General features: G+C 62.4%; 53 protein-coding genes (2 of these 53 cut by a window edge). 26 read left to right on the top strand and 27 right to left on the bottom strand.

The window, feature by feature from the left end; translation table 11 throughout:
- On the bottom strand, positions 1–1,093 hold the 5' portion of the coding sequence (locus ACP15O_RS05305; RefSeq protein ID WP_425095006.1) for an aminopeptidase P family protein. It extends 116 nt beyond the left edge of the window; only the first 1,093 of its 1,209 coding nucleotides appear in the window; it begins with the start codon at positions 1,091–1,093; the stop codon falls past the left edge of the window.
- Between the two features lie 172 nt (positions 1,094–1,265).
- Between ACP15O_RS05305 and ACP15O_RS05310 the strand changes: the two genes are divergently transcribed.
- Both ACP15O_RS05310 and ACP15O_RS05315 read left to right on the top strand, forming a co-directional pair.
- Positions 1,266–2,279, top strand: a complete 1,014-nt coding sequence (locus ACP15O_RS05310; protein ID WP_425095007.1) for a P1 family peptidase — start codon at positions 1,266–1,268, stop codon at positions 2,277–2,279.
- Positions 2,280–2,336: 57 nt separating this feature from the next.
- A complete protein-coding gene (locus tag ACP15O_RS05315; protein WP_425095008.1) occupies positions 2,337–3,818 on the top strand; it encodes an NAD-dependent succinate-semialdehyde dehydrogenase in 1,482 nt (493 codons plus the stop codon).
- A 2-nt stretch (positions 3,819–3,820) separates the two neighbouring features.
- Here ACP15O_RS05315 and ACP15O_RS05320 read toward each other — a convergent pair whose 3' ends face one another.
- The 7 genes from ACP15O_RS05320 to ACP15O_RS05350 form a co-directional block, all read right to left on the bottom strand.
- On the bottom strand, positions 3,821–4,234 hold the full coding sequence (locus ACP15O_RS05320; RefSeq protein ID WP_425095009.1) for a globin domain-containing protein: 414 nt from the start codon (positions 4,232–4,234) through the stop codon (positions 3,821–3,823).
- Between the two features lie 124 nt (positions 4,235–4,358).
- Entirely contained in the window at positions 4,359–5,570 is a 1,212-nt protein-coding gene (locus ACP15O_RS05325; RefSeq protein WP_425095010.1) for an aminotransferase-like domain-containing protein, read from the bottom strand.
- 152 nt (positions 5,571–5,722) lie between these two features.
- The gene (locus tag ACP15O_RS05330; RefSeq protein WP_425095011.1) at positions 5,723–6,190 is read right to left on the bottom strand and encodes an Hsp20 family protein; all 468 of its coding nucleotides are present in this window, start codon (positions 6,188–6,190) and stop codon (positions 5,723–5,725) included.
- Positions 6,191–6,318: 128 nt separating this feature from the next.
- Positions 6,319–7,134 (bottom strand): trypsin-like serine peptidase, encoded by an 816-nt coding sequence (locus ACP15O_RS05335; RefSeq protein ID WP_425095012.1) that lies wholly within the window; start codon positions 7,132–7,134, stop codon positions 6,319–6,321.
- A 67-nt stretch (positions 7,135–7,201) separates the two neighbouring features.
- The gene (gene glcF, locus ACP15O_RS05340; RefSeq protein ID WP_425095013.1) at positions 7,202–8,524 is read right to left on the bottom strand and encodes a glycolate oxidase subunit GlcF; all 1,323 of its coding nucleotides are present in this window, start codon (positions 8,522–8,524) and stop codon (positions 7,202–7,204) included.
- The gene (locus ACP15O_RS05345; protein WP_425095475.1) at positions 8,524–9,657 is read right to left on the bottom strand and encodes an FAD-binding protein; all 1,134 of its coding nucleotides are present in this window, start codon (positions 9,655–9,657) and stop codon (positions 8,524–8,526) included. Before ACP15O_RS05345 ends, glcF begins: the two co-directional genes overlap by 1 nt.
- 25 nt (positions 9,658–9,682) lie before the next feature.
- Positions 9,683–11,122: an FAD-linked oxidase C-terminal domain-containing protein gene (locus tag ACP15O_RS05350; protein ID WP_425095014.1), complete on the bottom strand. Its 1,440-nt coding sequence runs from the start codon at positions 11,120–11,122 to the stop codon at positions 9,683–9,685.
- Positions 11,123–11,239: 117 nt separating this feature from the next.
- Here ACP15O_RS05350 and ACP15O_RS05355 point away from each other — a divergent pair, with 117 nt between their 5' ends.
- Genes ACP15O_RS05355 through ACP15O_RS05365 form a run of 3 tightly spaced genes read left to right on the top strand, consistent with a single transcriptional unit; the run spans position 11,240 to position 12,765 of the window.
- Entirely contained in the window at positions 11,240–11,650 is a 411-nt protein-coding gene (locus ACP15O_RS05355; RefSeq protein ID WP_425095015.1) for a CopD family protein, read from the top strand.
- 2 nt (positions 11,651–11,652) lie between these two features.
- A complete protein-coding gene (locus tag ACP15O_RS05360) occupies positions 11,653–12,384 on the top strand; it encodes a DUF599 domain-containing protein (RefSeq protein WP_425095016.1) in 732 nt (243 codons plus the stop codon).
- A gap of 24 nt (positions 12,385–12,408) precedes the next feature.
- Positions 12,409–12,765, top strand: coding sequence for a hypothetical protein (locus tag ACP15O_RS05365; RefSeq protein WP_425095017.1), 357 nt, complete (start codon positions 12,409–12,411; stop codon positions 12,763–12,765).
- On the opposite strand, the gene ACP15O_RS05370 is transcribed toward ACP15O_RS05365, so the two are convergent.
- The 4 genes from ACP15O_RS05370 to ACP15O_RS05385 are packed head-to-tail and all read right to left on the bottom strand — an operon-like array spanning position 12,766 to position 19,437.
- A complete protein-coding gene (locus tag ACP15O_RS05370) occupies positions 12,766–14,811 on the bottom strand; it encodes a hypothetical protein (protein ID WP_425095018.1) in 2,046 nt (681 codons plus the stop codon).
- Positions 14,808–17,549 (bottom strand): DUF4159 domain-containing protein, encoded by a 2,742-nt coding sequence (locus ACP15O_RS05375; protein ID WP_425095476.1) that lies wholly within the window; start codon positions 17,547–17,549, stop codon positions 14,808–14,810. The genes ACP15O_RS05370 and ACP15O_RS05375 overlap by 4 nt, the downstream gene beginning before the upstream one ends.
- On the bottom strand, positions 17,546–18,421 hold the full coding sequence (locus tag ACP15O_RS05380; RefSeq protein ID WP_425095019.1) for a DUF58 domain-containing protein: 876 nt from the start codon (positions 18,419–18,421) through the stop codon (positions 17,546–17,548). Before ACP15O_RS05380 ends, ACP15O_RS05375 begins: the two co-directional genes overlap by 4 nt.
- The gene (locus ACP15O_RS05385; RefSeq protein ID WP_425095020.1) at positions 18,418–19,437 is read right to left on the bottom strand and encodes an AAA family ATPase; all 1,020 of its coding nucleotides are present in this window, start codon (positions 19,435–19,437) and stop codon (positions 18,418–18,420) included. Before ACP15O_RS05385 ends, ACP15O_RS05380 begins: the two co-directional genes overlap by 4 nt.
- Before the next feature lie 69 nt (positions 19,438–19,506).
- Here ACP15O_RS05385 and ACP15O_RS05390 point away from each other — a divergent pair, with 69 nt between their 5' ends.
- From ACP15O_RS05390 to ACP15O_RS05405, 4 genes are all read left to right on the top strand, one after another.
- A complete protein-coding gene (locus tag ACP15O_RS05390; RefSeq protein ID WP_425095021.1) occupies positions 19,507–20,097 on the top strand; it encodes a DUF1285 domain-containing protein in 591 nt (196 codons plus the stop codon).
- Between the two features lie 76 nt (positions 20,098–20,173).
- The gene (locus tag ACP15O_RS05395; protein WP_425095022.1) at positions 20,174–20,944 is read left to right on the top strand and encodes a hydroxypyruvate isomerase family protein; all 771 of its coding nucleotides are present in this window, start codon (positions 20,174–20,176) and stop codon (positions 20,942–20,944) included.
- A gap of 61 nt (positions 20,945–21,005) precedes the next feature.
- Complete coding sequence (locus tag ACP15O_RS05400; protein WP_425095023.1) at positions 21,006–21,386, top strand: VOC family protein; 381 nt, start codon at positions 21,006–21,008, stop codon at positions 21,384–21,386.
- A gap of 3 nt (positions 21,387–21,389) precedes the next feature.
- Positions 21,390–22,106 (top strand): helix-turn-helix transcriptional regulator, encoded by a 717-nt coding sequence (locus tag ACP15O_RS05405; RefSeq protein ID WP_425095024.1) that lies wholly within the window; start codon positions 21,390–21,392, stop codon positions 22,104–22,106.
- Here the strand turns inward: ACP15O_RS05405 and ACP15O_RS05410 are convergent.
- The 3 genes from ACP15O_RS05410 to ACP15O_RS05420 form a co-directional block, all read right to left on the bottom strand.
- A complete protein-coding gene (locus ACP15O_RS05410; protein WP_425095025.1) occupies positions 22,096–22,980 on the bottom strand; it encodes an acyl-CoA thioesterase in 885 nt (294 codons plus the stop codon). The genes ACP15O_RS05405 and ACP15O_RS05410 overlap by 11 nt on opposite strands.
- Positions 22,981–23,068: 88 nt before the next feature.
- On the bottom strand, positions 23,069–23,977 hold the full coding sequence (locus tag ACP15O_RS05415; protein ID WP_425095026.1) for a cation diffusion facilitator family transporter: 909 nt from the start codon (positions 23,975–23,977) through the stop codon (positions 23,069–23,071).
- A 9-nt stretch (positions 23,978–23,986) separates the two neighbouring features.
- Positions 23,987–24,916: an ABC transporter ATP-binding protein gene (locus tag ACP15O_RS05420; RefSeq protein ID WP_425095027.1), complete on the bottom strand. Its 930-nt coding sequence runs from the start codon at positions 24,914–24,916 to the stop codon at positions 23,987–23,989.
- 75 nt (positions 24,917–24,991) lie between these two features.
- Here ACP15O_RS05420 and ACP15O_RS05425 point away from each other — a divergent pair, with 75 nt between their 5' ends.
- Together ACP15O_RS05425 and polA are read left to right on the top strand one after the other, a co-directional pair.
- Positions 24,992–25,168 carry a zinc-finger domain-containing protein gene (locus ACP15O_RS05425; RefSeq protein WP_425095028.1) on the top strand — a complete coding sequence of 59 codons (177 nt, stop codon included), beginning with the start codon at positions 24,992–24,994 and terminating at the stop codon, positions 25,166–25,168.
- Positions 25,169–25,305: 137 nt separating this feature from the next.
- Positions 25,306–28,107 (top strand): DNA polymerase I, encoded by a 2,802-nt coding sequence (gene polA / locus ACP15O_RS05430; RefSeq protein ID WP_425095029.1) that lies wholly within the window; start codon positions 25,306–25,308, stop codon positions 28,105–28,107.
- A gap of 249 nt (positions 28,108–28,356) precedes the next feature.
- Here polA and ACP15O_RS05435 read toward each other — a convergent pair whose 3' ends face one another.
- Positions 28,357–29,934 carry a DUF5928 domain-containing protein gene (locus ACP15O_RS05435; RefSeq protein WP_425095030.1) on the bottom strand — a complete coding sequence of 526 codons (1,578 nt, stop codon included), beginning with the start codon at positions 29,932–29,934 and terminating at the stop codon, positions 28,357–28,359.
- 211 nt (positions 29,935–30,145) lie between these two features.
- Between ACP15O_RS05435 and ACP15O_RS05440 the strand changes: the two genes are divergently transcribed.
- On the top strand, positions 30,146–30,964 hold the full coding sequence (locus tag ACP15O_RS05440; RefSeq protein WP_425095031.1) for a sulfotransferase family protein: 819 nt from the start codon (positions 30,146–30,148) through the stop codon (positions 30,962–30,964).
- Here the strand turns inward: ACP15O_RS05440 and ACP15O_RS05445 are convergent, their stop codons facing one another.
- Together ACP15O_RS05445 and nth are read right to left on the bottom strand one after the other, a co-directional pair.
- On the bottom strand, positions 30,965–31,960 hold the full coding sequence (locus tag ACP15O_RS05445) for an adenosine kinase (RefSeq protein WP_425095032.1): 996 nt from the start codon (positions 31,958–31,960) through the stop codon (positions 30,965–30,967).
- Complete coding sequence (nth, locus tag ACP15O_RS05450) at positions 31,957–32,601, bottom strand: endonuclease III (protein WP_425095033.1); 645 nt, start codon at positions 32,599–32,601, stop codon at positions 31,957–31,959. The genes ACP15O_RS05445 and nth overlap by 4 nt, the downstream gene beginning before the upstream one ends.
- Positions 32,602–32,710: 109 nt before the next feature.
- Between nth and ACP15O_RS05455 the strand changes: the two genes are divergently transcribed.
- The 3 genes from ACP15O_RS05455 (at position 32,711) to ACP15O_RS05465 (ending at position 34,926) form a co-directional block, all read left to right on the top strand.
- Positions 32,711–33,544 (top strand): bifunctional helix-turn-helix domain-containing protein/methylated-DNA--[protein]-cysteine S-methyltransferase, encoded by an 834-nt coding sequence (locus tag ACP15O_RS05455; RefSeq protein ID WP_425095034.1) that lies wholly within the window; start codon positions 32,711–32,713, stop codon positions 33,542–33,544.
- 108 nt (positions 33,545–33,652) lie between these two features.
- Complete coding sequence (locus ACP15O_RS05460; RefSeq protein ID WP_425095035.1) at positions 33,653–34,309, top strand: YiaD family glycine zipper/OmpA-like lipoprotein; 657 nt, start codon at positions 33,653–33,655, stop codon at positions 34,307–34,309.
- Between the two features lie 77 nt (positions 34,310–34,386).
- Complete coding sequence (locus ACP15O_RS05465) at positions 34,387–34,926, top strand: NADPH-dependent FMN reductase (protein WP_425095036.1); 540 nt, start codon at positions 34,387–34,389, stop codon at positions 34,924–34,926.
- A gap of 4 nt (positions 34,927–34,930) precedes the next feature.
- Here ACP15O_RS05465 and ACP15O_RS05470 read toward each other — a convergent pair whose 3' ends face one another.
- Both ACP15O_RS05470 and mnmC2 read right to left on the bottom strand, forming a co-directional pair.
- Entirely contained in the window at positions 34,931–35,797 is an 867-nt protein-coding gene (locus ACP15O_RS05470; protein WP_425095037.1) for a DMT family transporter, read from the bottom strand.
- Positions 35,794–36,465, bottom strand: a complete 672-nt coding sequence (mnmC2, locus tag ACP15O_RS05475; protein WP_425095038.1) for a tRNA (5-methylaminomethyl-2-thiouridine)(34)-methyltransferase MnmC2 — start codon at positions 36,463–36,465, stop codon at positions 35,794–35,796. The genes ACP15O_RS05470 and mnmC2 overlap by 4 nt, the downstream gene beginning before the upstream one ends.
- A 63-nt stretch (positions 36,466–36,528) precedes the next feature.
- Here mnmC2 and ACP15O_RS05480 point away from each other — a divergent pair, with 63 nt between their 5' ends.
- Positions 36,529–37,578: an NAD(P)/FAD-dependent oxidoreductase gene (locus ACP15O_RS05480; protein WP_425095039.1), complete on the top strand. Its 1,050-nt coding sequence runs from the start codon at positions 36,529–36,531 to the stop codon at positions 37,576–37,578.
- A gap of 156 nt (positions 37,579–37,734) precedes the next feature.
- On the opposite strand, the gene ACP15O_RS05485 is transcribed toward ACP15O_RS05480, so the two are convergent.
- Complete coding sequence (locus ACP15O_RS05485) at positions 37,735–39,684, bottom strand: lytic transglycosylase domain-containing protein (RefSeq protein ID WP_425095040.1); 1,950 nt, start codon at positions 39,682–39,684, stop codon at positions 37,735–37,737.
- 156 nt (positions 39,685–39,840) lie between these two features.
- Between ACP15O_RS05485 and dapA the strand changes: the two genes are divergently transcribed.
- The gene (gene dapA / locus ACP15O_RS05490) at positions 39,841–40,713 is read left to right on the top strand and encodes a 4-hydroxy-tetrahydrodipicolinate synthase (RefSeq protein WP_425095041.1); all 873 of its coding nucleotides are present in this window, start codon (positions 39,841–39,843) and stop codon (positions 40,711–40,713) included.
- Positions 40,714–40,856: 143 nt separating this feature from the next.
- Here dapA and ACP15O_RS05495 read toward each other — a convergent pair whose 3' ends face one another.
- The 6 genes from ACP15O_RS05495 to uraH all read right to left on the bottom strand — a co-directional run bounded on the left by ACP15O_RS05495 (position 40,857) and on the right by uraH (position 44,808).
- The gene (locus ACP15O_RS05495; protein ID WP_425095042.1) at positions 40,857–41,063 is read right to left on the bottom strand and encodes a cold-shock protein; all 207 of its coding nucleotides are present in this window, start codon (positions 41,061–41,063) and stop codon (positions 40,857–40,859) included.
- A 219-nt stretch (positions 41,064–41,282) separates the two neighbouring features.
- The gene (locus tag ACP15O_RS05500; RefSeq protein WP_425095043.1) at positions 41,283–42,467 is read right to left on the bottom strand and encodes an amino acid aminotransferase; all 1,185 of its coding nucleotides are present in this window, start codon (positions 42,465–42,467) and stop codon (positions 41,283–41,285) included.
- Positions 42,468–42,474: 7 nt separating this feature from the next.
- The gene (gene sseA / locus ACP15O_RS05505; protein WP_425095044.1) at positions 42,475–43,332 is read right to left on the bottom strand and encodes a 3-mercaptopyruvate sulfurtransferase; all 858 of its coding nucleotides are present in this window, start codon (positions 43,330–43,332) and stop codon (positions 42,475–42,477) included.
- A gap of 155 nt (positions 43,333–43,487) precedes the next feature.
- Positions 43,488–43,778 (bottom strand): hypothetical protein, encoded by a 291-nt coding sequence (locus ACP15O_RS05510; RefSeq protein ID WP_425095045.1) that lies wholly within the window; start codon positions 43,776–43,778, stop codon positions 43,488–43,490.
- 115 nt (positions 43,779–43,893) lie between these two features.
- On the bottom strand, positions 43,894–44,367 hold the full coding sequence (smpB, locus tag ACP15O_RS05515) for an SsrA-binding protein SmpB (RefSeq protein WP_425095046.1): 474 nt from the start codon (positions 44,365–44,367) through the stop codon (positions 43,894–43,896).
- A gap of 81 nt (positions 44,368–44,448) precedes the next feature.
- A complete protein-coding gene (uraH, locus tag ACP15O_RS05520) occupies positions 44,449–44,808 on the bottom strand; it encodes a hydroxyisourate hydrolase (protein ID WP_425095047.1) in 360 nt (119 codons plus the stop codon).
- 154 nt (positions 44,809–44,962) lie between these two features.
- On the opposite strand from uraH, the gene puuE reads away from it, so the two are divergent.
- From puuE to ACP15O_RS05565, 9 genes are all read left to right on the top strand, one after another.
- Complete coding sequence (gene puuE / locus ACP15O_RS05525) at positions 44,963–46,375, top strand: allantoinase PuuE (protein ID WP_425095048.1); 1,413 nt, start codon at positions 44,963–44,965, stop codon at positions 46,373–46,375.
- Entirely contained in the window at positions 46,372–47,190 is an 819-nt protein-coding gene (locus tag ACP15O_RS05530) for a bifunctional allantoicase/(S)-ureidoglycine aminohydrolase (RefSeq protein WP_425095049.1), read from the top strand. The genes puuE and ACP15O_RS05530 overlap by 4 nt, the downstream gene beginning before the upstream one ends.
- 74 nt (positions 47,191–47,264) lie before the next feature.
- Positions 47,265–47,753: an ureidoglycolate lyase gene (locus tag ACP15O_RS05535; protein ID WP_425095050.1), complete on the top strand. Its 489-nt coding sequence runs from the start codon at positions 47,265–47,267 to the stop codon at positions 47,751–47,753.
- A 37-nt stretch (positions 47,754–47,790) separates the two neighbouring features.
- Positions 47,791–49,140: a uracil-xanthine permease family protein gene (locus tag ACP15O_RS05540; protein ID WP_425095051.1), complete on the top strand. Its 1,350-nt coding sequence runs from the start codon at positions 47,791–47,793 to the stop codon at positions 49,138–49,140.
- Positions 49,141–49,332: 192 nt separating this feature from the next.
- Positions 49,333–51,006, top strand: coding sequence for a bifunctional protein tyrosine phosphatase family protein/NAD(P)/FAD-dependent oxidoreductase (locus ACP15O_RS05545; protein ID WP_425095052.1), 1,674 nt, complete (start codon positions 49,333–49,335; stop codon positions 51,004–51,006).
- Positions 51,007–51,030: 24 nt separating this feature from the next.
- On the top strand, positions 51,031–52,782 hold the full coding sequence (locus ACP15O_RS05550) for a SulP family inorganic anion transporter (protein ID WP_425095053.1): 1,752 nt from the start codon (positions 51,031–51,033) through the stop codon (positions 52,780–52,782).
- A 36-nt stretch (positions 52,783–52,818) separates the two neighbouring features.
- Complete coding sequence (locus ACP15O_RS05555) at positions 52,819–53,508, top strand: 2-dehydro-3-deoxygalactonokinase (RefSeq protein ID WP_425095054.1); 690 nt, start codon at positions 52,819–52,821, stop codon at positions 53,506–53,508.
- 92 nt (positions 53,509–53,600) lie between these two features.
- Positions 53,601–54,569, top strand: a complete 969-nt coding sequence (deoC, locus tag ACP15O_RS05560) for a deoxyribose-phosphate aldolase (RefSeq protein WP_425095477.1) — start codon at positions 53,601–53,603, stop codon at positions 54,567–54,569.
- A gap of 45 nt (positions 54,570–54,614) precedes the next feature.
- Positions 54,615–56,687 carry the 5' portion of an aldehyde dehydrogenase family protein gene (locus tag ACP15O_RS05565; RefSeq protein ID WP_425095055.1) on the top strand. Its footprint extends 264 nt past the window's final position, so 2,073 of the gene's 2,337 nt are visible here — the first part of the coding sequence; it begins with the start codon at positions 54,615–54,617; the stop codon falls past the right edge of the window.

Here is a 56,687-nt window from a genome sequence, read left to right on the forward strand (position 1 = left end):
CCGCGATGGTCAGCATCGGCTCCATGCTGATCACCATGCCCGGTTCCAGCATCGTGTCGATATCCTCGCGCAGTTCCAGCCCGGCCTCGCGGCCATAATAGTGGGACAGCACCCCAAACGAGTGACCATACCCAAACGTACGGTATTGCAGCAGATCGCGTTCTTCGAAGAAAGCGTTGATCTGCCCGGTCACCTCGGCACACGAGGCACCGGGCTTCAGCAGGCTCATCCCGTATTCATGCGCGGCGACATTGGCCTGCCAGATTTTCAGGCTGGCAGGGTCCACCTCTTGCACGAACATGGTCCGTTCCAGCGCGGTGTAATAACCGCTGATCATCGGAAAGGTGTTCAGGCTGAGGATGTCGCCCCGCGCCAGCGCACGGCCGGTGACGGGATTATGCGCGCCGTCCGTGTTCAGCCCTGACTGAAACCAGACCCAGGTGTCCCGGTATTCGGCATCGGGAAAGCTGTGGGCGATTTCGGCCTCCATCGCGTCGCGCCCAGCCATGGCAATGTCAAGCTCGCGCGCGCCGGCCTTTACGGCCTCGCGAATGGCGTAGCCGCCCACATCGGCCACCCGTGCGCCCTCGCGGATCAAGGCCAGCTCGGCCACAGATTTGTGCATACGCTGACGCATGGTTACCTCGTGCATATCCACCATTCGGGACGGGGACAAAAAGGCCTCAAGCTTACTGCGTTGCAACAGTGTCAGGTGATCGCCCTCATACCCGATCACGCGCCCCTGCCCCGCAACCGAACGCACCGCCCGCCAATAATTGTCACGCTGCCAGTCGGTATAGGTGATGTTGTCCCCATGGCAGCGCCGCCAGGGCTGCCCCGCATCAATCCCCGCACTGATCGTCACATCCTCCGAGGCGGTCACGACCAGACCGTAGGGACGCCCAAAAGCGCAGTACAAAAACCCGCTGTAATACGCGATATTATGCATCGAGGTCATCACCACCGCATCGACCCCGATCTCGGCCATCGCGCGGCGCAATCCGGCCAGACGCGCGTCATATTCCTGGGGCGCAAAGGGCAGCACGGCCTTTTCCCCATTGTGGTAACGATACATTTCAGGACGTTCAGTCATTTCGACCCTCCTATTTTTAGAAAGGTCCCGGCGTTCAGGACGGTTCCGGGGCCATGACGCATGATGACGTATGGTCATGTGGCGACGCCATCGCCCTGCCCTTGCCACAGCTTGCCCATGGCGCACGATCTGGCAAGATGGTTTGCGACACTCAGACAGGAAAACCGGCAAAATGAGCAGCTCTCTGACCACTGGCGCACGCAATCTGATCACCGATGTCGCGGGGCTGCGCGTCGGCAATGCACAGGATTACACGATTAAAACCGGGACGACCGTTCTGTTGGGCGATGCCCCGTTCACAGCCGGAGTACACGTAATGGGCGGGGCCCCCGGCACCCGCGAGACTGACCTGCTGGCCCCCGACAAAACGGTCGAGCAGGTGGACGCGCTGGTGCTGTCGGGCGGCTCGGCTTTTGGGCTGGATGCGGCCTCGGGGGTGGCCGATGCGCTGCGGGCACAGGGGCGCGGCTTTGCCGTCGGCGATCAATTGGTGCCCATCGTCCCCGGAGCGATCCTGTTCGATCTGATCAACGGCGGCGATAAGAACTGGGCGCAAAACCCCTATAAGGCACTGGGCGCGCAGGCCCTGGGAAATGCCGCCGCCGCGTTCGATCTGGGCAGTGTTGGCGCAGGCACGGGGGCCACCACCGTCAACTGGAAAGGCGGACTGGGGTCGGCCTCGGTTATTTTACCTTCGGGGCACACGGTGGGGGCTTTGGTGGCGGTGAACGCGCTGGGGTCGGCCACCGTCGGAGACGGGCCGCATTTCTGGGCCGCTCCGTTCGAACACGCCGGCGAATACGGCAATCACGGCCCCGCGCAAACCTATGAAGACACCCATATCCCCCCCACCAAACTGGCCGCCCATGCCAACACCACCATCGGGATTGTCGCCACTGATGCCGCTCTCAGCCAGGCGCAATGCACCCGGATGGCGACAGCGGCGCATGATGGCTATGCCCGTGCGCTGTTCCCCGCCCATACGCCCATGGATGGAGACCTGATTTTCGCGGCCTCGACCGGCGCGCTGTCTCTGGGGCACGAGGCCTTCGATCTGCTGACGATCGGCCACGCGGCGGCAACCGTGATGGCGCGCGCCATCGCCCGTGCGGTTTATCTGGCAACGCCATCCAAGACGGATTCGCACCCGTGCTACGCCCAGCATCACGCATCTGTGGCACATTAAGCTTGCCAAAACTACTTAACGCGTTAATTAATTTACACACAACGGAGAGGGGACGTTATGAGGAACACCAAGACCGAACTAAGCGCATTGCTGAAGGATCCAAGCCTTCTGGCGCAGCAATCCTATGTTGGCGGCGCCTGGCTAGAAGGCGAGAACGGCGCGACTTTTGCCGTGACGAACCCCGCGCGCGGTGACGTGATTGCCAACATGTCCGATCTTAGCCGGGCGCAGGTCGCGCGGGCCATTTCTGCCGCTCAAGTTGCGCAGAAAGACTGGGCCACCTGGACGGGCAAGGAACGCGCCGCCGTGCTGCGCAAATGGTTCGACCTGATGATCGAGAACGCCGACGACCTGGCCACCATTCTGACCGCTGAACAGGGCAAACCTCTGGCCGAGGCGAAAGGCGAAATCATCTATGGGGCCTCGTTCATCGAATTTTTCGGTGAAGAGGCCAAACGCATCTACGGCGAGACAATCCCCGGCCACCAGCGCGACAAGCGTATCACCGTTCTGAAGCAGCCCATCGGTGTTGCCGCCTCGATCACGCCATGGAATTTTCCGAACGCGATGATCACCCGCAAAGCCGGGCCTGCTCTGGCGGCCGGGTGCTCTTTCGTTGCTCGTCCGGCGGCGGAAACGCCCCTGTCAGCGACCGTTCTGGCAGTCCTGGCCGAGCGCGCGGGCATCCCCGCAGGCGTGTTCAACGTGGTGACATCCTCGCGTTCTTCCGAAGTGGGCAAGGAATTCTGCGAAAACCCCGCCGTCCGCAAGCTGACCTTCACCGGCAGCACCGAGGTTGGCCGAATCCTGCTGCGACAGGCGGCTGACAGCGTGATGAAATGCTCGATGGAGCTGGGCGGCAACGCGCCGTTTATCGTGTTTGACGACGCGGACCTGGACGCCGCTGTCGAGGGGGCGATCCTGTGTAAATTCCGCAATAACGGCCAGACCTGCGTATGCGCCAACCGGATTTATGTCCAAGAGGGCGTTTATGACACCTTCGCCGAAAAGCTGCGGATTGCCGTTGAAAACCTGACCGTTGGCGATGGGCTGACCCCTGGCACGGATCTGGGCCCGCTGATCAACGCCGAAGCGATCTCTAAGGTCCAAGAGCATGTGGCCGACGCAACCGCGAAAGGCGCGCAGGTCATCCTGGGCGGCGGCGATCCCGTGCAGGGGCCGGGCTATTTTCTGCCGCCGACCATCGTCACCGGCGCGACGCAAGATATGCAATTCGCCCAAGACGAAACCTTTGGCCCGCTCGCGCCGCTGTTCAGTTTCAAGGACGAGGATGACGTTATTGAGATGGCAAACGATACGATCTTCGGCCTGGCCTCGTATTTTTATGCCAAGGACCTGAGCCGCGTTTACAAAGTCGCCGAAGCGCTGGAATACGGGATTGTCGGCGTGAACACCGGAATCATCTCAACCGAGGTGGCCCCGTTTGGCGGCGTCAAACAATCCGGGCTGGGACGCGAAGGCAGCCATCACGGCATCGAGGACTATCTGGAAATGAAATACGTCTGCATGTCCGTCTGATATCACGCCTCTACCGTCGGCGGGTCAATCATCGCCGAGATGACCCGCCGCACCGCTGTTTTCCAGGCGTCCAGAGTCGTTTCGGACAGCAGATCGCCGACGGACTGATCCAGCGCGCTCAAAAGAGCCGCCTCGCCGGTCCGGAATTGCCCCGATGTAATGCCCAGCCCCGAATGCACACGCGCCATGCGTGCAATCATGGATTCGACCAGCCCTTCGTCGAAACTGGCTTTGGCCAGCGTGGTCAGTACACTGACCAGCATGTCTTTCTGCACGTTCATCTCTTTCGAGAAGAGCCGCCGTAATTCAGGGGCATCGCGAAACAGCCCCTCATAGAACTTTGTTGTAATCTCAGCCTTGTGTTGAAAAATCAGCGGAAAGCTATGGCGGATCAGTTCAAGATTTTCGTTGGGCAAAATAGACCTCCTGCCAAGACAATGCGATCAGCACGCGTGTTCCGCCCCAGACCCGTCTGCTTATGTTTCAGGTATGACGCAATACCCTGACCGAAGTGTTAACGCCCCTCATTTTTGCGAAAAATCATGCGTATAGCGCCCGGCGCAAGACCCGCCCCAACCGTGCGATTCCCTCGTCAATCGCCGCGTGTGACGGGCTGGAGAAATTGAGCCTGAGCGCATTCTTCCCCGATCCATCCGCAAAAAACGCACCGCCCGGAACAAAGGCCACCTTCTCTTCTTGCAGCGCCTGCGCCAGCAGCTTTGCGCCGTCCATGCCCCTGGGCAGGGTCAGCCAGACGAACATACCGCCCTCGGGGCGTGTCCAGCTTACGCCCGCAGGCATGTGCTGTTCAAGCGCCGCCAACATCCGATCCCGGCGCGCGCGATACGAGGCCCGCAGACACGACAAATGCGCGTCAAACCCATCCGCCGCGACCTGGGCGATTGCCATCTGATTCAATGAGGGCGTGTGCAGGTCCCCCGCTTGTTTCAGCAGCACCATCCGATCAATGACCGGCCGCGCCGCACAGACCCAGCCGATCCGCAACCCCGGAGACAGCGTCTTGGAAAAAGACCCGCAATAGACCGTGCGGCACGCGTCGATCTTCCCTTTGCGTGCCATTTCCAACGCCAGGATCGGCGGGATCGGCGCACCTTCATAGCGCAGCGCCTGATAGGCCGCGTCCTCGATCACGGCGCAGTCCAGCTCTTCTGCCAGATCCAGAATGTTTTCGCGCTCGGATTGGGTCAGCGTCGCCCCCGTCGGGTTCGCGAAATCCACCGACAGATAGGCGAATTTCACCCGGCCCGGAGCGGCCTGATCCGCGAAATCCCCAGCCGCGCGGTTCGCGCCCGGTTGCAACTGGTCATAGCACGGCTCGTAGGCATTGAACGCCCCCAGCGCCCCCAGATAGGTCGGCCACCCCACCAGGGCCGTATCCCCCGGCGACAGGAACAATTTGCCCAGATAATCCAGTGCCTGTTGCGATCCGCTGGTGATCAGGATGTTCTCGGGCGTGCACTCAACCCCCAGCGCGGCCATCTGCCCCGCAATCCATTCGCGCAGCGGCAGATAGCCCTCGGATGTCGAATATTGCAACGAGGCCGCATGATGGCCATCGCTCAGAGCCCTGTTCATGGCCGCCTGGAATTTTTCGACAGGAAAGAGCGCCGGATCCGGAATCCCCCCGGCAAACGAGATGATATCCGGCTGATCCAGCAGCTTCAGCAGCTCGCGGATTTCCGATGCTTTCATCCCTGACATGCGACTGGCGAAAATATTTGGAAAGCTCATGACCCGATTCCTTTCGTGATATTGCGCAACATCTGCCGGATTCGAATATAAGTCAATATGCCTGACATAATTTGTGAAGCCGTCGGAAAACAGAAAAACCCGCCTTGCCAAGGACAAGGCGGGTGCGCATGACAACCGGGGAACGCGGCGGGTTAGTTCACCGCTTTGGCATCCACCACATCCTGCGGGACGGGCGCGCCGCTGGCGATCTCGATCCGGCGCGGTTTCAGGGCCTCGGGCATTTCGCGAACCAGGTCGATGTGCAGCATACCGTCCGTATGGGCAGCACCATTGACGCGCACATGGTCTGCCAGAGTAAAGCGGCGCTCGAATGCGCGGGTGGCGATGCCGCGATGCAGATAGGTGCGCTCGTCTTGTTCGTCGGCTTTGCGGGCGGAAACGATCAGGGCGTTTTCCTTTACCTCGACCGACAGATCATCGGCTGAGAACCCGGCAACGGCAATCGAGATACGGTAGGTGTTCTCGTCCGTTTTTTCAATGTTATAAGGGGGATAGCTGGGCTGAGGGACATCGTTGGTGAACACGCGGTCCATCATGTCTGCGATCTGGTCAAAACCGACCGTGGCGCGATACAGGGGGGCAAGATCAAAGCTACGCATAGGGAATCCTCCGTTGAGCGATACCAGAATGAAGCCTTCCGATTGGACAGGCAGATCAAATCACGGGACCCGTTTGTGGCGTCCCTGATGATGCTCAGTTGGGGATGGAACGGGCCGGATTCAAGCCCCTAGGGTTTGACGAACTTCGCCCCGCCGACGGAACGCCCGGTCACCGGAACGGCGCCGCGAATTCGGGGCATGAAATCCTGAGTCACGCCGACACCGCTGCTTAGCTGGGATTTCAGCAGCTCAACCGAGCCATCCAGCTGCGCGCCCAAGGCCACCTTTTGCCCGTCCACCTGCGCCTTGGCCGAAATGACTGAAACAATCTGCGCCTGGCCATCCTGGATACGGAACACCGGCGCCCCGGACGATCCGAAATTGACGTCACAGCTCATCACCAGCACGCCTTTGGAGCGGTGGATCACGTCACACGCTTCCTGCAAGGACGGCGCGGCGGCTCGGTCCAGCGCATAAGAGACCACGCCCACACTGTCTCCCTGATCGGGATGCACGCCGGTTTCGAACGGATGCACGATGGTGTTTCGCACCGGGCGCAGCAATTGCAACAGAGCCAGATCACTGCGGACCCGTTTGGCCGTCGCCTTTTCGCTGAACCGATATGACGGATGAATGACAACCCGGCGGATTCTGCGGTAGGCCTCGGCCCGGCCATTACGCAGGCCCGCCAGAAACTCGATCTTGCCGAAATCCACCCGTTCGCCCGTGGCCGGATCGAACAGACAATGCGCGGCGGTCAGCACCAGATCGGGTGCGATCAGCGCTCCGGTACAGAAACCAGAGCCGCCCAGCTCCAGCCGACCCACGCCCTCCCAGCCGCGCGAATCGTCGCCAGTGTTCAGGCGTTGCAACGGAGCGTCCTCGGCCCAAGCCATTGCGCCAACTGTAGAAAGTACCAGAGCCTTGATGAAACTGCGCAGCATTGCGTCTCCGAATCCCTATGGTCCGGTTTCGGGTGTAGCCCACGGATCAGGCGAAATTAGGGCGCGCTTAGCGCAGGATTGGCACACCATCGTTGCGCCTGGCCTGACCGTTCAGCGCAGGCGGCACGGGCCCGCCGGTGGCCCAGTCCAGCAGCTCGACCGTGTGCACCACCGGCACATCCGTCCCCGAGCCGATCTGCACCATACAGCCGATATTTCCGGCGGCGATGATGTCGGGCTGGATCGCCTCAAGCGTGCGGACCTTGCGCGCCTTCAACTGCGCCGAAATCTCGGGCTGCATCAGGTTATACGTCCCCGCACTGCCGCAGCACAGATGGCTGTCGGCGGGCTCGGCCACTTTGAAACCGGCGCGTTTCAGCAAGTCCTTGGGGAAGGTTTTCACCTTCTGGCCGTGTTGCAGGGAACAGGCGGCATGATAGCCGACGGTCAGCCTCTGATCGGGGCCTTCGGGCAGGTCCAGCTGCATCAGCAGCTCCGAGACATCCATCGCAATGCCCGACACCCGCGCGGCATCGGCAGCCAGAGGATCATTGCGGAACATATGACCGTAATCCTTCACCGTCGTCCCGCAGCCCGAGGTGTTGATCACGATCGCATCCAGCCCGTCCGCGTCCATTTCGGCCGTCCAGGCGCGGATGTTCTTGGCGGCGGTGGCGTGGGATTCGTCCTCGCGGCCCATGTGATGGGTCAGCGCCCCGCAGCAGCCCGCGCCTTTCGCGATCACCACCTCGCAGCCCAGCCGGCGCAACAGCCGGATCGTGGCGTCGTTAATGTCGGTGTTCAGCGCCTTTTGCGCGCAGCCGGTCATCAGGGCCACGCGCTTCTTGCGGGGCATCTGAGGGGTGAACACCTGCGGATCGTCATTGCGGCTGACCGGAGGAATCTGCCTGGGCGCCATTTTCAGCATCGCCTTCAGCCGCGCATCGGGCATCAGAAAGGCAAAGGGCCGCCCGATCTTGGCCCCCAACAAGGCCAGCCGGAACCGCCCCGGATAGGGCAGGATCCGCGCCAAAACCCATCGCAGAGCCCGGTCGCTGAAGGGGCGCTTATAGGTTTTCTCGACATAAGCGCGCGCATGGTCGATCAGATGCATGTAATGCACACCGCTGGGGCAGGTCGTCATACAAGCCAGGCAAGACAGGCAGCGATCAATGTGCTGAACGGTCTTGGCATCCGGCACCCGCTCGTTTTCCAGCATATCCTTGATCAGGTAGATACGGCCGCGCGGGCTGTCCAGCTCATCCCCCAGCACCTGATAGGTGGGGCAGGTCGCCGTGCAGAAACCGCAATGCACACAGGCCCGCAGGATTTCATTCGCCCGCTGGATGCCGGGATCTTGCAATTGCGTTTCGGTGAAATGTGTCTGCATCAGCCCATCAGCCCCGGATTGAGAATGGATTTTGGATCGAATTTAGCCCGCAGCCCGGCGCTGATCGCGGCCAGAGCGGCCGGCTCAGGATGGAAGGCCGGGACTTGCGCCAGCGTTTCGGCGCTGGCTCGGATCAGGGTTCCATGCCCTTGCAGGCCAGACACCCGCGCATCCACGCCCTGAGGCAATAAGGCCCAGACCAGACCACCGCCCCAATCATACAGAACCTGCGCCTGCGGCCAGCGCCGGGTCAGGTGCTCGGCCAGATCGGGCCCCTCGGACGGTTTGACCGAGAACCGCCACACATCCCCCGGCTGCCCGTGAAACGCCTGAACATCCCGCACCCATCTCCAAAGAGCCGCCGCCCGTTCGGGATCGGTTTCGACCGTGCCAAGGCCGAATTCGGCCAGCAGCGCCTGCAAACGCTCGGCACGATAGGACACCGAATCCGCAAAGCCTTCGATCCGGATCAGGGTCTGCGGCGTGCCGTCGGGGCCGCTGGGCATATGGGCCGCCCCCGTCACATCAAAAGGCGAGCCCAAGGCCCGCGACAAGGCGCGCACGGCGGCGCGCTCGCTCAGCCCCGCGATCGAGACAACGGCCACCGCCTCGGGCACGGGCTGCACCTTCAGGGATACCTCGGACAGAACGCCCAGCGTGCCCCAGCTGCCGGCCATCAGCTTCACCAGATCGTAGCCGGTGACGTTTTTCATCACCCTGCCGCCGTTCTTCAGAATGCGCCCCAGCCCGTCCACGAAACGCACCCCCAGCAGAGCATCGCGGCAGCCCCCCACCTGAATGCGCCGCGGCCCCGAGACATTGGCCGCCACAACCCCGCCAATCGTCGGCGTGCCCGACGTCCCCAGAAGCCCGCGATGATCCATGGGTTCGAACGCCAGACGCTGGTTTTCCTGCGCCAGTACGGTTTCAATCTCTGTCAGCGGTGTGCCCGCCCCGGCAACGATCGTCAGCGCGCCGGGTTCATATAGGCGCACCCCGCTCAGCCCGGCGACGGACAAGGTATCCTGCGCCCCCTGCACGCCGATCCGCCGCGTGCCGCCCCCCTGGATACGCACAGGAGCCTGCGCGGATTGCAACATCTCGGCCAGGGCCGCTTCGCTATCGGGTTTCATCATCTGCATGACCTAACTTCGGGGGCTATTCCGCCGCGATCCGGCGTGTTTCGCTCGCTGCCAGGGGGAACACCTTGGCCGGGTTCAGCAGCCATTTGGGATCGAACACATCCTTTACGGCCATTTGAATTTCCAGATCCTCGGGGGCGTATTGGTCCACCATCAGATCGCGCTTTTCGATGCCCACGCCATGTTCGCCGGTCAGGCAGCCGCCGACCTCGACGCAGAGTTTCAGGATATCCGCGCCGAACCGCTCGCACAGTTCCAGATCGCCCGGTTTATTGGCATCGAACAGGATCAGAGGGTGCATGTTCCCATCCCCTGCATGGAACACATTGCCCACGTCCAGCCCGTATTCCCTGGACATCTCGCCAATGCGGCGCAGCACATAGGGCAGCTGGCTGACGGGGATCGTGCCATCCAGGCACATATAATCGTTGATCTGCCCCATTGCACCAAAGGCAGATTTGCGCCCCAGCCAGATTTTCGCGCTTTCCTCGGGGCTGGTGCTTTCGCGGATTTCCACCGGATTATGCGTGCGGGCGATGGCGGTGATCCGCTTCAGCTGAGCCTGAATCTCAGCCTCGCTGCCCTCGACCTCGATGATCAGCAGAGCCTCGCAATCGGGGTAGCCGGCGCCGGCAAAGGCCTCGGTTGCGCGAATGCACGGGCGATCCATGAATTCGATCGCGACGGGCAGAACGCCCGATTTGATAATATCCGCCACGCATTCACCGGCCACCACAATATCGTCAAAGCCCATCAGGACAGGCCGCGCGCCCTCGGGTTTGTGCAGGATGCGCAAGGTGGCCTCGGTCACCACGCCCAACTGCCCCTCGGATCCGCAGATCACGCCCAACAGATCCAGCCCGCTGGCCTCCAGATGTGCGCCGCCAATCTCCACCACCGCGCCATCCATCATCACCATGGTGACACCCATCAGGTTATTCGTCGTCACCCCGTATTTCAGGCAATGCGCCCCGCCCGAGTTCATCGCGATATTTCCCGCAATCGCGCAGGCCAGCTGACTGGAGGGATCGGGCGCATAGAAGAACCCGTTTTGTTCGACAGCGCCGGTGACGCTCAGATTGGTGCGGCCGGTCTGCACCCGGATGAACCTGTTGTCGTAATCGGTTTCCAGAACGGCATTCATCCGCGCAACCCCCAGGATCACGCAATCGGCCGTGGGCAGCGCCCCCCCCGCCAGAGACGTCCCCGCCCCGCGCGGCACAACAGGCACGCCCATTTCGTGACAGATCCGCAGCACGTCTGAAACCTCTTGCGTGGATGACGGCAACACGGCGCACAATGGCGGACATTTATAAGCGGTCAGCGCGTCACATTCATAGGCACGGGTTTCGGCCTCTTCGTGGATCACCGCGCCCTCGGGCAGCACCTGGCGCAATCGGCTGACCAATTGAGCCTTGTTTTTCAGTACAGACGGGTCTGGCGTCGGCATTTGCATGGCTACCCTCCTAAATTGGTAAATAAATATAACCAAAACAATGCGCAGCGCAATTCTTTTCCGCCCCAGACCCCGCGACATCTTGCGCTGAGGCCGCCTTAGCGCCATCAAGGGCATATGGAATGGGTGAAAATCATACATATTCTCTGCGTGATGGGGTGGATGACCTCGATCTTCGCAGTGCCGCGTGCGCTTATCTACTGGAAGCGTGAATACGACCGCCTGGACGAATTCGGCCCGCTGGGCGATCTGACGATCCGGCTGTATCGGTTCTCGGCCGGGCTGGGCGTCATTGCCATCGGCACCGGGCTGTGGCTGGCGCATGATCTGGGCTGGCCGGCCTGGGTTCACCTGAAACTGGCACTGGTGGCGGCGCTGGCACTGCACTACGTCTGGACCGGACGGCTGGTGATCCGCGCGAAATCCGGCATTTTCGCCGAATCCGAACTGTTCCTGCGCATCTTCAACGAGGTCAGCGTGTTTGGCGCCATCGCCATCTTATGGGCCGTCGTGGTCAAGCCCTTCTGACAATGACCTGGGCGGATCGCATTACTCTGTTCACGCCGCTGGATCTTGCCGCTGTCGGACTGCTGTTTCTGGCCTGGTTCGGCATTGGCTGGCTGATCGAACACCCCCGCGCCAAACGCCCGTCAGTATCGGTGCTGATCGCCGCTTATCGGCGCGAATGGATGCGCCAGATGGTGACGCGTCAGCCCCGGATTTTCGATGCGCAGACGCTTGCGACCCTGCGGCAGGGGACGTCCTTTTTTGCCTCGGCCTCGATGCTGGCAATCGGTGGGGTGCTGGCCGCGATTGGCAATGCCGAGCAACTGGCCGGGATCGCCGAAGATCTTTCGATATCGCGCGACCCCAAATTCGTATGGGAGGTTAAGCTCCTGATTACGATGGTCTTTCTAACGAACGCTTTCCTGAAATTCGTGTGGTCGCACCGGCTGTTCGGCTATTGCGCGGTGCTGATGGGGGCCGTGCCGAATGACCCCGCCGATCCCGTCGCGCTGCCCCGCGCGGCCAAGGCAGGCGAGATCAACATCACCGCCGCCCGCAGCTATAATCAGGGGTTGCGCTCGGTCTATTTTGCCCTGGGATCCACGGCCTGGCTGATCGGAGCCTCGCCGCTGCTGATCGCGATCATGATCACCTGCGCGGTGCTGTGGCGCCGGGAATTTGCATCGCGCTCGCGCTCGGCCCTGATCGAGACAACCGATGGGATGGGCCACACGGGAACGTCAACGGACAGCTAGCGATTTCGGTGTTAGACTGCCCGTATGATCCGTATTTTTCCATTGCTGCTGATCCTTGCCGCGGGCCCTGCGCGCGCGGATGACCCCGTAATCGAACATGTGGAGGCGCAGCGCTCTGGCATGGGCTGGCGTATCACGGTCACCCTGTCGCATCCCGATACCGGCTGGGATCACTATGCCGATGGCTGGGCGGTTCTGGATGCAGACGGGAACCGGCTGGGTTTTCGTGAATTGATGCACCCCCATGTACACGAGCAGCCATTTACCCGCTCTCTGTTCGATGTGATGATCCCCGATGGCGCAAGCCAGGTTTTTCTGCGGGCCCGGTGCTCGGAGGATGGATGGTCAGAAAGCCTGACCAGTGTGCCCTTGCGTAAATGATCAGCGCCGGCCCTCGCGCAGCCATCCCATCAGGGTCAGCGACAGCACCAGGATCGCCACCAGCCAGGCCGGCAGCAAAGGCACCTGCGTCACCGCCAGAGTCTCATAGGCATCGCGCGGCGTCAGCCCGATCCAGCCACGCCCCGCCGCCGGACGCCCCGGACGAATATCGCGGATCTGCGGCAGCCCGGCACTGACGGGCAGCGCCCCGCCGCGCTGCGCCTGCACCGTTTCGGACAGAATTTCAGGGGTGGCAATCGTGGCTTCGAACTCTTTGGGCGCTGACGGGCCCAGGCCGATCACCGCCTCTTTCTCGCCATTGAGCAGACGATACAGCCCGATTTCCGCGCCGGTATAGTCGGCCTCGAATCGGCCGGGGCTGACTTCGGTCAGGGGCAGAACCTGCTGCGCCCCGCTCGGAGAGATCACCGTCACCTGCCCCACATCTTCGCTTAGCGACCGGCGAATGATCTTCATCCTCTGCCCCACGGGTTCGGCCCAAAGCGCCTCTTCCTCCAGGTCGGGCTCCTTCATCATCCAATGCGCCAGACGGCGCAGCAATTCCAGCTGCGGGCCGCCACCTTCAAAGCCGCGATCCCACAGCCAGGCCTGATCGGACGCCAGCAGGGCCACACGTCCCTCGCCGACCCGATCCAGAATCAGCAGGGGCTTTTCCTCGATGCCAGACATGACCACGTTTCCGGCGCTGGCCTCGACCTCGATCTGGCGCAGCCAACGGCCCCAGTCGCCCTCGCCCTTGGGGGCCAGGCCAGCCGTCACCGGGTGCCGCTGCCCCAGTTCCGTAACCGCCGGGCGGTATCCCATATCAATCACCCGCGCCGAGGGCGCCGCCGGCACCACCGCCGCCAGAGGAGACCGATAGATCGAATCCGCGCTGGCAAAATCCGGCCCCGCGGCAATCAGCACCGCGCCCCCGTTTTCCACGTAATTGCGCACGTTATCCAGATAGATCGAGGGCAAAATCCCCCGCCGCTTGTAGCGATCGAAAATGATCAGGTCGAAATCGTCGATCTTTTCCAGGAACAGCTCTCGGGTCGGGAAAGCGATCAGGGACAGTTCGTCCACCGGCACGCCGTCCTGTTTCTCGGGCGGGCGCAGGATGGTGAAATGCACCAGATCCACCGAGCTGTCAGACTTCAGCAGGTTCCGCCAGGTACGCCCACCGGGATGAGGCTCGCCGCTGACCAGCAGAACGCGCAGCCTGTCGCGGACGCCGTTGATCTGGATGACGGCGCTGTTGTTGCGGTCGGTCAGCTCGCCCTCTGCTGGGGGCAGGGCAAAGCGGATCACGTTCATCCCCCCGTGTTCCAGCGTCAGAGGCAGCTCAATCGGGCGTCCGATGGGCACCTGAAAAGGGCCCAGCTCTTCACCATCAATCGAGACCTCCAGCGCGGTATGCGACACCCCCACCGGGGCGGCCCCCATGTCCTCGATCCGCATTTTCAGGGTGATCGGCTCGCCCAGAATCGCAAAGGCCGGGGCGTTTTCCACCACCAGGCGGCGGTCCCAGTCGTCAGGCTGGCCGGAGAGCAACACATGGAAGGGCGCGGGCAAATCGGGCGCGCGCCCGACGTCATGCACCTGCCCGTCAGTCAGCGCGATGATGCCCGCGATCCGCCCGCTGGGCTCTTGTGCCAGAACCTCGGCCAGTTTGCTCATCAGCAGGGTGCCGCTGTCATCGGGGCCGTCACCCAGATCAATCCGGCGTAGTTCGGTGTTGGGGCGGGCGCGCAGGCGGGCCTCTATTCCGTCGGCGGCGCTGGCCATCTGACCGGGCCGGTCCGCCAGGCGCTGACTGGCCGAGCCATCCACCAGCATCAACACGATATCGGACAGGGCCCCACGGTCTTCGCTGCGCAGTGACGGGCCGGACAGAGCCGCCAATATCACAACGCCCGCCAGGCCGCGCCAGGCCCAGCCCGCCAGCCCGCGCCACAGCGCCATCCCCGCCGCCAGCATCACCAGCACAGTCAGCACGGCCAAAACCGGCCACGGCAGAAGCGGATCGAAAACGACTGAATTCATTGGCCCAACCTGTCCAGCAAGGCGGGCACATGGACCTGATCGGATTTGTAATTCCCCGTCAGCACATGCATCACCAGATTGACACCAAAGCGATAAGCCAGCTCGCGCTGACGTTCGCCGCTATAGCCGCGCCCGACCGGATACAGAGGATTGCCGCGCGTGTCCGTCGCCCAGGCTGCGGCCCAGTCATTGCCACCGATCACCACCGGCGTCACCCCGTCATTGAGATTGCGGAAGGGCATCCCCTCAACCTTCTCGGCCCCCGGAGGGGCGGCCTCTACCCAGACATCGCGGCTGCTGAACCGGCCCGGAAAATCCTGCAACAGATAAAACGCGCGGGTCATGACGTGATCTGCGGGCACCGGCTCTAGCGGAGGGATATCCAGCGGGGCCGCCAGTTGCCGCAGCTTGCGCCCCATCGGGCTGGACGAACCGAAGCGCGCAATATCCGCATCCCGCGTGTCGAACACGATCATCCCGCCTGAACGCAGATAGCGGTTCAGCCTGGCATAGGCCTCCTCTGACGGCACCGCCTGCGCCGCCGTGACCGGCCAGTAAATCAGCGGAAAAAACGCCAGATCGTCCGTTTCCAGATTAACCCCGATGGGCGAGGCCGGCTCGACCGAGGTGCGGAAAAACAGCACGTCCGACAGCCCCAGCATCCCCGCCTGCGAGACCTCATCCTGACGCGTATCGCCGGTGATCACATAGGCCAGAACCACCTCGGATGTGGCGGCGATCGCCTCGGCGTCCTGCGCCTGTCCGAAGGTTGGCTGCAACATCAACCCGGCCAAAATCACAGCCGACGCCCGCGCCCCGATCAGCCGCCCCGACAGTGCCAGCGACGCCAGCACATCGGCCAGCAGCAGCAGGATCGCCGCCGCCAGGACATACCCGCTCAGCGGGAGTTCATCAGGGCGCGCAATGCCCGTCACCGGAATATGCGCAGGCCAGGCGAAAGGATGCAGCACGCGGTCTGGCGTCATCGCATTCAGCGCCACGCGCCGGTCGGCGCTCTGGTACAGGCCGGGGCGCAGCGCGGGGCCCAGCACGGGCTGCACCAGCTGCGCGCCCTCAACCCCCGGCAAGGTGCCTGCGTCCTCGGACCGGCCGAAACCGTCCAGAATTTGCGTGGGTTTCCAGGTCAGACCCTCCAGATCGTTTGCCTCGGGGGACTGCTGGTTCGAGGCAACGGACAGACGTTCCAGCATCTGCACGAACAGCCCCGAGAGCGGCAGGCTGCTCCATTCGGCATTGGCGGTGACATGGAACAGCACCACCTGCCCCTCGCCCACCGCTTTGCGTGTCACCAGCGGCGTGCCATCGCTCAGCTGCGCGACCACGCGGTCAGCCAACGTAGGATCGGGCTGCGCCATCACCTGCGCCGAGATCTCGACATCGGGGGGGATCGGCAGGCCATAGAACGGGCTGCCTTCGCTGAACGGAGCCAGCGTTTTGGGCTTGCCCCAGCTCATGGCGCCGCCCACGGTGCGCCCACCCGTACGCAGGCGTACGGGCATCAGAGGATCCTCGGCACTGCGGCTTACCTCGCTTGCGGCCAGGCGCGGCCCGGCGAAACGCACCAGCGTGCCGCCCGCCTGAACCCAGGCCAAAAGCGCCTCTTGCTCGGGGTCGGACAGGGTGGCCACATCGGCCAGAATGATCGCATCGGGATTGGCGGGGATCAGCTCCAGCAAAGGACCGTCCAGCAGATCCGCCGAGGGTTTCAACGCCTGCGTCAGATAGTGCATCGGGGCCAGCAGCTCCAGCCCTTCGCGATCCTCTCGGCCAGAGATCAGGGCGATCTCGCGGCGGCGCAGGCTGTCGTCTGTCAGCGCAACAGCCCCGGCCGAGCGCAGGCCTTGTAGTTCGAACCGCGTGATCCGCGCACGCAATTCCGCAGGCAAATTCAGGCTATTGCTGGCTTCGGTCCCGCCGGCGGGAAACAACAAGGTCACCTGCGCCAGCACCCGCTGCGTGCCATTTGGATCGCGCCCATGAGCCAGGGCGATCTGCTCTCTCTCGGCGCCAGGAACCGAGCGCACAGCCGTCAGCACAATCCCCCCATCCTGATAGGTGGCAGGGCGCAGGCCGATCACCGCCCGCCCGCTTTCGTACACCGACACATCGCCGTGGCTTTCCAGCGCTTGTAGCAGCGCCTGCTGCCCTGGCCAGGCAGCCCCATCGGACAGCCAGTAAGTCTGGAAATCGCCCTCGGCCAGCGCGGGCAGAATGCGCTGTAGGTCGGGCTCCCATGCTTTGGGGGTCAGGCCGGGCAGGCGCTGCTGCACAACGTCAGCCGTTTGAAAAAGGACCGGCTCGGGGTCACTGAGATGCAGCAGCGCAACGGGGCGGCCCGCGCGGGCGGCCTCGGTCAGGAAGCCAGTCACCTGCTGGGCGCGCACCGTCCAATCCTGCGCTCCGGTCCAGCCACCGTCCATCACGATCAGCAAGGGGCTGCCATCCGTAACCTTTTCGGGCTCGGGGTTCAGGACCGGGCCGGCCAGCCCCACAATCACAGCCGCCGCCGCCAGCATCCGCAGAAGCAGCAGCCACCAGGGGGTCCGGTCGGAAATCGAGTCTTCGTCCTTCAGCCCCAGCAGCAGCGCCACCCCAGGAAAGCGCCGCCGGATCGGCGCAGGCGGGACGGCACGCAAAATGAACCACAGGGCTGGCAACAGGGCCAATCCCCACAGCAGCCAGGGCAGGGTGAATCCGATCGGTCCCAACACCATCAGCCCGTCCCCCGGTTCAAGGCCTGCCACAACCAAAGCAGCGCGGCCTGCGCGCTGTCATCCGAATGATGCGTGTGGAACTGCCAGCCCGTGGCGCGGCACAGCGCCCAAAGCTCGTCCTTGCGGGCGGCCAGACGCTGCAAATAGCGCCCGCGCAGATCGCCCGCCTTCAGGGTTTCATGCACAACCGTTCCGCCCATGCTTTGGAAAATCGTGCGGCCGGTGAACGGAAAAGCCTCCTCAGAGGGATCGAGGATCTGGAACAGCACCCCCCGCACACCGCGGTCGGCGGCCTTGGTCAGCGCGGCGCGCACGGGGGCCAGATCGCCCATGAAATCGGACATGAACACGGCACGGGCATGAGGGATCATCGCGCGGGCTTCGGGCTGGGCGTAATCCTCATCGGCGTCGATGCTAAAAAACTCGGCCAGTCGCAGGATCTGATTGTTGCCCCGACGCGGAGGCAGGTTGGTGCCGGTCAAGCCAACCCGCTCGCCGCCCCGCACCAGCAAAATCGCCAGCGCCAGCGCCAGAAGGCGGGCGCGATCCGCCTTTTGCGGCAGATCCTGGCCCGACGCAAACCGCATCGAGGCCGCCTGATCCACCCATAACATCACGCTTTGGGCGATCTGCCATTCGCGTTCGCGTACGTATTGCGCATCCCCACGCGCCGAGCGCCGCCAGTCAATCATCCGCCGGCTGTCCCCTGGCTGCACGGGCCGGTATTGCCAGAAATCATCGCCCAGCCCGGATCGCCGCCGCCCGTGTTCGCCCAGCAGGACGGTGCCCGCCAGATGCTCGGCACGCGCCAGCAGCGGCGGCAGGCGCGCGGCCTGATCCTCGGCGCGCGCCCGGAGATGCGATGGCGTGCTCACGCAGCGGCCTCCACCCGCGTGATCCGCGAGGCCGTCGTGTCGATCAGATCGGCCAGGCTGTCGCCCCGCGCCCGCGCGGCAAAGTTCAGCGCCATCCGGTGCGACAGGACGGGACGCGCCATAACGCGCACATCTTCGATCGAGGGGGCCAGCCGTCCTTGTAGCATCGCGCGCGCGCGCACCGTCAGCATCAGCGCCTGCGCCGCACGCGGCCCCGGCCCCCAGGCGACCGTCTGTTTCACGCGCTCATCGGCGCTGTCATCCTCGGGCCGGAAGGCGCGGACCAGATCCAGGATCGCCTCGACCACGCTGTCGCCCACCGGCATCCGGCGCAGCAGTTCCTGCGCCTCCAGCAATTGCGCGGCGCTGAATACTTCGTGTGCCTCATCCTCGGATACGCCGGTGGTGGCCAGCAGAATGTCCCGCTCGGTCTGGCGGTCCGGATAGCTGACCTCGATCTGCACCAAAAAGCGGTCCAGCTGCGCCTCGGGCAACGGATAGGTGCCCTCTTGTTCAATCGGGTTTTGCGTGGCCAACACATGGAAGGGCGTGCCCAGCACACGATCCTCGCCCGCAACGGTGATGTGTTTTTCCTGCATCGCCTGAAGCAGCGCCGATTGCGTTCGCGGGCTGGCGCGGTTGATCTCGTCGGCCATCAGAAGCTGGCAGAACACCGGCCCCGGCACGAATCGGAACGCGCGCTTGCCGTCTGCGTCCGTCTCCAGCACCTCAGAGCCCAGGATATCCGCCGGCATCAGATCGGGCGTGAACTGAATGCGGTTGCCATGCAGGCCCATCACCGTGCTCAGCGTGTCCACCAGCCGCGTTTTGCCCAGCCCCGGCAGGCCGATCAGCAACCCGTGCCCCCCGCACAGCAGCGCCGATAGCGTCAGATCGACCACCTGCTCCTGCCCGATGAACCGCCGCGTGATCGAGCCCTTTGCCTCGGCCAGCTTTTCCTCGACGCTTTCGATCCGGGCCAGCAGATCCTTGTGATCGGTCAACTGATCAGCCATGGCAAAACTCCTGCGCAAACTATATCCTCAACTCAGAGTGTATCGTGCTGACGGGAAATGGCAAAAACAATGAGCGAACAAATGATCGTGAAACCATCGGCAAATAGTCTTGTTGCCTCGGCCAAAGCCGCCACCAAAGGCAAAGGCCTGCCCCCCGTCCACCTGTGGAACCCGCCCTTTTGCGGCGATCTGGACATTCGCATCGCCCGCGATGGCACCTGGTTTTATCTGGGCACCCCCTTTGGGCGGCCCGAACTGGTGCGGCTGTTTTCCACCATCCTGCGCAAGGACGATGATAAATATTTCCTGGTCACCCCGGTCGAAAAAGTCGGCATCACGGTCGAGGACGCGCCCTTCGTCGCCGTCGATTTCGACGTCACGGGCACTGGCGCGGACCAGACCCTGACCTTTCACACCAATGTGGGCGATCACACCACCGCCGGCCCCGATGCCCCGATCCGCGTCACCCGCGACCCCGACACGGGCGAGCCCTCGCCCTACGTCCTTGTCCGCGCCAATCTCGAAGCGCTGATTGATCGCAAAAGCTTCTACCGCCTTGTCGATCTGGGGGCCCACCACCCCGTCGATGGGACCGACTGGTTCGGCCTCTGGTCGGGCGGTCAGTTCTTCCCCATCATTCCCTCCGCTGAGCTTACCTGACCGCCCATCGCCCCCCGAGGGCAGCAGGGAGGGTGGGTGGGCGCTGCCCGAGGGGGGCGATCCCCCACATCCACACATGCCAAACTTCGCCGCAAATCTGACCCTTCTGTTCACCGAGCTCCCCCTGCTCGATCGCTTCGACGCGGCCCGCCGCGCGGGCTTCGACACGGTCGAGCTGCTGATCCCCTATGACGCCCCCGCCGCCGATCTGGCCAAGGCCCTGACAGACGCACATCTGCGCCTCGTCCTCATCAACACCCCCGCCCCCGACTGGTCCGCCGGAGAGAGGGGGCTGGCCGCCCTCCCCTCTCGCCGCTCCGATTTTCGGGCGTCTTTCGAAACCGCCCTCGACTATGCCGCGCATCTAAACCCCGATCACATCCACATCATGGCAGGCCTCGCCCAGGGCCCCGAGCCCCACGCAACCTATCTGCAAAATCTCCGCTGGGCCGTGCAGCGCGCGCCCGGACAGTCCCTGCTGATCGAACCGATCAACCCTCAGGACATGCCCGGCTATTTCCTCAATAACTTTGATCAGGCCGCCGCGATTCTGGACCACCTCAATGCCCCCAACCTAGCCCTGCAATTCGACGCCTACCACGCCCATAAAATCACCACGGACATGCCCAACGTCTGGGCAAAACACGGCCACCGCGCACGGCACATCCAGATTGCCAGCGCCGAAGGGCGGCACGAACCGGGCACTGGCGCGCTCGATTATCCAGAATTCTTCGCGCTGCTGGACGCGCAGGGCTATGTGGGCCACGTCAGCGGCGAATACTTCCCCGCGGGGCGCACCACGGACGGGCTGCACTGGATAAAACCACCCCGGCATGAAACCTGCTGACAGGATGCTGTCAGCAGGGCTGTGTCATACCCTCTGCATCAACAACCTGATGGAGACCACAATGACATTCGCCCCCACCAATGCCGTCGTCTGGACGGAAATCCGCGTCCGCGACCTGCACAAAGCCACGGCCTTCTATGCTCAGCTGCTGCAAAACGAGATGACCATCACCACCGACATGGGGCCTCAGCCGATGGCCGTGTTCAGCTATGCGGGCGATCCGGGCATCTCGGGCCATCTGATCGAGGGCACCCCCGCCCCCGCCGGCACCGGCAATATCGTCCACCTGCATGTGCCCGACACGCTTGAGGCCACCCGCGCCCGTCTGATCGCCGCCGGAGGCACCGTCCAAAGCCCCGATATTGAAATCCCGCCGGGTTCGTATTTCTATGCTGCCGATCCCGACGGCAACACCATCGGGCTGTTCCAGTATAAGGACTAAGCCATGCGCCGCGCCGACCGCCTGTTCCAGATTGTTCAATATCTCAGGGGCGGTCGGCTGCTGACGGCTGCGCAGCTGGCAGACCGACTGGAGGTGACGCCGCGCACGATTTATCGCGATATCGCCGATCTGATCGGCTCGGGCGTGCCGATCGAGGGCGAGGCCGGTGTCGGCTATCTGATGCGCGAGGGCTATGACCTGCCGCCGCTGATGTTCACGCAGGATGAAATTGTCGCGCTTGTGGCCGGGGCGCGGATGGTCCGGGCCTGGGGCGGGGCCAACATGGCCGCCGCCGCCGAAGAGGCCCTGGTCAAGATCAACGCCGTGCTGCCCGACACCGCCCGCACCCGCGCCAACGAGGTGCATGTCCACGCTTTCGACATGTCCCGCATGAGCGAGCTGGAACGCGCACGGCTGGATCAGATCGAACGGGCCACCAATACTCAGACCAGCCTGGACCTGACCTATCTGGACCTGTCAGAACAGCATAGCACCCGCCGCGTCCGCCCATTGGGCGCGTGGTATTGGGGTACGGTCTGGACCCTGACCGGATGGTGCGAGCTGCGGCAGGATTTCCGCTCGTTCCGGCTGGACCGGATCACCGACCTTAGCGAGGGGCCGCGCTTCAAACCGCAACGCGGCCAGACCTTGCGGGATTTCTATGCCTCGCGCCAACGCGAAGGGCGGCTTCGCCCCGATGGCAGGCTGGCTAGTCCTTGAACTCGATATTGCGCACCAGCCCCTCTTGTGCCGTCGAGGCCACCAGCCGCCCATCCTGCGTGAAAATCTGACCGCGGTTAAACCCGCGCGCCCCGCCCGACCACGGGCTGTCCATCACATAGAGCAGCCATTCATCCATGCGGAAATCATCATGGAACCAGACCGCGTGATCCAGGCTGGCGAATTGCATCTCAGGATCAGTGAAAGTCTTGCCAAACGGCAACATGCAGGTCGTCAGCAGCCCATAGTCCGAGGTATAGGCCAGCGCCGCCCGGTGCATCGCCCGATCGTCGCCAAACCCGCCGCGCAGACGCATCCACATAGCGTGGCTGGGGGGCATTTCTTCGCGGGTATAGGGGGGGCGCAGACCGACGGGGCGCATCTCGATCGGACGCGGCGAGCGCAGCCATTTCAGGAAATCCACGGGCAGCTCATCGGCCATTTCCTCGCCCACTTCGGAATCGGCCTTCAGGCCATCGGGGGCCGGCACGTCGGGCATGTCGTATTGGTGATGATAGCCCGGCTCGGTCCCATGGAAACTGGCCGCCAGGTTCAGGATCGGCTTGCCCGCCTGCACCGCGATCACCCGGCGCGTGGCAAAGCTGCGGCCATCGCGGTCCCGTTCGACCTGATACAAAACCGGCTGGGTCGCATCGCCCGGACGCATGAAATAAGCGTGCAGGGAATGCACGGGGCGTTCCTCCCCAACAGTGCGGATCGCCGACATCAACGCCTGCCCGATCACCTGCCCGCCAAAGGACCGCCCCCGCCCCTGAGGCGTTGCGATCCCGCGAAAATAGTTCTGTTCGACCTGCTCGACATCCAGAACATCGTCCAGCCATTGGCCCGGTTGGCGGTCTTGCTTGTTGTTCATCTGGCTACCCATTTTATCCTACAGCCCCTTAAACAGGGGCAATTCGCCCCCAAGTGCAAGGGCTTTCGCGGCGTCGCAGCATGGCGTTTCAGTGCCCAACCACCTGGGCATCGGCGCATTCGCTGCCGGGGGCCTCAAGCTCCAGCACAGAGTGGCTGACGTCAAACTGGCGGCGCAGCAGGTCCTTGACCGCGCGTTTCACCGGCTCTGCCGATACCGAGCCATCCAGCACCACATGCGCCTCCAGCGCGGTTTCATGTTCCTGCATGTGCCACAGGTGAACATGGTGAATATCCGCCACCCCCGGCACAGAGCGCAGCGCGCTGAGAACCGCGTTCAGATCCGTGCCCTCGGGCGCGCCCAGCATCAGAACACGGATCACCGGCAGCCCCCCCAGCCACGAATGCCACAGAATATAGCCGGCAATCAGCAGCGTCACGATCGGATCCACCAGACGCCAGTCATAGAGCAGGATCAGCGTACCCCCCACAATGACCGCAACCGATCCCAGCGCGTCCGCCACATTGTGCAAAAACGCGGCCCGCATATTGGCGCTGTCCCGGCTGAGCCGCATGATCAGCAAAGCGGTCACCGTGTCGATCACCAGCGCCAGCCCCGCGACGACAACGACAATCCAGCCTTCAACCTGCTGCGGGTTGAACAGCCGCTCGATTCCTTCGGCGGCCAGATAGATCGCGACCACGATCAGCGTGGTATAGTTGACCAGCGCGGCCACCACCTCGGCTCGGCCATAACCGAAGGTCATCCGCGCATCGGCCGGGCGTTTGCCGATCCGGCGCGCGGCAAAGGCAATCACCAAAGACAGCGCATCCGACAGATTGTGGATGGCATCCGCGATCAGCGCCAAAGACCCCGAGACAACCCCGGCCACGATCTGCGCCACCGTCAGCAGGATATTGACCACAACCGCCCAGACCACACGCTTGTCTCCGCTGTCCAGATCGGCGTGGTGGTGATGACTGTGATCATGCGGCATGGCGGGCCTCTAACGGTTACGGGTCAGTTGCAGGAAAACATCTTCCAGATCGGCCTCTTCGGTTTTGACGTCCCGAATGCGGATACCGGCGGCGCGCACCGATTCCAGCACATGTTCCGCGCTGGTCTGGTTTGCGTGATAGCTCAGCGCGATGGTCCCGTCCGCGCGGGTGCTGACCTCGATCCCCTCGGCCCGAGGCAGCGCGGCGGGCGTGTCCTCGGGCAGAACAACCATTGTCTTGGCGTCGATACTGCCCAGCAGATTGGCCGTGCTGTCGCGCGCTACCAATTCGCCTTGGTTAATGATGGCGATCTGGTCGCACATCTCTTCGGCTTCTTCCAGATAGTGCGTGGTCAGGATGATGGTCATGCCCTGCTGATTCAGCATCCGCACGTTTTCCCACAGCATTTGGCGCAGCTCGATGTCCACGCCCGCGGTGGGTTCATCCAGCACCAGAATATGCGGGTGATGGACCAGAGCCTTACCCAGCAGAAGGCGCCGCCGCATCCCGCCCGACAGGGTGCGGGCGTAGGCCTCGGCCTTGTCCTCCAGCCCGACCAGACGCAGGATTTCATCGCTGCGGCGCTGAGATTTGGGCACACCATACAGGCCCGCCTGCACCTCCAGCGCGCCGCGCGGGGTAAAGAACGGATCCAGGTTCAGCTCTTGTGGCATCACCCCGATCGAGGCGCGGCTCTGGCGCGGGTTCACGTCCTGATCAAAGCCCCAGATTTTGACAGAGCCCGCAGATTTCACCACCAGCCCCGCCAGGATGTTGATCATGGTGGATTTGCCGGCCCCATTGGGCCCCAAAAGCCCGAAAACCGACCCGCGCGGGATGTCCAGATCGACGCCTTTCAGCGCCTCTTTGCGCGGCTGGCCCTTGGCGCCGCCGTAAACCTTGCGCAAACCCCGGATTTCAATTGCGTTGCCGCTCATGGTGCTCTTGCCCCTGCTCGTCCTATCGCTCATAACTGGACCTAGTTGTTTTGCAGCCAAAAGGAAACAGCCCCAATGACGACGCAAGCGCCCGAAACCAAGATTGTCGAGAAAACCAAGATCGCCTGTGACGGCGGCGAAGGTGCCCTGGGCCATCCTCGCGTCTGGCTGACCATCCCTGCCGAGACCGGCTATGTCGAATGCCCCTATTGCGATGCCAAATACGTGCTGAAAGGCGCGGACGCCGCCTGAACGCCGGGGCTGCGCAGGGCCGCGCGGTCGGGATTTGAGTATTTTCATCAAGAAGAAACACAAGGGCGTGCCCGGCGGGCTGGTCGCGCCCCGATTTGCGTGGCAAAAAGAGCGGGCAGCGCAGGAAGGGAGCCGTCATGCAATTTGGAAAAGGGTGCCATCTTCATTTGATTGACGGCTCGGCGTTTATTTTTCGGGCCTATCATGCGCTGCCGCCTTTGACGCGGAAATCGGACGGGCTGCCGATTGGGGCCGTTGCCGGGTTCTGCAACATGATCCACAAATATGTGGAGGCCAACACCGGCCCGGATGCGCCCACCCATGTGGCGGTGATTTTCGATTATTCGGGCAAGAGTTTCCGTAACGATCTGTATGATCAGTACAAGGCCAACCGGCCGCCCGCGCCCGAAGATCTGGTGCCTCAGTTCCCATTGACGCGGCGGGCGACCGAGGCGTTCAATATCGCCTGCAAGGAGATCGAAGGCTTCGAGGCCGATGACATCATCGCCACCCTGTCCTGTCAGGCGCGCGATGCGGGCGGGCGGGTGACGATCATCAGCTCGGACAAGGATCTGATGCAGCTGGTGGGCGGCGGCGTGGAAATGCTGGATGCGATGAAGAACAAGCGCATCGATTCTGACGGCGTGGTAGAGAAATTCGGCGTGGGTCCCGAGCGCGTGGTGGATGTGCAGGCCTTGGCCGGGGACAGCGTGGATAACGTGCCGGGGGCGCCGGGGATCGGGATCAAGACAGCCGCGCTGCTGATCAACGAATTTGGCGATCTGGAAACTCTGCTGGACCGCGCCGAAGAGATCAAGCAACCCAAGCGCCGGCAGACTCTGATGGAAAAGCGCGCGCAGATCGAGCTGTCCAAGCAACTGGTGCAGCTGGATTGCGCGATGGAGCTGGGTTTCACCCTGGACGATCTTGAGGTTCGCGAGCCCGAGCCGGGCGTGCTGCTGCCGTTCCTGGCCGAAATGGAGTTCCGGACGCTGCTGAAACGCGTGGCCGATCAACTGGGGGCCGAGGCTCCGGCGGTTGTGGATACGGACCCTGCCGGGGCCGAGCCGGGCACGGCCGATACGCCCGCGGCCCTCCCGTTCAAGCCCGAGGAATACGAATGCCTGCGCGATGCGGCCGCCCTGCAAAAATGGATTGATCGCGCCTATGAACGCGGCCATATCGCCGTGGACACGGAAACCACGGGGCTGGACGAAATGCGCGTCGATCTGGTGGGGATTTCCCTGTGCGTTGACCCCGGTACGGCCTGCTATATTCCGCTGACGCACAAGGATGGCTCGGACGATCTGTTTGGCTCGGACAACCTGGCCGAGGGGCAGATGCCCGTGCAGCAGGCGCTGGACATGCTGGCACCGCTTCTGGCCGATCCCTCGGTGATGAAAATCGGTCAGAACATGAAATACGACGCCAAGATTTTCGCCCGCTACGGCGTCACTGTCGCCCCCTATGACGACACGATGCTGATGTCCTATGCGATGAATGCCGGGCTGCATGGCCACGGGATGGATGCGCTGGCCGAACGCTATCTGAGCCACACCCCGATCTCGATCAAGTCCCTGCTGGGGACGGGAAAATCCGCCATTACCTTTGACCGCGTTCCCATAGAGGACGCCGTGAAATACGCGGCCGAGGATGCCGACATCACCCTGCGCCTGTGGCAATTGTTCAAACCCCAGCTGCATCAGACCCGCGTCACCACCGTCTATGAAACGCTGGAACGGCCCCTGTCGCCCGTACTGGCCCGTATGGAGATGCACGGCATCAAGGTTGACCGCGATACCCTGTCGCGCATGTCCAACGCCTTTGCCCAGAAAATGGCGGGGTACGAGGCCGAGCTGTATGAGCTGGCCGGGCACGAATTCAACGTCCAGTCCCCCGCGCAAGTGGGCAAAATCCTGTTCGAGGAAATGGGCCTGGAGGGCGGCAAGAAAACCAAGACCGGCCAGTGGTCCACCCCCGCCACCACGTTGGAAGACCTGGCAACCGAGCATGATTTCGCCGCCCGCGTGCTGGATTACCGCCAGTTGCAGAAACTGAAATCCACCTACACGGACGCGCTGCAAGACCACATCAACCCCGACACCGGCCGCGTTCATACGTCTTATGTGCAGACCGGCGCGAACACCGGGCGCCTGGCCTCGACCGATCCAAACCTGCAAAACATCCCTGTCCGCTCCGAGGAAGGCCGCCGCATCCGCGAGGCCTTTGTCGCGGAAGAAGGCAAGCTTCTGCTGTCGCTCGACTACTCGCAAATCGAGCTGCGCATCCTGGCCGAGATGGCCGGCATCGACGCGCTGAAACAGGCCTTCAAGGACGGGCTGGACATTCACGCCATGACCGCCTCTGAGATGTTCGACGTCCCGCTGGATCAGATGACTCCGGACATCCGACGCCGCGCCAAGGCGATCAACTTCGGCGTGATCTACGGCATCTCGGGCTTCGGCCTGGCCCGCAACCTGCGCATTCCGCGGGCCGAAGCCCAAGGCTTCATCGACCGCTATTTCGAGCGCTTCCCCGGCATCCGCAGCTACATGGACGAAACCACGCAATTCGCCAAAGACCACGGCTATGTCCAAACCATGTTCGGCCGCAAAATCCACACGCCCGAAATCAACGCCAAAGGCCCCGGCGCGGGCTTTGCCAAACGCGCCGCGATCAACGCCCCGATCCAAGGCACCGCCGCCGACGTGATCCGCCGCGCCATGATCCGAATGGAAAGCGCCATCACCGACCTGCCTGCAAAAATGCTGCTGCAAGTACATGACGAACTACTGTTCGAGGTCGAGGCCGACCACGCTGAGATCATCATCTCACGCGCCCGCGAAGTGATGGAAAGCGCCGCAGACCCTGCTCTTAAGCTCTCCGTGCCCCTGACTGTTGACGCTGGCCAAGGTCTGAACTGGGCCGAGGCCCACTGATTCTCCGCCCAGCCGCTCGGGCATCTCAGTGAGTATTTGGATCAGCAAGAAACGGGCTGCATAGCCCCGTTCCCCCGCCGTTTCCGGGTTGAGAACGGGGCCGCTTCTTCCTGAACGGTCATCGGCTCTCCAGCCTGTACCGTACGGCACTTGTCGCAGATAAAAGTTAACAGCGCCTTTCCGCTTCTTTTTGATAAAAATACTCAAATTCCAACAGAGCGGAATACACGGGCTGGATGAGGGGAGAGGCTAGTCGGAAAACAAGTAGTCCACGTTCAGAATTTCAGTGGCTTGCTCTTCCGGAAAGGACAGGAATTGCGCCAAGGCGGCTGCGTTTTCTGCTAGGCTTGCCGTCTCGCGCAGGCGGGTGTGGTGCTCGAATTCGGCGTCTCGGATCGCGTCGCTTTCATAGACGATATCCTGCCGGATCGTGGGCAGGAGCCGCTCCCAGGTTTCGTCTGAGGTATGCTCACCCGCCAAGCCGATCCGCATGGCGTGGCCGACCAGAAAATCATCGGTGAATTCGCATTGGATTTCCAGCATGCGCGTGACAGAGCGGTCGCCGGCGAAATCGCGTAGCAGATCCAGGTTTGCCGGATCCACGCAGATGATCAGCCGGTTCGTGGCGAAATAATCAAACAGCATCCGCATCAGCGCCCGTTGGTGCCGCATCCGTTTGGGCAAAGTGGCCTGAATCCCCCCCAGATCGGGCAGAAGCGTGTCCTCTTCGTTGAACAGATATTCAATCGACGGAATGTCCGCAGAATGTTTGATCAGCCCCAGCAGGCGCTTGGCGACGTGCCATTTCTTGCAGATGAGGATTAGCAGTTCGCGCTCGCGGCCCAGTGTGCTTTCGGTTTCCCAAAAGCGCATCCCAAAGCGGCGCCCGATCCGGCCGCGCCCGACCAGAAAGGCGAACAGGCTCTGGCCTTCGTTCGAGATTTTGAACTCGGCCCCTTTAGCGGCATAGAGATCGCCCAGACGTTCTTTGAGCTCATGCGCCTCGGGGCTGATTTTGCGCGCAAACAAGAAGTCCTGGCTAAGCAGCAAGTCATAGTGATCGTTATAGAAATTCACCGGCATACCGTAGTCGGTGAACATCAGGAATGTCAGCGTTCGTGTGCGGATTTCGGTTTCCGGAACCAGGTGACGGACCAGTGTCTGAAAGAAGGTTTCGTCCGGAATCCATGTGGTGCGGAAGAATTTCATCACATCGGGGCGATTGCGGGTGAAATCCAGAATCCACTCGATCGTGCGGCGGCGCAGGCACCACCACTGGCTGCCGATCTGAACCTGAATATCCTCGGGGATGGGGCGTTTCAGGCCCAGTTTGCGCTGCGCATTCAGCATCCCGTAGAACAGCCGCTTATGTTTGCGTTCGTTCAGATAGTGGCGATAGATCAGGCGGTCCTCTTTCATGCCGGTCTTGATCCAGTCGCTTTCGAAAAAATCGAAGCTTTCGATATAGTCGCAATCGTCCGCATCCAGAAAATCATGGGCGAATTCGGCGGATTTGATCGCCATGCAATCGCCCGAGACCATCATGAAATGCGTGGCCCGCGGAAAGGCCTGCACGGCACTTTCGACAGCATTCAGCGTGGCCTGCACCAGGCTCCATTCGCCCCAGCCGCATTTGATGCGTTTATGGGCGAAGGTCACGTTTGGGTTGTCCTTCAGCGCGGTCTGGATCTTTTCGTAATCGGCATCCGAGGCCCGCCCGTCGAAGTGAATCGACATATAATCCCCAACCGCCGTCAGACGTTCGGCCTGCTGGATGATGGCGTCCGGGTCCTTGTGACACAGAAGGATGAAGGCAATTGTTGCCATGAAAGAGGCGCTGCTCCGCTACTTGTTTTTCTGCATATTAGGCGGCAATTGAACCTGTGGGAACCATGGCTGCCGTATTTTCCACAGGTGTTTCCAAGGCTTCTACCTTACGTTAGATTGACCGCGGGTTACCTTCGCTACTATCTTTGGATAATAAACGTAAAATTAAGGCATCCTGTGTGGTAATCGCCTGAAATTGGAGGCAGATTCAATGGGTTTTCCAGGCACCTGGATGACAGAAAGCGAAAGTGTCATCTATCGGGTGGTTCCAAAATGCGCGTGCTCGACCATCGGGCAGATCATGTTCTATTCGGACCACGGTACGTTCTTTGACGGCGACATTCATGACGCCCAGTCAGGTATGCATAAATGGGCGTTCGAACACAGCCAGCCGGTGATCGAACGGACGGTGCGCGATCATTCGTCCTATGCGTTCACCTGTGTGCGCAATCCCTATACGCGGGTGCTCAGCTCGTTTTTCGATAAGATCTGCGGCATTCAGCGCAATGGCAAACGCTATCGCGGGAATCTGGTGCCGCTGCTGATTCAGAAATACGGAATCGAGGTGGGCGGCCCCGAAGGCAAAGAAGAGTTCGACCAGATTCGCAGCTTCCGCCGGTTTTTGCTGTTCGTCCGCGATACCATCCGCTTCCGTAAACCGATGGATCCCGACATCCACTGGTCAGCCGTTTCGGGACATGTATCGACCTATGTGATGAACGGCGGCACCTATGATCACATCTTCTGGACCGAGAAGTTCAACGACGGGATGCAAACCGTTCTGGACAACATCGAAACACCGCACAAAGTGTCTCTGACAGACATTCCGCGCTTCAATGAATCCGAAGGGCACGGGCCCAAACGCGCCCATCCGGTCGAGGATTATTTTGACGATCTGTCCATGCATCTGATGTACGAGATCTATAAATCCGACTTCGATCTGTTCCGCTATGACTTTGAAAACCCAGGGAATAAAATGCCTATCGGTGAGATCGACCTGCACGAGGTCCACGCCAAACTGGGGGGCTGATCACAGCACCCCGGCCTGACGGAACAGCGCCTGCAAATCGGTCTCGGGGCGGGCGCCCATATGGCTGATAACCTCGGCGGCGGCGATGCAGCCCATGCGGCCCGCCACCTCCAGCGAGGCACCCGTTGCATAGCCATACAGGAACCCGGCGGCGAATTGATCGCCTGCTCCGGTGGCATCTACGGGGGTGATTTCTGTCACCGGGACCACGGCCTCTTCTTCGCCGCGCACCAGCACCACATCATGGCCCGACCGGGTACAAACCACGGTGCCCGCATCCTGCGCGGCCTGTTCCAAAGCGCTGCTCAGATCCGTTTGGTACAGCGATTCCCATTCGTGCTGATTGCCGATCACATAGTCCAAGTCCTTGACCAGACGTCGGAAATCATCGCGGTGACGTTCCACGCAGAACGGATCGGACAGGGCGATCCCGGCCTTGCCCCCAGCATCGCGACACAGTTTGGCCGCGCGTTCGAAGGCCTGTTTGCCCTTGGGTTTGTCGTAAAGATAGCCTTCAAGGAACAGCACCTCGGCCTGGCCGGCCACGGTATCGGACACGTCATCGGGCCCCAGCTCGGACGAGATGCCCAGATAGGTATTCATCGAGCGTTCACCATCCGGCGACACAAAAATCATCGAGCGCGAGGTTGGCAGCTCGCCTCCCGTTACCGGGGCATTGACAAAATCCGTGCCGCCATTGGCCATCGAATCCGCATAGAACCGGCCCAGAGCGTCATCCTGCACACGGCCGATAAAGCCGGTTTTAAGCCCCAGATTTCCCAGCCCTGCCAGCGTGTTGGCTACGGACCCGCCCGGCGCCTGCACCCGCTTCGTCATCGCGCCATACAGCATCTCTCCGCGTTCGCGTTCTACCAGTTGCATGATGCCTTTCTGAATGCCCATCAGATCCAGAAAACTGTCATCGGCCTGGCTAAGCACGTCCACAACAGCGTTTCCGATGCCGACGACCTGGTATTTTTTCGCGGGAGAAGTCATGGGGTTTTGTCCTCATACATGCACAGATCGCGGATCAGGCAGGCGTTGCATTTGGGTTTGCGGGCGACGCAGGTATAGCGCCCGTGCAGGATCATCCAGTGATGGGCGTGCTGCTGAAAATCGACGGGGATGTTATCCTCGATCGCGCGTTCCACGGCCACCACATCCTTGCCTGGGCACACGCCCGAGCGATTGCCGAACCGGAAAATATGCGTGTCCACGGCCTGCGCGGGGTAGTGCCACCACATGTTCAGCACCACATTGGCCGTCTTGCGCCCCACGCCGGGCAGCGATTCCAGAGCCGCGCGGGAATTGGGAACCTCGCCGCCATACTCATCCACCAGGATGCGGGCCATTTTCATCACGTTCTTGGCTTTGTTGCGATACAGGCCGATGGTCTTGATATGTTCGACCAGCTGCTCTTCGCCCAGATCCAGCATTTTCTGCGGCGTGTCGGCGATTTTGAACAGCTTGGACGTGGCCTTGTTCACGCCCTTATCCGTGGCCTGCGCCGACAGGGCCACCGCCACCACCAGCGTATAGGCGTTCACATGGTCCAGCTCGCCCTTGGGTTCGGGTTCGCTGGCCTGAAAGCGGGCGAAGATCTCGCGGATCGTATGATAATCAAGCTGTTTTGCCATGCGCCCACCTATGCCCCGGAGCGCCGCGCCGCTCAAGCCTTTCCCGCAAGTTTCGGGTCGATATGGCCTGGACGTGGCGGTATCGTCGCGCCAAAGGAAAGGACGAGACATGTCGCATATGGAAGCGGGGTATCATTATCAGGTCATGCGCCGCGCGTTGGATCTGATCGACGCGCAGCCGGGCCTGTCCCTGGCCGATCTGGCCGCGAAAATGGACATGAGCCCCGCGCATTTTCAACGTCTGTTTTCCCAATGGGTCGGCGTATCGCCCAAGCGCTATCAGCAATATCTGACGCTGGACCACGCCAAGGCGCTGTTGCAGCAGAACATGACGACGCTTCAGGTCAGCCATTCTGTGGGCCTGTCCGGCAACGGCCGCCTGCATGATCTGTTCATAAGATGGGAGGCCATGAGCCCCGGCGATTACGCCCGCGCAGGGGACGGCGTCACCGTCTATTGGGGCTGGTTCGACAGCCCCTTCGATCTGACTCTGGTGATGGGCACCGATCGCGGGCTGTGCGGGCTGGCCTTTGCCGCCGAAACCGGCACCGAGGCCGCCATGCAGGATATGGTCAGCCGCTGGCCCAAGGCGACATTTACCGAAGACCCGATGCACCTGAAACCCTGGGTCGATACGGCCTTTGCGCAAAAAGGCGAAACCGCACTGCACATGATCGGCGCGCCCTTTCAGATCAAAGTATGGGAGGCGCTGCTGCAAATCCCCTCGGGCCATGTCACCACCTATTCGGAAATCGCCCAAAGCATCGGCAATCCCAGGGCCGTGCGCGCCGTGGGCACCGCCGTGGGGCGTAATCCGGTCAGCTGGCTGATCCCGTGTCACCGGGCCTTGCGCAAATCGGGGGGCTTGGGCGGGTATCACTGGGGTCTGCCGGTGAAACGCGCGCTTCTGGCCTATGAATCCGCCCGCGCTGACGCCGGGTAGATGCGCGAAATCCCGCGCAAGTTCACATAAACATGTTTAGACCGTGACGGGCCTCCCCATATAATAAGGGCTGTCCGCCTATGCGGAGCTAAAGCTATGAGGCACAATATGATCCGAGCATCGAAAGCCATCGCCGTTCTTAGCGGCTCGGCCCTTCTTCTGACCACCGCCTGCACCAGCCCCGAGCATCTGGGCGGCACGGACCCGAACCGCAAAGCCAAAGAGGGTGCCTTGCTGGGCGGGTTCCTGGGGGCGATCTCGGGGGCGATGGTGTCCAAGGACGAAAAGAAAGGCGCCATCGTCGGTGCGGCCATCGGTGCCGGTGTGGGCGCGGCCATCGGCAACAATCTGGACAAACAAGAGGCCGAGCTGCGCCAGGATCTGGACGGCAATGTCGGCATTCAGAACACCGGCGACCGGCTGATCGTGACCATGCCGCAGGACATCCTGTTCGCCACCGACAGCACCTATGTGCAGTCCGGGCTGCGTGATGACATCCAGACCGTGGCGCTAAGCCTGAACCGTTATCCTGACACCACCGTGCAGGTTGTGGGCCATACCGACAACACCGGCTCGGCCGCGTATAATCAGGATCTGAGCCAACGCCGCGCCGGTGCCGTGGCCGACATTCTGATCAGCGCAGGCGTTCGCGCGGGCCGCGTGCAGACCATCGGCCGGGGCGAAGATGCGCCCATTGCCTCGAATCTAGAGGCCAGCGGACGAGCCCAGAACCGCCGGGTCGAGATTGTCATCCTGCCGAATTGATCCATACTCGGTTTCATCCCGAAACGCCTCGTCCCTACCGGGCCGGGGCGTTTTTTTTCTGAACAAAGAGGAGCAACATGAGCACCCCTACCCTTCTGACGATTTCCGGCGCTCTGCGCGCGGGCAGCTATAACCGCCAGCTGATTGCTCAGGCCGTGCGGGCCTTTGGCCCCGCCACCGTGACCGAGGCCGACCTGAACCTGCCGCTTTACGATGGCGATCTGGAGGCCGCGCAGGGCATCCCCGCCTCTGTTCAGACTTTGGCCGATCAGATCAGGCAGGCCGACGGGATCATCCTGTCCTCACCCGAATATAACAAGGGCATCCCCGGCGTGCTGAAAAACGCTCTGGACTGGGTCAGCCGTATCGAAGGCGCGGTGCTAAAGGGCAAACCCCTGGCGCTGATGTCTGCCGCAGCGGGCCGCACGGGCGGCGAGACCGCGCAATATATGGTGCGCGCCTGCCTAGCCCCTTTGCAGCCCCGGCTGATTGCCGGCCCCTTCGTGATGATCGCGGGGGCCGCGCGTGAATTCAGCGCTGGCCAGCTGGAAAACGATCAGTATCTGACGGCAATTACCGCGCAGATGCAGGCTCTGCGTGCGGAAATCGAGCGCTGAACCTTCAGGCGGCCTGACGTTCGCGCCACAGGGTAAACAGCCCCGCAGCCACGATCAGCGCCGCCCCCAGGATCACGTTCAGCCGGATCGCCTCGTTGAAGGCGACGATCCCCAGAACCGAGGCGAACACCAGCTGCAAATAGGCAAATGGCTGCACCGAGCTGGCCTCGGCCACCTCGTAGCAGCGGATCAGCAGGAAATGCCCCAGGGCTCCGGTCAGGCACAGCACCACCATCCAGATCCAATCGGGGGCGCTCATCGGTTCCCAGTACCAGGCGCCGACGGCCGTCATCGCCACCATACCCACCGTGCCCGTCCAGAAAAAACTGGTGGCTGAGCTGTCCTTGCGTGCCACGAAACGCGTCAGCAAACCGTAAACCGCGAACATCAGCGCCGAGACCAGCGGAATGATCGCAGCGGGCTGGAACACGCCGAAGCCCGGCTCCAGAATGATCACAATCCCGATGAACCCCACGCCGATCGCCACCCACCTGCGCCAGCCGACACGCTCGCCCAGGACGGGGCCGGACAGGGCCGCAATCAGCAATGGATAGCAGGCAAAAACAGCGTGACTTTCGACCAGTCCAAGAATGGTAAACCCCCAGATTGCAACGCAAATCTCGGCCACTAACAGGACGGCGCGAAACGCCTGTAGCAGCGGCTGCGCGGTCGCCGCAGCCTGCCGGATCCCCCCCGCCTGACGCGCACCGATTGCCATAACGAAAGCCGCGAAAAACCAATAGCGGATCATCACCACCATCAGCACGTTATATTCCCCCGCCAAATGCCGCGAGATCCCGTCCTGCATCGCAAAAACAAAGGTCGTGGCCACCATCAGCCAAATACCAAGACGAGTGTTATCCTGTGTCATTCCGGAACCTTTCGCGCGACCGTCATGTGCCGTTTTCGCCCGAATCCAGACCGGCGGGCGACCTCAAAACCGGCATTTTGCAGCCCGCGACGGACGAATCCAGCCGCTGTATAGGTGGCCGCTGTGCCCTGGGGTGCGGTATGGGCGCCGACCTCAGCCATCAGGGACTCTTCCCATAATTCGGGATTCTTTGCTGGCGAAAACCCATCCAGAAACCACGCATCCGCGCGCCCGCTCCAGGCTGGTAAGCTGTGACGCGCATCCCCTTGGATCATCCGGAATTCAAGCCCCGGCAGCGACAGCGAGGCGGCTGGCCAATGAGGGGCGAATTCCGCGGCCAGATCGGCGATCTCGGGAAAGGCCCACTGCGCGCGGATCATTTCCTCGGCGGACATCGGGAAGGCCTCGAATGTGGTGAAATGCAGCACACCTCTCTGCCCGCTTTCACGCCACAACCGCACCGCCGCAAGCAGGTTCAGCCCGGTTCCGAAACCCAGCTCGGCAATGTGGAATCCATCCCGAAACCGCCCCGGCAGCCCGTTGCCATCCAGAAAAACATAGGCCGTTTCCGCCAGCCCGTTATCCAGGCTGAAATAAGGGTCATCAAATCGGGTGGAAACCGGAATCTCTCCGTCCCGCCATTCCAGTTCGGCGCGCTGGTCTTGCATCCGCTGATCCCTTAGAAGCTGTGTGAAACGCGCCGAGAATGCAGAGGCCCGGAGGGAATGGCAATGGTAGATGTGACAATTTACGGGGCGGGAATCTTCGGCCTGTCCGTCGCCTGGAGCTGCCTGAAAAAAGGGGCCACGGTACGCGTCATAGATCCGGCAGGGCCAGGCGCGGGCAGCAGCGGCGGGCTGGTCGGGGCACTGGCCCCACATGTCCCCGAGAATTGGAACGAAAAGAAGCAATTCCAATTCGAAAGCCTGATGATGGCACAAAGCTGGTGGGCCGAGATTACGGCAGCGGGCGGCAAAGACAGCGGTTACGGGCGCACCGGCCGGCTGCAACCAATTGCAGATGCCCATGCGTTAGCGCTGGCGCGCGCGCGTGCCGGCACGGCCCAAACTCTGTGGCAGGGCCAGGCGCAATGGACGGTGATCCCCTTGGACGCGGCCCCGCACAAGACAGCGCACTGGACCCCGCACAGCCCCTCAGGCTGGCTGATCCACGATACGCTGACCGCCCGAATGCACCCCCGGATGGCCTGCGCCGCGCTGGCCGCCGCCATCACGGCCAAAGGCGGGCATATCACCCCCGATGCGGACCCCGAGGGCCGTATTCTCTGGGCGACCGGCGTGCAAGACCTGCAAGAGATCTCAGCCGCACACCACCGAAGCTTTGGCAATGGGGTGAAAGGGCAGGCGGCCTTGCTGCACCTGGACATTGCACATAACGTCCCGCAGATTTTCGCGGATGCGGTACATGTTGTTCCCCATGTAGATGGCACGGTTGCCATCGGCTCTACCTCTGAGCGCGCGTTTGACGATCCGCACACAACGGATGCGCAACTGGATCAGGTGATCGCACGAGCAGTTGCCGCCGTGCCCGCGCTTCAGCAGGCCACGATTATCGAACGCTGGGCGGGTGTGCGCCCCCGATCACGCTCGCGCGCGCCGGTCCTGGGCAGGCACCCCCTGCACCCGGACGCATTCATCGCCAACGGCGGGTTCAAGATCGGCTTTGGCATGGCCCCCAAAGTCGGAGAGGTCATGGCAGAACTGATCCTGACCGGCCGAAACCACATCCCCGAAGGCTTCGCCCCAACAGCCAGCCTTTGAACACGGCACGAACAGATCGACACCCCGCCTTCGCCTGCATACACGGGCGCAACCCCGATCAGGCACATCCTGCACCGAGTCTGCTTAACGAAGGATTACGGGAAACCGCCCCTGTCCGGACGTGGGAGGGCGGGTGGGCGTCCGGACAGGGGCGCCTCAAGGCCTGCGCAACGTCTTTCCTGCCAATTCCTGACTGAACGGCAGCGGCAGCGGCTCCAGCCCCAACCGCGCCCGATAAACCGGCAGCGATTCCGCCACCCGCATCACATAATTCTGCGTCTCGGTAAACGGGATCATTTCGACCCAATCCACCACATCCACCCGCAAGGACCGTGGGTCGCCGAACCGCTCGATCCATTGGTCCGGCCTACTGGGGCCAGCGTTATAACCAGCTGACACCAAAACGATATTTCCGCCAAAACGCTCGGACAGGCTGGCCAGGTATGCGCTGCCCAGCACCGCGTTATAGCTCCAGTCGCTCAGAACTTTGCCGGGCTCGTGGCTGACCCCCAGTTCACCCGCCACCTGAGCCGCCGTCCCCGGCATCAACTGCATCAACCCCATCGCCCCCGCGCCACTGACAACCTGCGGATCAAACTCGCTTTCCCGGCGCGCAATGGACAAAGCCAACGCCATCGGAACCGGCAAATCCAACCGCTGCATCGGATGCAGCGCATAGTAAGGCGCAGGCAGCGTAATACCCCGTTTCGCCGCCGCCTTGGCGATCATGACCTGAAGGTGGGGCTCTTGCAAATCAATCGCCGCCTGGCCCAGTTGCGCCGCCGCCTCAGGCTCCAGCGTGCTGGCCAGATGGGTCAGGAATTGCTCGGCCAGTGTCAATTCTCCTGCATTCAACGCCAGAAGACCGGCCTGAAACACATCCGATCCGACAAAAGCAGCCTGACGCCAATCCGGAACCGGATCGCGCCCGGCCAGAGAGGTATCGAACGGCACGCCAGCGCGTTCCGCCGCAAGCAGGCCATAATAACTGGTCTGATATGCGGCCCCTTCGGCATAGGCCACCCGAGCACCCTCGGCATCGCCCATTGCCTCTTGGGCGCGGCCGATCCAATACCCCGCACGGCCCAGCGAAATCGGAGTCTCAACCGAGGCCCGGAACCGTTGGAAATGATCCAGGGCGCGTTCGGGCGCGTTCAGAAACCGCACCGACAGATAGCCAGACAACCATTCCAGATCAGAATAGGCATACCCGTCCGCAGGCTGCGTATGATGCAACGAGGCCACCTGATAGGCCTCGGCATAGCGCCCGTCCCGCATCAGATCGCGCACCAGATACCGTCGCCAGCCTGCCCAGCTTAGCGGCTGCCCCAGGGTGTTGGCGCCTTGGCTGCGACGCAGAATAATGTCCAGCGCACCGTCCGTGCGCCCCTTGCGTATCCGCCACTGGAACCGCTCATAGGCCAGGCCCGGATCGTCCCGCAGCGCAGCGGGGACCGCCTCGATCAGGCTGTCAACATTCCGGGCCTGACTGCGCAGGCCGCGTCTGGCGGCGGCCAGCTTGTTCCAGTCCTCGCCTACCAGAGACTGCATTTGCTGCGCATCCCCGCGCAGCCCGCGCCACAACGCCATGTCCATCCGCGCCTGATGATGCGGCGCCAGATGCGTGCCATAGGCCGCCGTCAACGCCTCGTGGCTGGTTTCGTCCAGATCCATTGTCCGCCAGGCCCGCACCAGTTCAGCCTGGGCTGCCTCTGCCCGGCCAAGCGCAAAAAGCGCCCGCGCATAGGCCAGAACTCCGGCCCCGGTCTGAGGGCGCTGGCTGGCAAAAAAGGCTGCGATCTGCGCGGGGGGCACGGTTTCCAGCTGGGCTTCGGCCCGTTTGCGCATCCGGTGCAGACCAGGCCAATCCGGATGCAGCGCCAGAAACTCCTGCACCTCTGCAAAACTGCCCTGGCCAGACCGCAGCCGCATCCAGACCAGCAGATCCGACCCCACGGGCCCCGCGCGCGCTGCCAGTCGCGCCGCAGTGTCCCAGTTTCCGGCACGGGCGGCGGAAATCGCGCTGGCCTCGGGGCTGGGGCCGGCTGCGTGCAGCCCGGCTGCGTTCAGACAAATTACCAAAATCAAGGCAAAACTACGGAACATCTCTTGCCTTTCCAAAGGAACAAAGGATATGCAACCGCAGCTTAATTGTGCACCTGCGTGCCTGCAAATCACGAAGATGGCAGGTCAGCGGCGTTCTGCCGGGGTGCATAAATTTTCTCCGGGTCTCTACCCGCCTTAACACGAAAGGAGCGTGTCATGTTTAAAGGGTCATTTCCTGCCCTGGTCACGCCGTTCAAGAACGGCGAGCTGGATCTGGAGACGCTCAAGAAGCTGATCGAATGGCATATCGGGGAAGGCACCAACGGGTTCGTGCCCGTCGGCACCACCGGCGAAAGCCCCACCCTGACCCACCGCGAGCACGAGATCGTCATCGAAGAGGTCGTCAAGGCCGCAGCCGGCCGCGTGCCCGTGATTGCCGGTGCCGGCAGCAACAACACGCTGGAAGGCATTCGCCTGATCCAACACGCCGAGAAAGTCGGCGCCGATGCCGCGCTGGTCGTGACGCCTTATTACAACAAACCCACGCAACGCGGCCTGATCGCGCATTATACCGCGCTGCATGATTGCTGTGCGCTGCCGATCATCATCTACAATATCCCCGGTCGCTCGATCATTGATATGACGCCGGATACGATGGGCGCGCTGGCGCAACTGCCTCGGATCGTGGGGGTGAAGGATGCCACAGGCGATCTGAACCGCGTCAGCCAGCAACGCCGCACCTGCGGCTCCGATTTCTGCCAGCTGTCCGGCGAGGATGGCACCGCGCTGGGGTTCAATGCCCATGGCGGGGTTGGCTGCATCTCGGTTACCGCGAATGTCGCGCCGCGCCTGTGCGCCGAGTTCCAGGCGGCAACGCTGGCCGGGGATTATGCCAAGGCGCTGGAATATCAGGACAAACTGATGCCCCTGCACGAAGCGATCTTTGTCGAGCCCGGCCTGGTTGGCGTCAAATACGCCATGTCCAAGCTGGACCTGTGCAGCGAAGAGGTTCGCCTGCCGTTGACCGGCCTGCTGGACAGCACCAAGGCCCAGATCGACGCGGCCATGCAGCACGCAGGCCTGATCTGACCGATCTCAGCCCAAAGCCCGCCCGATCCGGCGGGCTTTTTCGCACCTGCACCCTGTTCTGCCCTGTCCCCTGTTCTACCCCGTCGTAGAAACGCAAAACGCGGCCCCAGGGGCCGCGCCGTTTTTCTTAGCAAGGGGTCGGATTACTCGACCGACAGGTTGATCGCCGATTCGCGGCCATCACGGCCTGCTTGCAGCTCAAAGCTGACTTTCTGACCGTCTTGCAGGCCGGTCAGACCCGAACGCTCGACTGCCGAGATGTGCACGAAGACATCTTTGCTGCCGCCATCGGGCGCGATGAACCCGTAACCTTTGGTGGTGTTGAACCATTTTACGGTGCCAGTGGCCATATCCGTATTCTCCTGTTTATTGCAGCCCGCGGTGGTGCGGCTGCCCGGCGTAGTCGGTCTGGATCGAAGACTGAACGCCGCAAAAACGGGAGACAGTAGGTCGAAATAGAATAACATTAGCGTGCCCCATATGATCACAAGACCGCCGCCAGACAAGCCCCTAGATGGAAAGAGCGGACCAAATGGCCCGCTCTTGCCCAGTTCTGAATGGATCTGCGATCAAATCCCTGTGTCGACGATCGCTTTGGCCAGAATTGGCACGGTTTGCGCGTTCAGGCCGGCAATATTCAGGCGCGAATCGCCAACCATATAGATCGCGTGCTCGGCGCGCAGGCGTTCGACCATCTCGGCCGAGGCCCCCAGACGCGAGAACATGCCCCGGTGCTGCGCAATGAATCCAAACCGATCCGAGCCCGACAGTTTTTGCAACTCATCCGCCATTTGCTGACGCAGCCCCAGCATGGACAGGCGGACCTCTTCCAGCTCGGCGGCCCAATCGGCGCGCAGGGTGTCATCGTTCAGGATCATCGTCACCAGGCGCGCGCCGTGATCGGGCGGGAACGAGTAGTTCTGCCGGTTCAGATAGTTCAGCGTGCCCTGGGTCAGCGTTTTCAGCCCTGCATCCTGGGCCACGGCCATCAGGATGCCGGTGCGCTCGCGGTAGATCCCGAAATTCTTGGAGCAGCTGGCCGCGATCAGACATTCCGGCACGCTAGAGGCCACCAGCCGGGTCGCGGCGGCGTCTTCCTCCAGACCGTCGCCAAAGCCCTGATACGCAATGTCGATCATCGGCAGCGCGCCGGTTTTCAGCAGCAGCGCAACCAGTTCCTGCCACTGGCCCATGTTCAAGTTCGCGCCGGTCGGGTTGTGGCAGCAGCCGTGCAGCAGCACCACGTCGCCGGGCTTCGCATCGGCCAGATCGGCCAGCATACCGTCGAAATCCACGCCGCGGGTTTCTGCATCGAAATAACGATACTGAACCGTCGGAATGCCCAGATGTTTCAGGATCGACAGGTGGTTCGGCCAGGTCGGATTAGACACGAACACACGCACATCCGGGTTGGCCATGCGCACCATCTCAAAGGCCTGACGGCAAGCGCCGGTCCCGCCGGGGGTGGCTGCGGCGGCGACATTTTCGCGCGCGACAGCATCGCCCAGCACCAGGTTCACCATCGCATCACCATAGGCCGGATCCCCGGCCAGAGCCACGTAGGACTTGGTGGTTTCCTGTTCCCACAGCAGTTTTTCAGCGGCCTTCACGGCGCGCATCACCGGGGTTACGCCCTCGGCATTTTTGTAGACACCGACGCCCAGGTCGATCTTGGTCGGGCGCGGGTCTTCCTTGTACAGTTGCATCAGCGCAAGGATTTTATCTGCGGGTTGGGTTTTCAGGTTGCTGAACATTGTCCTCTCAGGCCTCTCCGGTAGCGACGGGCAAGGTGGGGAAGGCGCCCCACTCGGTCCATGACCCGTCATAAATGGCGTGATCGCTTTTCCCCATTCGTTCCAAGGCCAGGCAGAGCACGGCAGCCGTTACGCCGGACCCGCAAGATGCGATCACAGGCTTGGACAGATCGACGCCCGCGCCTTCGAAAATGGCGCGGCAGTCATCGGGGGTTTTCATCGTGCCGTCGGTTTCCAACAGCGCGTCATAGGGCACGTTGCGCGCGCCGGGAATGTGGCCCCCGCGCAGCCCTTCGCGGGGCTCGGGCACCTCGCCGCGGAACCGCTCGGCCGAGCGGGCATCCACCAGCACATGATCGCCCAGCTTCGAGGCCGAGGACACCTGCGTGACGTCCTTCACCATATGCGACTGGCGCCGCACCGTCATGTGGCGGTCCCGAACAATGGGCGGCATGTCCTCGGTCGGGTGGCCCTCGGCGCGCCATTTGGGCAGACCGCCATCCAGCACGGCGATGTTTTTCTGGCCCATCAGCTTGAACAGCCACCACACGCGCGGTGCCGAATAGATGCCCTGACTGTCATAGACCACCACCTGATGCCCGTCACCCACACCCAGGGCGCGCATCCGGCTCATGAATTTTTCGACCGGAGGCACCATATGCGGCAGGTCCGAGCGCAGGTCGCTGATCTCATCAATATCGAAGAATCGCGCGCCGGGAATGTGGGCCTTCTCGTATTCGGCTTTCGCATCCCGATCCGTGCCCGGCAAAAACAACGAGGCATCCAGAATCCGCAAATCCGGATCCTTGATATGTGCCGCCAGCCAATCGGTGGAAACAAGTGTCTTAGGATCGTCCTGTGCCATCCGGTCCCCCGTTTTTTATGCTTCGACCTGACTACAATGCAGGGGAAACAGAGGCAAGCCCGGCGCAGGGTCCAAAGGGTCGCGCCGGGCTTGAAAATTTATCGGATTTCAGGGGGGCTGTGCCACCCCTTTTGCGTGGCTCGCGACCGAACCCGTTACTTGGCCAGCGCCTTTTTCAGCAGCCCGATCACCACCATGACAACGCCGCCTCCGACACCGCCCGAGGCCACCTGTCCGATGATCGCGCCAATATCCAGGCCGCCTGCGCTGCCGGCCATTCCGGCCATGCTGCCCGCGCCCAGCATCGACAGGATCTGCCCGCCCAGACCGCCACCCAAAATACCGGCCAGCGAGTTGCCCAGCGTGCCCAGGCTTGCGTTTTTCATCACACCGCCTGCGACATTGCCGCCAACGGCCCCTGCGATCAGACTGATCAGAAGTTCCATGAGTTTTCCTTCCCTTGGGGCTATCTGCACACGGCCCGGCACCGCCCCTGCACCGGACGATCAGAGCCTAGCCACGCCCAGCGCGGCCTATCAGGGGAAAATTCCAGGGAAATTGTCAGCCGTTTTTCAGCAGGCGCTGTTTCTGGCGGTTCCAGTCCCGTTTCGCGTCGGACTGGCGCTTGTCATGCGTTTTCTTACCCTTGGCGATGCCCAGCTTCAGCTTTACCAGGCCCTTGTGGTTGAAATACATGACCAGCGGCACCAGGGTCATCCCCTTGCGCTGGGTCGCGTTCCACAGTTTGGCCAGTTCCTTTTTCGAAACCAGCAGTTTACGGCGGCGGCGCTCTTCGTGGCCCCAGGTTTTGGCCTGCTCATAGGGGGCGATATAGCCGTTGATCAGCCACAGTTCCTCATCCTCGACCGAGGCATAGCTCTCGGCGATATTGGCCGAGTTCACCCGCAGCGACTTCACCTCGGACCCTTGCAGAACGATGCCGCATTCGATGTCTTCCTCGATCGCATAGTCATAACGTGCGCGCCGGTTTTCGGCGATCACCTTATAGTTCGGGTCTGTCTTCTGCTTGGCCATGCGCCTTCCCTATCGCGCCGCCCCGGCGCTGTCCATCGGAAGGCAGATATATAGGGCCGCTGTGGCCTGCGCGACAAGGGGCTAGCTGCCCCGATAGGTGGACATTCCGAAGGGCGAGATCAACAAAGGCACATGATAATGCGCGGCCTCGTCCGAAATGCCAAAGCGGATCGGAACCACGTCCAGAAAGCGGGGCTCTTCGGGTGCGGCACCGCTGGCATCCAGATAGGCCCCGGCCTGAAATACCAGCTCATAGACGCCGGCAGTCATTTGGCCCTGTGGCAGAATCGGGCTGTCCGTGCGCCCATCCGCGTTCGTCACCATACGCGCCAATTCCTGACGCGCTTCGCCTTGCAAACGAAACAGGGTGATTTCCAGTCCCGCAGCCGGGCAGCCGTTGGCCGTATCCAGAACATGGGTGGTCAGATAGCCTTCGGACATGTTTCGCTCCTTTTTCAGGCACTTAAGGTTTATGCTGCCAACAGGATAGGCGCAGGCGTTGATCAACTCACCCCTGAAAGTGTTTCAAGAATTTCTTGAAACTGGCAAGCCCCCCGCCTGCCGTACAACCGTTCACACGTGAAAGAGGTTAAAAATGAAGCGTTACCCGCGCAATATGATCGGCTACGGCCCTCGCATTCCTGACGCACAATGGCCCGGCGGCGCCAAGGTGGCCGTGCAATTCGTTCTGAATTACGAAGAGGGCGGCGAAAACAACGTGCTGCACGGCGATGCTGCCTCTGAGGCGTTTTTATCCGACATCGCGGGTGCCGCCCAATGGCCCGGCCAGCGCCACTGGAACATGGAGTCCCTCTACGAATACGGCGCGCGCGCCGGATTCTGGCGCTTGCACCGCCTGTTCACCGGCGCTGACATCCCCCTGACGATTTATGGCGTCGCATCCGCCCTGGCCCGATCGCCCGAACAGGTCGAGGCGATGAAAACCGCCGGATGGGAGATCGCCTCGCACGGGTTCAAATGGGTCGAACACAAGGACATGTCCGAACCCGAAGAGCGCGCCGCCATCGCCGAAGCCATCCGCCTGCATACCGAAGTGGTGGGCGAGCGCCCCCTGGGCTGGTACACGGGGCGGTGCTCGGGGAATACCGTTCGGCTGGTGGCAGAAGAGGGCGGTTTTGAATATATATCAGATACTTACGATGACGACCTTCCCTATTGGCTGGAGCTTGGCGACCGCGACCAACTGATCCTTCCCTACACGCTGGAAGCCAACGACATGCGCTTTGCCACCGCGCCGGGCTACATAACGGGCCAGCAGTTCTTTACCTATCTGAAGGATGCCTTCGATGTGCTCTATGCCGAAGGCCAAGAGGGCGCGCCCAAGATGATGAACATCGGGCTGCATTGTCGCCTGATCGGCCGTCCGGGCAAGCTGGCCGGGCTAAAGAAATTCATCGACTACCTGTCTGGTTTCAAAGACGTCTGGACCCCACGCCGGATCGACATCGCGCGCCATTGGGCCGCCCACCATCCACACCAGCGGCTTGAACGCCCCAGCCAGATGGACCGCCACCGCTTCGTGCAGAAATTCGGCGAAGTGTTCGAACATTCCGCATGGATCGCGGATCGTGCTTTTGATCTGGAACTTGGGCCTGCGCATGACACGCCAGCGGGGCTGCACAACGCCCTGGCCCGCATTTTCCGCAGCGCAAGCCCACACGAACGCCTGAACGTGCTGACCGCGCACCCCGATCTGGCGGGCAAGCTGGCAGCCGCCAAGCGCCTGACCACCGAATCGACAGCCGAACAGGCCAGCGCCGGACTGGATGCCCTGACCCAGCAAGAGCACGCAGAATTTACCCAGTTAAATCAAGACTATACGCAAAAACACGGCTTTCCTTTCATCATCGCCGTCCGAGACCACGATAAGGCCAGCATCCTGGAAAACTTCAAACGCCGGGTTAACAATGACACTCAATCCGAGCTGGCCGAGGCGTGCAGGCAGGTTGAACGCATCGCGCGCCTGCGACTGGAGGACATGCTGTGACCAGCTACGCATTTCCGCCGGGGGGGCATGTGCCTCAGACCGGCACCCCCGAAGGCAGCGCCGTTTTCACCCAGGCCTACGCGGTTCTTCCGGCCCACACTCAGCGTGATATCGTCACCAGCTTCCTGCCCGGCTGGAACGGGATGCGAATGTGGATTCTGGCCCGCCCGATGTCCGGATTTGCCGAAACCTTTGCCCAATACGCGGTCGAGCTGGCCCCCGGCGGCGGCTGTGACGATCCCGAACCGGACCGCGAGGCACAGGCCGCCCTGTTCGTCGCCTTCGGAACATTACGCCTGTCCATCGGCGGAGCGCGGCAGGATCTGAAACCCGGACATTTCGTCTATATTCCCGCGGGGGCCCACTGGGAAATCTGGAACACCTCGGACGAACCCTGCGGCTTTCACTGGATCCGCAAACGCTACGAGCCCGTCGCCAGCCTGAACCCCCTGGCCGCCTTTACCCTGCATGAAACGGACATCCACAAAGCCGAGATGCCCGATTGCAACGGGGTCTGGGCCACGCAGCGTTTCTTTGATCCGTTCGATATGCGGCATGATTTTCACGTCAATATCGTCACGTTCCAGCCCGGCGGACGCATCCCCTTCGCCGAAACCCACGTCATGGAGCACGGGCTCTACGTGCTACAGGGCACCGCGCGCTATCTGCTGAACAAAGATTGGGTCGAGGTCGGCCCCGGCGATTTCATGTGGCTGCGCGCCTTCTGTCCGCAGGCCTGTATCGCCACCGGCAACGAACCCTTCCGCTACCTTCTCTATAAGGACGTGAACCGCCACCCCAAACTGACGCTCTGACTTTCATCTTGCCCCCAATACTCTCGGGGGGTGCGGGGGGCAGACAGCCCCCCGCCTGTCCCACGGAACCGCCCATGCCCCACTTGATCAAAATCGAGCCCCTAACCGCATCGGCCTTCGCGCCCTATGGCGATGTGCTCGACGCGTCAGGCACGCCGGACAGGATCATCAATCAGGGGTTCTGCGGCCGGTATCATGACCGCGCGCAGCTGGATTTCGGGCCGGACGGACGGGCCGGTATCTCGGTCTTTCAGGCCCAGCCGCGCACCCTGCCCTATACTCTGACCCTGCTAGAGCGCCACCCCGAAGGCAGCCAGGCCTTTCTCCCCATGAGCCAGCACGAGTGGCTGGTCATCGTGGCCAGCGATCAAGACGGCACCCCCACCGGCATCCGCGCCTTTCTGGCCGCGCCCGGACAGGGCGTCAATCTGCATCGCGGCACCTGGCACGGGGTTCTGACGCCTCTGCACCCGCCGGGGCTGTTCGCGGTGATAGACCGGATCGCAGACAGCCCCAATCTGGAAGAATACGCATTGAGCGACCCGATATTAATCAACCGCTAACCCCCGCCAAGAGGGGCCTCATCAACAGGAGAGAGGGATGACTGACACGACACTTGGAACGCCGGATCAGCTAAAGGATCCGAATTACACCCCACCGCTGGCCAAGGCGGTTCCCCTGGGCATTCAGCACGTCCTGGCGATGTTTGCCAGCAACGTGACCCCGGCGATCATCGTCGCGGGGGCGGCGGGGTTCGGCTTTGGCTCGAACAGCCCCGAGTTTCCGAACCTGATCTACATGATCCAGATGTCGATGCTGTTTGCCGGCATCGCCACGCTGTTCCAATCCATCGGCATGGGCCCCGTGGGCGCCCGGCTGCCGATCGTGCAGGGGACGTCCTTTGCGTTTCTGCCGGTGATGATCCCCGCCGTGGCGGGCCAGGGCACGGCCGGGCTGGCCGGGCTGATGACCGGCATCGTGATCGGAGGCCTCTTTCACTTCCTGCTGGGCACCGTCATTGGCAAGATCCGCTTTGCCTTGCCGCCGCTGGTGACGGGCCTGATCGTGCTGATGATCGGGCTTTCGCTGGTCAAGGTGGGCATCCAATACGCCGCCGGCGGCGTGCCCCTGATGGGCAAGCCTGAATTCGGATCCCTGGCGATGTGGGTGCCCGCGCTGGTGGTGATCGTAGTCACGCTGGGCTTTAAGTTCTTCACCAAGGGTCTGACCTCGGTTGCGGCGGTTCTGATCGGTCTGATCGCGGGCTATCTGGTGGCGCTGGCCATGGGGCAGGTGAATTTCGGCAACATTGGGCGTGCGTCGATGTTCGCGCTGCCGACGCCCTTCAAATGGGGGATCGAGTTCAACTCGGCCATCATCATCGGCATGTTCTTCATGGCCTTTATTTCCGCCATCGAAACCGTGGGTGACGTCAGCGGCATCGCCAAGGGCGGCGCGGGCCGCGAGGCCACAGACAAGGAAATCGCCGGCGCGACCTATGCGGACGGGCTGGGCTCGGCCATTGCGGGGGTGTTCGGCGGGTTGCCCAACACCTCGTTCAGCCAGAACGTCGGCCTGATCAGCATCACCGGCGTCATGAGCCGCCACGTCGTCACCATCGGCGCGATTTTCCTGATTCTGTGCGGGCTGATCCCGAAATTCGGGGCGATTGTGTCCACCGTGCCGATCAACGTGCTGGGCGGAGGCGTGATCGTCATGTTCGGCATGGTGGCCGCAGCGGGCATCAACATGTTGTCAGAAGTGACCTGGAACCGCCGCAATATGGTGATTTTTGCGATTTCTCTGTCGCTTGGCCTGGGGTTGCAACTGGTGCCGACGGCCCTGCAACACCTGCCCAAAACCGCGCAGATCCTGCTGACCAGCGGGCTGCTGCCGGCGGCGGGTATTTCGATCGTGCTGAACCTGCTGCTTCCCGAAGAGCTGGACTGAGCCGCAGCGAATCCCTGGCGTTAACGAACAGCGCCAACAGCTTCAGAAGGTCCGCAATCCCTGCGGACCTTTTCTTTTTGGGAATTTGTTCTGCGATTTCACCAAAATCCGGGCACAGTGTTGTTGAATTATACATTCACATTACATTATATGTCTGGAGCGCGAGGTGCCCGCCCCAAAAAGGACCCCCCAATGGACCCCAAGAAAATTTCAGCCGAACTCTCGGTTGCCGCTCAAATCACCCCCGAAGATGTCGCTGCCCTGGCTCAGGCCGGATTCCGTTCGATCATCTGCAACCGCCCTGATGGCGAGGCTGCCGATCAGCCCACATTCGACGAGATCGACGCCGCGGCCCAGGCGGCCGGGGTGCAGACCCGCTATCTGCCGATTGTCTCGGGCAAGGTACGCGACGAGGACGCCACCGATTTCGGCCAGGCCCTGCTGGAACTGCCCGGCCCGACCCTGGCCTATTGCCGGACGGGGACGCGCTCGACCACGCTGTGGTCACTGGCTGTTGCGGGCGAAAAGCCCACGTCGGAAATCCTTGAGGCAACCAAGGCCGCCGGCTATGACATGGCAGGCGTTGTGCGCCGCATCGTGAATGGCGGCAAAACCCCCACCGACACAGGCGACGCGAAATTCGACGTGGTGATCGTCGGCGCAGGAGCCGCAGGTATCGCCGTGGCCGCCAGCCTGAAGGCGCGCAAATCCGATCTGGACATCGCCATTCTGGACCCGGCCGACATCCATTACTACCAGCCCGGCTGGACGATGGTCGGCGGCGGCGTGTTCGATGCGCAGACCACCGCGAAAACCATGGGCAGCCTGATCCCGAAAGGCGTGCACTGGATCAAATCCGCCGTTGCCGCGTTCGAACCCGCCGATAACGCCGTCATTCTGGATGGCTGCCGCGTGGTGAAATACGACCGTCTGGTCGTCTGCCCCGGCCTGAAACTGAACTGGAACAAGATCGAAGGGCTGGAGGAAACGCTGGGCAAAAACGGTGTGACCTCGAACTACCGCTACGATCTGGCGCCCTACACCTGGGAACTGGTCAAGGGGCTGAAATCCGGCCGCGCGCTGTTCACCCAGCCTCCCATGCCGATCAAATGCGCCGGTGCGCCGCAAAAGGCGATGTATCTGTCCAGCGATCACTGGTTCAAAAACGGCACGTTGCAGAATATCGACGTGAACTTCATGAATGCGGGCGGCGTGCTGTTCGGGGTCAAGGATTACGTCCCCGCGTTGGAAAAATACGTCCAGAAATACGATGCGACGCTGAACTTCTTCCATAATCTGGTGGCTGTGGACGGCCCCGCGAAGAAGGCCTGGTTCGATGTGGCCAAGCCCGACACGCCCGTGGAACGTATCGAAGTCGAGTTTGACATGATGCATGTCTGCCCGCCGCAGACCGCGCCCGATTTCGTCCGGGTTTCGCCCTTGGCCGATGCCGCCGGCTGGGTGGATGTGGATCAGGCCACCCTGCGCCATACGCAATACGATAACGTCTGGTCTCTGGGCGATGTGATGAACGCGCCGAATGCCAAAACCGCCGCTGCCGCGCGGATGCAGGCGCCGATTGTGGCCGAAAACCTGGTGGATGACATCAACGGCAAATCGCCCACGGCGATCTATAACGGCTATGGCTCGTGCCCGCTGACGGTGGAACGCGGTAAGATCGTGCTGGCCGAGTTCGGCTATGGCGGGGCGCTGCTGCCGTCCTTGCCCAAGTGGATGCTGGACGGGACGAAACCCACCCGCGCCGCCTGGATCCTGAAGGAACAGATCCTGCCGCCCGTCTATTGGAAGGCCATGCTGCGCGGCAAGGAATGGCTGGCCAAACCCGAGAAAGTCTCGGCCAGCTAAGCGCCGCAGCAAAGGACATTTCCCATGCGTCTGCCCAAACTGACCCGCACCCAGATCGAGCGGCACCTGCCGATCCTGCAATGGTCGAAAACCTATGACAGGGACACGCTGACCAGCGATCTGGTGGCCGCGGTGATCGTGACGATCATGCTGATCCCGCAATCGCTGGCCTATGCGCTGCTGGCGGGGCTGCCGGCGGAAATGGGGCTCTATGCCTCGATTCTGCCGCTGGTGGCCTATGCGATTTTCGGCACCAGCCGGGCGCTGGCTGTCGGGCCAGTGGCGGTGGTGTCGCTGATGACGGCGGCCGCCGTGGGCAATCTGGCGCTACAAGGTACGGCGGAATATGCCATGGCGGCAATCACGCTGGCCTTTATTTCCGGCGTGATGCTGCTGGTGATGGGAGTGTTCCGGCTGGGCTTTCTGGCCAATTTCCTGTCGCATCCGGTGATTGCGGGGTTCATCACGGCCTCGGGTGTGCTGATTGCCAGCTCGCAGTTGAAACATATCATCGGGGTGGACGCGCATGGCCACACGTTGATCACCATCTGGGGCGATCTGTTCCGGAACCAAGACCTGGCCAACCCTTATACGCTGGCCATCGGGCTTAGCTCGGTCGCGTTTCTGTTTTGGGTCCGTAAGGGGCTGAAACCGCTGCTGCTGGGCCTGGGGTTGAAACCGCGCATGGCCGATATTCTGGCCAAGGCCGGCCCCGTCGGTGCCGTCGCCGTGACGATTCTGGTGACATGGGGCTTTGGTCTGCAAGACAAGGGCGTCAAGATCGTTGGCGACGTGCCCATGGGCCTGCCGCCGCTGACCATGCCGTCCTTCAGCGCGGATCTGTGGTCACAGCTGTTCATGTCGGCGGTGCTGATTTCCATCATCGGCTTTGTTGAATCCGTTTCCGTGGCGCAGACGCTGGCCGCAAAGAAACGCCAGCGGATCGTGCCCGATCAGGAACTGGTGGGTCTGGGCGCCTCGAACATCGCGGCGGCTGTGTCGGGCGGCTATCCGGTGACGGGGGGGTTTGCGCGCTCGGTGGTGAATTTCGATGCGGGCGCGGAAACGCCTGCCGCCGGAGCCTTCACCGCCGTGGGTATTCTGCTGGCGGCGCTGCTGCTGACGCCGCTGCTGTTCTTCCTGCCCAAGGCCACGCTGGCCGCCACCATCATCGTGGCTGTGCTGTCGCTGGTGGATTTCTCGATCTTGCAGAAAACCTGGACCTACTCAAAGGTGGATTTCGCCGCCGTTGCCGCCACGATTTTCCTGACCCTGGGCTTTGGCGTGGAAATGGGTGTGTCCGCCGGTGTGATCCTGTCGATCGGGCTGTTCCTCTATAAAACCTCGCGCCCGCATGTGGCCGAGGTGGGGCTTGTCCCCGGTACGCAGCATTTCCGCAACATCCTGCGCCATGACGTGGAAACCCACCCCGAGCTGGTGACCCTGCGGATTGACGAAAGCCTCTATTTCGCCAATGCGCGGTTCCTTGAGGATTACATCTACAACCGTATCGCCTGCGATGAGCCGATCAAACATGTGGTGCTGATGTGCTCGGCCGTGAATGAAATCGACATGTCCGCGCTGGAAAGCCTGGAGGCGATCAATCACCGGCTGATTGATCTGGGCATCAAGCTGCACCTGACCGAGGTCAAAGGCCCCGTGATGGACCGCCTGAAACGCAGCCATTTCCTGGACGCGCTAAGCGGCGAGGTCTTCCTGGCCCAATACGATGCCGTGGTGAAACTGACCCGGCCGCATCCCGTGGCCGCGCAATGATTTGACCCAATGCCGCGCAGCGCGTATCTGCGGGGCATGAGTGATTGGATCGGCATCATCGAAGACCAGACCGGCGCCCGCGGGTGGCGGTTTGGCTCGGACAGCATCACCCCGGCCTCGGGGCTGTCCACCGACGCGGTTCTGGCGCAGCTGGGAAACGCAGAGGTGTTCGTCATCACCCCCGCCCGCGCCACGCAGAAAGTCCCCGCCAAGCTGCTGCCCGAAGGCGCTTTTCTGGACATGACCGACGGGGCCTCGCGCCTGGCTGCGCCTTTGCGGCTGCAACTCCTGGGTTTTCAGGACGAACACCCCGATTGGGACGGCGTTGTCCTGTTGCTGACCGAAACGCATTCCTACTGGTGCTTTCTGTCGGCCCGTGAACTGGTGGGGTTTCAGGCCTTCCTGACGCCTCGGCTGATCGCGGCGCTGGATGTGCCTGCGCAGGCGGATGCCGATGCCATCGCCGATACCCTGTCGCGGCCCGAACGGCTGGCGGCGCATCTGGCTGCCTCGGAAAGCCAGCCCGACGCGCAAACCGGCCATCTGATCGGCGCCGAGATGGGCGCGGCCCGCGCCTGGTGGCTGGGGCAGCAGGTGACAGTGATCGGCCCCGCAATCCTGGCGCAGTCCTATGCCGCCGGCCTGTCCGCCCAAGGCGTTCCCTGCACCCATCACGATGATCCCAGCGCGCGCGGGCTGTATGTGCTGCGCAGCGCGCATACCTGACCCCACGCGCTGCCTTGTCAGCGCCCTGCGCCCGTGCCACCCTGCCTTTGAAACCGAAACGGGAGGCCCCGGTGCAGACCGACACCCAAGTGATGCAAACTCATCTGCCGCAAGTGACCGAGCCGCGCAATCCCGGCATGGGTTTGGACCTGGAGTGGGTCCGCTCGGCGCAGGCCAACACCTCGGCAATCGAGCGCCGCGCCGCCACGCTGGGCACCCGCCGCAGCGTGAAAAAGGATTACCAGGCCGCCTGGCTATGCAAGGCGATCACCTGCATCGACCTGACCACCCTGTCGGGCGACGACACCGCAGGCCGCGTGCAGCGCCTGTGCGCCAAGGCGCGTCAGCCCGTTCGCCCTGACATCCTGACCGCGCTGGACATGGAAGGGCTGACCGTGGGGGCTGTCTGCGTCTACCACGAGATGATCGCCCCCGCCGTTCAGGCGCTGAATGGCACAAATATTCCTGTGGCGGCCGTGTCCACCGGGTTTCCCGCGGGCCTGTCCCCACTGAATCTGCGCATCGAGGAAATCAAACAAAGCGTCGCCGCCGGGGCCCATGAGATCGACATCGTGATCTCGCGCCGGCACGTTCTGACCGGCAACTGGCAGGCCTTGTACGATGAAATGCAGGCCTTTCGCGCGGCCTGCGGGGATGCGCATGTGAAAGCGATTCTGGCCACCGGAGAGCTGGGCAGCCTACGCAATGTCGCGCGGGCCAGTCTGGTGTGCATGATGGCCGGGGCGGATTTCATCAAGACCTCGACCGGCAAGGAAAGCGTCAATGCCACCCTGCCCGTCAGCCTGGTTATGATCCGCGCCATTCGGGACTATTACCAGCGCACCGGGTTCCGTGTGGGCTATAAGCCGGCGGGCGGCATATCCAAGGCAAAGGACGCGCTGGTCTATCTGTCGCTGATCAAGGAAGAGCTGGGAAATCGCTGGCTGCAACCGGATCTGTTCCGTTTTGGGGCCTCGTCCCTGCTGGGGGACATCGAACGCCAGCTGGAGCATCATGTCACCGGCGCCTATTCCGCCGCCTATCGCCATCCGATGGGTTGAAGCCTGTGACGGGCGTCGCAATTTGAGTATTTGGGGCAAGATGAAATGAGTGTGAAAGAGATATTCGAGACCATGGACTATGGCCCCGCCCCCGAAAGCGCTGCGGAGGCTTTGGCGTGGTTGATTGATCAGGGCGATCGGTTCGGGCATTTCATCGACGGGGAGTATACCGCGCCCGGTGACGGGTTTGTTTCGAATAACCCTGCCACGGGCGAGGTGCTGGCCACCTTGTCTCAGGCCACGGAGGCAGATGTGGACGCCGCCGTGGCTGCGGCCCGCAAGGCGCAGGGGAAATGGGCGAAACTGGGCGGGCATGGGCGCGCGCGGTATCTGTATGCTCTGGCGCGGCTGATGCAAAAACATGCGCGGCTGTTCGCGGTTCTGGAGACGCTGGATAACGGCAAGCCCATTCGCGAGGCGCGGGACATCGACATCTCACTGGCGCAGCGGCATTTCTATTATCACGCGGGCATGGCGCAGTTGATGGAGGACGCCTTGCCGGGGCGCGAGGCGCTGGGGGTGTGCGGGCAGATTATCCCGTGGAACTTCCCTTTGTTGATGCTGGCCTGGAAAATCGCGCCCGCGCTGGCGATGGGCAACACCGTGGTGCTGAAACCGGCCGAGTATACCTCGCTGACGGCGCTTTTGTTTGCCGATATTTGCCGTCAGGCGGGGCTGCCCAAGGGCGTGGTGAATATCGTGACCGGGGATGGCTCGGTCGGGCAGATGATCGCTGCGCATCCCGATATTGATAAGATCGCCTTTACCGGATCCACCGACGTGGGTCGCCAGATTCGCGCCGCCACAGCGGGCAGCGGTAAGGCGCTGACGTTGGAGCTGGGCGGGAAATCCCCTTATATCGTGTTCGATGACGCCGATCTGGATTCGGCCATCGAGGGGCTGGTGGATGCGATCTGGTTCAATCAGGGGCAGGTGTGCTGCGCCGGTTCACGCCTGTTGGTGCAAGAGGGCATTGCCGATCGGTTCTACGAGAAGCTACGCACGCGTATGGGGACTCTGCGCGTTGGCAACCCGCTGGATAAATGCGTGGATGTGGGCGCTGTGGTGGACCCGGTGCAATTGCAGGCGATCACCCGGATGGTCGATGCCTGCAAGGGCGGTGACATTTTCCGCGCTGACACGGACCTGCCCGAGGGCTGCTATTATCCGCCGACGCTGATCACCGGGCTGACCTCCGCAGACCCGCTGATGCAGGATGAGATCTTCGGGCCTGTGCTTGTTTCAACCACCTTCCGCACCCCGGCCGAGGCGGTGCAGATCGCCAATAACACGCGCTATGGTCTGGCCGCGACGGTCTGGACGGAAAACGTGAACCTGGCGCTGGATATCGCGCCCAAGCTTGTCGCTGGTGTGGTGTGGGTGAATGCGACGAACCTGTTCGATGCCGCCGCCGGGTTCGGTGGTCTCCGCGAAAGCGGGTTCGGCCGCGAGGGCGGCTGGGAGGGGCTGCGCGCCTATACCAAACCTGCCGGAAAGCCCAAGGTGCTGAGCCCGATCTTACCGCACGAAGGCAGCGCCGGGCCGGATGGGCTGGACCGCACGCCCAAGCTCTATATCGGGGGGAAACAGGCGCGGCCCGATGGGGGCTATTCGAAACCCGTCTACGCCAAATCCGGCAAGCTGCTGGGCCATGTCCCGATTGCCAGCCGCAAGGACGTGCGCAAGGCGGTCGAGGCCGCGCGCGGTGCCGCCGGGTGGGCCAAGGCCACGGCGCATCTGCGGGCTCAGATCCTGTATTACATCGGTGAAAATCTTAGCGCGCGGGCGGATGAATTTGCCGCCCGGATTGATGCCATGGTTGGCGGGCGGCAAGGCCACAAAGAGGTGGACGCCGCCATTCATCGCCTGTTCACCTATGCCGCCTGGGCCGATAAATTCGATGGCGCGGTGAAGCCCGTGCCCCTGCGCGGCGCGGCCATGGCGATGCGTGAGCCCGTGGGCGTGATCGGGGTGATGTGCCCGGACGAGGCGCCTCTGCTGGGGCTGGTGTCCACGATGGCGCCCGCAATCGCGATGGGCAACCGCGTGGTGCTGTGCGCCAGCACGGCCTATCCGCTGGCAGCCACGGATTTTTATCAGGTTCTGGATACGTCAGAC

It is taken from the genome of Youngimonas ophiurae (nom. illeg.) (assembly GCF_049803795.1).
In the GTDB taxonomy this organism is placed as follows: Bacteria; Pseudomonadota; Alphaproteobacteria; order Rhodobacterales; family Rhodobacteraceae; genus Thalassobius.

Excerpts from the sequence above, each read along its gene's own strand:
- ACP15O_RS05330 (WP_425095011.1), bottom strand. The coding sequence starts at position 6,190 with ATGCGTAGCTTTGATCTTGCCCCCCTGTATCGCGCCACGGTCGGTTTT.
- puuE (WP_425095048.1), top strand. The coding sequence starts at position 44,963 with ATGAAGCGTTACCCGCGCAATATGATCGGCTACGGCCCTCGCATTCCT.
- ACP15O_RS05325 (WP_425095010.1), bottom strand. The coding sequence starts at position 5,570 with ATGAGCTTTCCAAATATTTTCGCCAGTCGCATGTCAGGGATGAAAGCA.
- ACP15O_RS05445 (WP_425095032.1), bottom strand. The coding sequence starts at position 31,960 with ATGACTTCTCCCGCGAAAAAATACCAGGTCGTCGGCATCGGAAACGCT.
- dapA (WP_425095041.1), top strand. The coding sequence starts at position 39,841 with ATGTTTAAAGGGTCATTTCCTGCCCTGGTCACGCCGTTCAAGAACGGC.
- ACP15O_RS05390 (WP_425095021.1), top strand. The coding sequence starts at position 19,507 with ATGAGCGAACAAATGATCGTGAAACCATCGGCAAATAGTCTTGTTGCC.
- ACP15O_RS05315 (WP_425095008.1), top strand. The coding sequence starts at position 2,337 with ATGAGGAACACCAAGACCGAACTAAGCGCATTGCTGAAGGATCCAAGC.
- ACP15O_RS05405 (WP_425095024.1), top strand. The coding sequence starts at position 21,390 with ATGCGCCGCGCCGACCGCCTGTTCCAGATTGTTCAATATCTCAGGGGC.
- ACP15O_RS05345 (WP_425095475.1), bottom strand. The coding sequence starts at position 9,657 with ATGAAACCCGATAGCGAAGCGGCCCTGGCCGAGATGTTGCAATCCGCG.
- ACP15O_RS05385 (WP_425095020.1), bottom strand. The coding sequence starts at position 19,437 with ATGGCTGATCAGTTGACCGATCACAAGGATCTGCTGGCCCGGATCGAA.
- nth (WP_425095033.1), bottom strand. The coding sequence starts at position 32,601 with ATGGCAAAACAGCTTGATTATCATACGATCCGCGAGATCTTCGCCCGC.
- ACP15O_RS05510 (WP_425095045.1), bottom strand. The coding sequence starts at position 43,778 with ATGGAACTTCTGATCAGTCTGATCGCAGGGGCCGTTGGCGGCAATGTC.
- ACP15O_RS05395 (WP_425095022.1), top strand. The coding sequence starts at position 20,174 with ATGCCAAACTTCGCCGCAAATCTGACCCTTCTGTTCACCGAGCTCCCC.
- smpB (WP_425095046.1), bottom strand. The coding sequence starts at position 44,367 with ATGGCCAAGCAGAAGACAGACCCGAACTATAAGGTGATCGCCGAAAAC.
- ACP15O_RS05350 (WP_425095014.1), bottom strand. The coding sequence starts at position 11,122 with ATGCAAATGCCGACGCCAGACCCGTCTGTACTGAAAAACAAGGCTCAA.
- uraH (WP_425095047.1), bottom strand. The coding sequence starts at position 44,808 with ATGTCCGAAGGCTATCTGACCACCCATGTTCTGGATACGGCCAACGGC.
- sseA (WP_425095044.1), bottom strand. The coding sequence starts at position 43,332 with ATGGCACAGGACGATCCTAAGACACTTGTTTCCACCGATTGGCTGGCG.
- polA (WP_425095029.1), top strand. The coding sequence starts at position 25,306 with ATGCAATTTGGAAAAGGGTGCCATCTTCATTTGATTGACGGCTCGGCG.
- ACP15O_RS05370 (WP_425095018.1), bottom strand. The coding sequence starts at position 14,811 with ATGAATTCAGTCGTTTTCGATCCGCTTCTGCCGTGGCCGGTTTTGGCC.
- ACP15O_RS05550 (WP_425095053.1), top strand. The coding sequence starts at position 51,031 with ATGCGTCTGCCCAAACTGACCCGCACCCAGATCGAGCGGCACCTGCCG.
- ACP15O_RS05425 (WP_425095028.1), top strand. The coding sequence starts at position 24,992 with ATGACGACGCAAGCGCCCGAAACCAAGATTGTCGAGAAAACCAAGATC.
- ACP15O_RS05310 (WP_425095007.1), top strand. The coding sequence starts at position 1,266 with ATGAGCAGCTCTCTGACCACTGGCGCACGCAATCTGATCACCGATGTC.
- ACP15O_RS05440 (WP_425095031.1), top strand. The coding sequence starts at position 30,146 with ATGGGTTTTCCAGGCACCTGGATGACAGAAAGCGAAAGTGTCATCTAT.
- ACP15O_RS05535 (WP_425095050.1), top strand. The coding sequence starts at position 47,265 with ATGCCCCACTTGATCAAAATCGAGCCCCTAACCGCATCGGCCTTCGCG.
- deoC (WP_425095477.1), top strand. The coding sequence starts at position 53,601 with ATGCAAACTCATCTGCCGCAAGTGACCGAGCCGCGCAATCCCGGCATG.
- ACP15O_RS05365 (WP_425095017.1), top strand. The coding sequence starts at position 12,409 with ATGATCCGTATTTTTCCATTGCTGCTGATCCTTGCCGCGGGCCCTGCG.
- ACP15O_RS05545 (WP_425095052.1), top strand. The coding sequence starts at position 49,333 with ATGGACCCCAAGAAAATTTCAGCCGAACTCTCGGTTGCCGCTCAAATC.
- ACP15O_RS05465 (WP_425095036.1), top strand. The coding sequence starts at position 34,387 with ATGAGCACCCCTACCCTTCTGACGATTTCCGGCGCTCTGCGCGCGGGC.
- ACP15O_RS05420 (WP_425095027.1), bottom strand. The coding sequence starts at position 24,916 with ATGAGCGGCAACGCAATTGAAATCCGGGGTTTGCGCAAGGTTTACGGC.
- ACP15O_RS05335 (WP_425095012.1), bottom strand. The coding sequence starts at position 7,134 with ATGCTGCGCAGTTTCATCAAGGCTCTGGTACTTTCTACAGTTGGCGCA.
- glcF (WP_425095013.1), bottom strand. The coding sequence starts at position 8,524 with ATGCAGACACATTTCACCGAAACGCAATTGCAAGATCCCGGCATCCAG.
- mnmC2 (WP_425095038.1), bottom strand. The coding sequence starts at position 36,465 with ATGCAAGACCAGCGCGCCGAACTGGAATGGCGGGACGGAGAGATTCCG.
- ACP15O_RS05435 (WP_425095030.1), bottom strand. The coding sequence starts at position 29,934 with ATGGCAACAATTGCCTTCATCCTTCTGTGTCACAAGGACCCGGACGCC.
- ACP15O_RS05410 (WP_425095025.1), bottom strand. The coding sequence starts at position 22,980 with ATGAACAACAAGCAAGACCGCCAACCGGGCCAATGGCTGGACGATGTT.
- ACP15O_RS05415 (WP_425095026.1), bottom strand. The coding sequence starts at position 23,977 with ATGCCGCATGATCACAGTCATCACCACCACGCCGATCTGGACAGCGGA.
- ACP15O_RS05455 (WP_425095034.1), top strand. The coding sequence starts at position 32,711 with ATGTCGCATATGGAAGCGGGGTATCATTATCAGGTCATGCGCCGCGCG.
- ACP15O_RS05485 (WP_425095040.1), bottom strand. The coding sequence starts at position 39,684 with ATGTTCCGTAGTTTTGCCTTGATTTTGGTAATTTGTCTGAACGCAGCC.
- ACP15O_RS05400 (WP_425095023.1), top strand. The coding sequence starts at position 21,006 with ATGACATTCGCCCCCACCAATGCCGTCGTCTGGACGGAAATCCGCGTC.
- ACP15O_RS05495 (WP_425095042.1), bottom strand. The coding sequence starts at position 41,063 with ATGGCCACTGGCACCGTAAAATGGTTCAACACCACCAAAGGTTACGGG.
- ACP15O_RS05555 (WP_425095054.1), top strand. The coding sequence starts at position 52,819 with ATGAGTGATTGGATCGGCATCATCGAAGACCAGACCGGCGCCCGCGGG.
- ACP15O_RS05355 (WP_425095015.1), top strand. The coding sequence starts at position 11,240 with ATGGAATGGGTGAAAATCATACATATTCTCTGCGTGATGGGGTGGATG.
- ACP15O_RS05470 (WP_425095037.1), bottom strand. The coding sequence starts at position 35,797 with ATGACACAGGATAACACTCGTCTTGGTATTTGGCTGATGGTGGCCACG.
- ACP15O_RS05460 (WP_425095035.1), top strand. The coding sequence starts at position 33,653 with ATGATCCGAGCATCGAAAGCCATCGCCGTTCTTAGCGGCTCGGCCCTT.
- ACP15O_RS05360 (WP_425095016.1), top strand. The coding sequence starts at position 11,653 with ATGACCTGGGCGGATCGCATTACTCTGTTCACGCCGCTGGATCTTGCC.
- ACP15O_RS05480 (WP_425095039.1), top strand. The coding sequence starts at position 36,529 with ATGGTAGATGTGACAATTTACGGGGCGGGAATCTTCGGCCTGTCCGTC.
- ACP15O_RS05540 (WP_425095051.1), top strand. The coding sequence starts at position 47,791 with ATGACTGACACGACACTTGGAACGCCGGATCAGCTAAAGGATCCGAAT.
- ACP15O_RS05500 (WP_425095043.1), bottom strand. The coding sequence starts at position 42,467 with ATGTTCAGCAACCTGAAAACCCAACCCGCAGATAAAATCCTTGCGCTG.